53 protein-coding genes and 1 tRNA gene (2 of these 54 cut by a window edge) are annotated in these 51,746 nt (G+C 58.4%); 33 read left to right on the forward strand and 21 right to left on the reverse strand.

Features of this window, described 5'->3' with window-relative positions; translation table 11 throughout:
• From A6F69_RS05030 to A6F69_RS05045, 4 genes are all read right to left on the reverse strand, one after another.
• Positions 1-1,472: the 5' portion of an acyl-CoA dehydrogenase family protein gene (locus A6F69_RS05030; protein ID WP_245638294.1), read on the reverse strand. The gene continues 106 nt to the left of window position 1, outside the view; 1,472 of the gene's 1,578 nt are visible here — the first part of the coding sequence; it begins with the start codon at positions 1,470-1,472; the stop codon falls past the left edge of the window.
• A 119-nt stretch (positions 1,473-1,591) separates the two neighbouring features.
• Positions 1,592-2,311 carry a superoxide dismutase gene (locus A6F69_RS05035; RefSeq protein ID WP_067598186.1) on the reverse strand — a complete coding sequence of 240 codons (720 nt, stop codon included), beginning with the start codon at positions 2,309-2,311 and terminating at the stop codon, positions 1,592-1,594.
• Positions 2,312-2,423: 112 nt separating this feature from the next.
• Positions 2,424-3,035, reverse strand: coding sequence for a carbonic anhydrase (locus A6F69_RS05040; protein ID WP_067598189.1), 612 nt, complete (start codon positions 3,033-3,035; stop codon positions 2,424-2,426).
• 50 nt (positions 3,036-3,085) lie between these two features.
• Positions 3,086-3,556, reverse strand: a complete 471-nt coding sequence (locus A6F69_RS05045; RefSeq protein ID WP_067598191.1) for a hypothetical protein — start codon at positions 3,554-3,556, stop codon at positions 3,086-3,088.
• Between the two features lie 82 nt (positions 3,557-3,638).
• Here A6F69_RS05045 and A6F69_RS05050 point away from each other — a divergent pair, with 82 nt between their 5' ends.
• Positions 3,639-4,853 (forward strand): hypothetical protein, encoded by a 1,215-nt coding sequence (locus A6F69_RS05050; RefSeq protein ID WP_067602518.1) that lies wholly within the window; start codon positions 3,639-3,641, stop codon positions 4,851-4,853.
• On the opposite strand, the gene A6F69_RS05055 is transcribed toward A6F69_RS05050, so the two are convergent.
• Positions 4,850-5,545 (reverse strand): helix-turn-helix domain-containing protein, encoded by a 696-nt coding sequence (locus A6F69_RS05055; RefSeq protein ID WP_067598194.1) that lies wholly within the window; start codon positions 5,543-5,545, stop codon positions 4,850-4,852. The genes A6F69_RS05050 and A6F69_RS05055 overlap by 4 nt on opposite strands.
• A gap of 178 nt (positions 5,546-5,723) precedes the next feature.
• Between A6F69_RS05055 and A6F69_RS05060 the strand changes: the two genes are divergently transcribed.
• From A6F69_RS05060 to A6F69_RS05115, 12 genes are read left to right on the forward strand one after another with little or no spacing between them, the layout of a single operon-like run.
• Positions 5,724-8,510, forward strand: a complete 2,787-nt coding sequence (locus A6F69_RS05060; protein ID WP_211352821.1) for a nitrate/nitrite transporter — start codon at positions 5,724-5,726, stop codon at positions 8,508-8,510.
• Positions 8,507-12,244 carry a nitrate reductase subunit alpha gene (locus tag A6F69_RS05065; protein ID WP_067598200.1) on the forward strand — a complete coding sequence of 1,246 codons (3,738 nt, stop codon included), beginning with the start codon at positions 8,507-8,509 and terminating at the stop codon, positions 12,242-12,244. Before A6F69_RS05060 ends, A6F69_RS05065 begins: the two co-directional genes overlap by 4 nt.
• Positions 12,241-13,770: a nitrate reductase subunit beta gene (gene narH, locus A6F69_RS05070; RefSeq protein ID WP_067598203.1), complete on the forward strand. Its 1,530-nt coding sequence runs from the start codon at positions 12,241-12,243 to the stop codon at positions 13,768-13,770. Before A6F69_RS05065 ends, narH begins: the two co-directional genes overlap by 4 nt.
• Positions 13,770-14,474, forward strand: a complete 705-nt coding sequence (narJ, locus tag A6F69_RS05075) for a nitrate reductase molybdenum cofactor assembly chaperone (protein WP_144573743.1) — start codon at positions 13,770-13,772, stop codon at positions 14,472-14,474. Before narH ends, narJ begins: the two co-directional genes overlap by 1 nt.
• A gap of 3 nt (positions 14,475-14,477) precedes the next feature.
• Entirely contained in the window at positions 14,478-15,179 is a 702-nt protein-coding gene (gene narI / locus A6F69_RS05080) for a respiratory nitrate reductase subunit gamma (protein WP_067598206.1), read from the forward strand.
• Positions 15,172-15,984, forward strand: a complete 813-nt coding sequence (locus A6F69_RS05085) for a peptidylprolyl isomerase (protein ID WP_067598208.1) — start codon at positions 15,172-15,174, stop codon at positions 15,982-15,984. The genes narI and A6F69_RS05085 overlap by 8 nt, the downstream gene beginning before the upstream one ends.
• Positions 15,981-17,009, forward strand: coding sequence for a GTP 3',8-cyclase MoaA (gene moaA, locus A6F69_RS05090; protein ID WP_245638295.1), 1,029 nt, complete (start codon positions 15,981-15,983; stop codon positions 17,007-17,009). The genes A6F69_RS05085 and moaA overlap by 4 nt, the downstream gene beginning before the upstream one ends.
• Positions 17,010-17,012: 3 nt before the next feature.
• Positions 17,013-17,273, forward strand: coding sequence for a MoaD/ThiS family protein (locus A6F69_RS05095; RefSeq protein ID WP_067598211.1), 261 nt, complete (start codon positions 17,013-17,015; stop codon positions 17,271-17,273).
• Complete coding sequence (locus A6F69_RS05100) at positions 17,270-17,770, forward strand: molybdenum cofactor biosynthesis protein MoaE (RefSeq protein WP_144573745.1); 501 nt, start codon at positions 17,270-17,272, stop codon at positions 17,768-17,770. Before A6F69_RS05095 ends, A6F69_RS05100 begins: the two co-directional genes overlap by 4 nt.
• Positions 17,746-18,282, forward strand: a complete 537-nt coding sequence (locus tag A6F69_RS05105) for a molybdenum cofactor synthesis domain-containing protein (RefSeq protein WP_067602527.1) — start codon at positions 17,746-17,748, stop codon at positions 18,280-18,282. The genes A6F69_RS05100 and A6F69_RS05105 overlap by 25 nt, the downstream gene beginning before the upstream one ends.
• A complete protein-coding gene (locus A6F69_RS05110) occupies positions 18,234-19,463 on the forward strand; it encodes a molybdopterin molybdotransferase MoeA (protein WP_067598216.1) in 1,230 nt (409 codons plus the stop codon). The genes A6F69_RS05105 and A6F69_RS05110 overlap by 49 nt, the downstream gene beginning before the upstream one ends.
• A gap of 30 nt (positions 19,464-19,493) precedes the next feature.
• The gene (locus tag A6F69_RS05115) at positions 19,494-20,699 is read left to right on the forward strand and encodes an NnrS family protein (protein WP_067602530.1); all 1,206 of its coding nucleotides are present in this window, start codon (positions 19,494-19,496) and stop codon (positions 20,697-20,699) included.
• A 43-nt stretch (positions 20,700-20,742) separates the two neighbouring features.
• Here A6F69_RS05115 and mobA read toward each other — a convergent pair whose 3' ends face one another.
• The 3 genes from mobA to A6F69_RS05130 are packed head-to-tail and all read right to left on the reverse strand — an operon-like array spanning position 20,743 to position 23,185.
• A complete protein-coding gene (gene mobA, locus A6F69_RS05120) occupies positions 20,743-21,336 on the reverse strand; it encodes a molybdenum cofactor guanylyltransferase (RefSeq protein ID WP_169816554.1) in 594 nt (197 codons plus the stop codon).
• Positions 21,333-21,926 (reverse strand): pyridoxamine 5'-phosphate oxidase, encoded by a 594-nt coding sequence (gene pdxH / locus A6F69_RS05125; RefSeq protein ID WP_067598222.1) that lies wholly within the window; start codon positions 21,924-21,926, stop codon positions 21,333-21,335. Before pdxH ends, mobA begins: the two co-directional genes overlap by 4 nt.
• Positions 21,923-23,185, reverse strand: a complete 1,263-nt coding sequence (locus tag A6F69_RS05130; protein WP_067598225.1) for an acyl-CoA dehydrogenase family protein — start codon at positions 23,183-23,185, stop codon at positions 21,923-21,925. The genes pdxH and A6F69_RS05130 overlap by 4 nt, the downstream gene beginning before the upstream one ends.
• Positions 23,186-23,299: 114 nt before the next feature.
• Between A6F69_RS05130 and A6F69_RS05135 the strand changes: the two genes are divergently transcribed.
• The 9 genes from A6F69_RS05135 to A6F69_RS05180 all read left to right on the forward strand — a co-directional run bounded on the left by A6F69_RS05135 (position 23,300) and on the right by A6F69_RS05180 (position 30,424).
• Positions 23,300-24,148, forward strand: a complete 849-nt coding sequence (locus tag A6F69_RS05135; protein WP_067598228.1) for a cupin domain-containing protein — start codon at positions 23,300-23,302, stop codon at positions 24,146-24,148.
• A 249-nt stretch (positions 24,149-24,397) separates the two neighbouring features.
• A complete protein-coding gene (locus A6F69_RS05140) occupies positions 24,398-25,096 on the forward strand; it encodes a Crp/Fnr family transcriptional regulator (RefSeq protein WP_067602533.1) in 699 nt (232 codons plus the stop codon).
• A gap of 114 nt (positions 25,097-25,210) precedes the next feature.
• Positions 25,211-25,984 carry a Crp/Fnr family transcriptional regulator gene (locus A6F69_RS05145; protein ID WP_067598231.1) on the forward strand — a complete coding sequence of 258 codons (774 nt, stop codon included), beginning with the start codon at positions 25,211-25,213 and terminating at the stop codon, positions 25,982-25,984.
• A gap of 136 nt (positions 25,985-26,120) precedes the next feature.
• The gene (hemN, locus tag A6F69_RS05150; protein ID WP_067602537.1) at positions 26,121-27,434 is read left to right on the forward strand and encodes an oxygen-independent coproporphyrinogen III oxidase; all 1,314 of its coding nucleotides are present in this window, start codon (positions 26,121-26,123) and stop codon (positions 27,432-27,434) included.
• A 331-nt stretch (positions 27,435-27,765) separates the two neighbouring features.
• Positions 27,766-28,164 carry a single-stranded DNA-binding protein gene (locus A6F69_RS05155; protein ID WP_067598235.1) on the forward strand — a complete coding sequence of 133 codons (399 nt, stop codon included), beginning with the start codon at positions 27,766-27,768 and terminating at the stop codon, positions 28,162-28,164.
• Positions 28,165-28,288: 124 nt separating this feature from the next.
• Positions 28,289-28,726, forward strand: a complete 438-nt coding sequence (locus A6F69_RS05160) for a hypothetical protein (protein ID WP_067598238.1) — start codon at positions 28,289-28,291, stop codon at positions 28,724-28,726.
• Positions 28,727-28,965: 239 nt separating this feature from the next.
• The gene (locus A6F69_RS05170; RefSeq protein WP_067598244.1) at positions 28,966-29,187 is read left to right on the forward strand and encodes a hypothetical protein; all 222 of its coding nucleotides are present in this window, start codon (positions 28,966-28,968) and stop codon (positions 29,185-29,187) included.
• Between the two features lie 669 nt (positions 29,188-29,856).
• On the forward strand, positions 29,857-30,186 hold the full coding sequence (locus A6F69_RS12935) for a hypothetical protein (RefSeq protein WP_083984701.1): 330 nt from the start codon (positions 29,857-29,859) through the stop codon (positions 30,184-30,186).
• Positions 30,187-30,202: 16 nt separating this feature from the next.
• On the forward strand, positions 30,203-30,424 hold the full coding sequence (locus A6F69_RS05180) for an AlpA family transcriptional regulator (RefSeq protein WP_067602541.1): 222 nt from the start codon (positions 30,203-30,205) through the stop codon (positions 30,422-30,424).
• Between the two features lie 28 nt (positions 30,425-30,452).
• Here the strand turns inward: A6F69_RS05180 and A6F69_RS05185 are convergent, their stop codons facing one another.
• The gene (locus tag A6F69_RS05185) at positions 30,453-31,613 is read right to left on the reverse strand and encodes a tyrosine-type recombinase/integrase (RefSeq protein ID WP_067602544.1); all 1,161 of its coding nucleotides are present in this window, start codon (positions 31,611-31,613) and stop codon (positions 30,453-30,455) included.
• A 165-nt stretch (positions 31,614-31,778) separates the two neighbouring features.
• Positions 31,779-31,869: transfer RNA gene (locus A6F69_RS05190), tRNA-Ser, on the reverse strand.
• Between the two features lie 235 nt (positions 31,870-32,104).
• On the opposite strand from A6F69_RS05190, the gene A6F69_RS05195 reads away from it, so the two are divergent.
• The 3 genes from A6F69_RS05195 to A6F69_RS05205 all read left to right on the forward strand — a co-directional run bounded on the left by A6F69_RS05195 (position 32,105) and on the right by A6F69_RS05205 (position 34,800).
• Positions 32,105-32,929, forward strand: coding sequence for a DUF1134 domain-containing protein (locus A6F69_RS05195; RefSeq protein WP_067598252.1), 825 nt, complete (start codon positions 32,105-32,107; stop codon positions 32,927-32,929).
• A 100-nt stretch (positions 32,930-33,029) separates the two neighbouring features.
• The gene (locus A6F69_RS05200; RefSeq protein WP_067602548.1) at positions 33,030-34,205 is read left to right on the forward strand and encodes an amino acid aminotransferase; all 1,176 of its coding nucleotides are present in this window, start codon (positions 33,030-33,032) and stop codon (positions 34,203-34,205) included.
• 121 nt (positions 34,206-34,326) lie between these two features.
• Entirely contained in the window at positions 34,327-34,800 is a 474-nt protein-coding gene (locus A6F69_RS05205; RefSeq protein WP_067598256.1) for a hypothetical protein, read from the forward strand.
• Between the two features lie 76 nt (positions 34,801-34,876).
• Here A6F69_RS05205 and A6F69_RS05210 read toward each other — a convergent pair whose 3' ends face one another.
• Genes A6F69_RS05210 through A6F69_RS05235 form a run of 6 tightly spaced genes read right to left on the reverse strand, consistent with a single transcriptional unit; the run spans position 34,877 to position 38,770 of the window.
• Positions 34,877-35,497 carry a riboflavin synthase gene (locus tag A6F69_RS05210; RefSeq protein WP_067598259.1) on the reverse strand — a complete coding sequence of 207 codons (621 nt, stop codon included), beginning with the start codon at positions 35,495-35,497 and terminating at the stop codon, positions 34,877-34,879.
• Between the two features lie 16 nt (positions 35,498-35,513).
• On the reverse strand, positions 35,514-36,476 hold the full coding sequence (ribD, locus tag A6F69_RS05215; RefSeq protein WP_067598262.1) for a bifunctional diaminohydroxyphosphoribosylaminopyrimidine deaminase/5-amino-6-(5-phosphoribosylamino)uracil reductase RibD: 963 nt from the start codon (positions 36,474-36,476) through the stop codon (positions 35,514-35,516).
• Between the two features lie 3 nt (positions 36,477-36,479).
• Positions 36,480-36,956: a hypothetical protein gene (locus A6F69_RS05220; protein WP_067598265.1), complete on the reverse strand. Its 477-nt coding sequence runs from the start codon at positions 36,954-36,956 to the stop codon at positions 36,480-36,482.
• Positions 36,957-37,002: 46 nt separating this feature from the next.
• Positions 37,003-37,725 carry a M48 family metallopeptidase gene (locus A6F69_RS05225; protein ID WP_067598268.1) on the reverse strand — a complete coding sequence of 241 codons (723 nt, stop codon included), beginning with the start codon at positions 37,723-37,725 and terminating at the stop codon, positions 37,003-37,005.
• Entirely contained in the window at positions 37,722-38,165 is a 444-nt protein-coding gene (locus tag A6F69_RS05230; RefSeq protein WP_067598271.1) for a YcgN family cysteine cluster protein, read from the reverse strand. The genes A6F69_RS05225 and A6F69_RS05230 overlap by 4 nt, the downstream gene beginning before the upstream one ends.
• Positions 38,153-38,770: an SCO family protein gene (locus A6F69_RS05235; RefSeq protein WP_144573749.1), complete on the reverse strand. Its 618-nt coding sequence runs from the start codon at positions 38,768-38,770 to the stop codon at positions 38,153-38,155. Before A6F69_RS05235 ends, A6F69_RS05230 begins: the two co-directional genes overlap by 13 nt.
• An 85-nt stretch (positions 38,771-38,855) precedes the next feature.
• Here A6F69_RS05235 and A6F69_RS05240 point away from each other — a divergent pair, with 85 nt between their 5' ends.
• The 3 genes from A6F69_RS05240 to A6F69_RS05250 all read left to right on the forward strand — a co-directional run bounded on the left by A6F69_RS05240 (position 38,856) and on the right by A6F69_RS05250 (position 40,736).
• A complete protein-coding gene (locus A6F69_RS05240; protein ID WP_245638296.1) occupies positions 38,856-39,476 on the forward strand; it encodes an ankyrin repeat domain-containing protein in 621 nt (206 codons plus the stop codon).
• A 19-nt stretch (positions 39,477-39,495) separates the two neighbouring features.
• On the forward strand, positions 39,496-40,137 hold the full coding sequence (locus A6F69_RS05245) for a COQ9 family protein (protein ID WP_245638297.1): 642 nt from the start codon (positions 39,496-39,498) through the stop codon (positions 40,135-40,137).
• Between the two features lie 104 nt (positions 40,138-40,241).
• Positions 40,242-40,736, forward strand: a complete 495-nt coding sequence (locus A6F69_RS05250; RefSeq protein WP_067598283.1) for a single-stranded DNA-binding protein — start codon at positions 40,242-40,244, stop codon at positions 40,734-40,736.
• A gap of 20 nt (positions 40,737-40,756) precedes the next feature.
• On the opposite strand, the gene A6F69_RS05255 is transcribed toward A6F69_RS05250, so the two are convergent.
• The 3 genes from A6F69_RS05255 to A6F69_RS05265 form a co-directional block, all read right to left on the reverse strand.
• Complete coding sequence (locus tag A6F69_RS05255; protein ID WP_067598286.1) at positions 40,757-41,464, reverse strand: hypothetical protein; 708 nt, start codon at positions 41,462-41,464, stop codon at positions 40,757-40,759.
• 74 nt (positions 41,465-41,538) lie between these two features.
• On the reverse strand, positions 41,539-42,066 hold the full coding sequence (locus A6F69_RS05260; RefSeq protein WP_067598289.1) for a YceD family protein: 528 nt from the start codon (positions 42,064-42,066) through the stop codon (positions 41,539-41,541).
• The gene (locus A6F69_RS05265) at positions 42,063-42,590 is read right to left on the reverse strand and encodes a ubiquinol-cytochrome C chaperone family protein (protein ID WP_067598292.1); all 528 of its coding nucleotides are present in this window, start codon (positions 42,588-42,590) and stop codon (positions 42,063-42,065) included. Before A6F69_RS05265 ends, A6F69_RS05260 begins: the two co-directional genes overlap by 4 nt.
• Before the next feature lie 247 nt (positions 42,591-42,837).
• Between A6F69_RS05265 and A6F69_RS05270 the strand changes: the two genes are divergently transcribed.
• From A6F69_RS05270 to A6F69_RS05285, 4 genes are read left to right on the forward strand one after another with little or no spacing between them, the layout of a single operon-like run.
• Positions 42,838-43,242: an outer membrane protein assembly factor BamE gene (locus A6F69_RS05270; protein ID WP_425388078.1), complete on the forward strand. Its 405-nt coding sequence runs from the start codon at positions 42,838-42,840 to the stop codon at positions 43,240-43,242.
• Positions 43,243-43,298: 56 nt separating this feature from the next.
• Complete coding sequence (hslV, locus tag A6F69_RS05275; RefSeq protein ID WP_067598298.1) at positions 43,299-43,859, forward strand: ATP-dependent protease subunit HslV; 561 nt, start codon at positions 43,299-43,301, stop codon at positions 43,857-43,859.
• 5 nt (positions 43,860-43,864) lie between these two features.
• Positions 43,865-45,166, forward strand: a complete 1,302-nt coding sequence (hslU, locus tag A6F69_RS05280; protein WP_067598301.1) for an ATP-dependent protease ATPase subunit HslU — start codon at positions 43,865-43,867, stop codon at positions 45,164-45,166.
• A 41-nt stretch (positions 45,167-45,207) separates the two neighbouring features.
• Positions 45,208-45,576, forward strand: a complete 369-nt coding sequence (locus A6F69_RS05285) for an ACT domain-containing protein (protein ID WP_067602551.1) — start codon at positions 45,208-45,210, stop codon at positions 45,574-45,576.
• Here the strand turns inward: A6F69_RS05285 and A6F69_RS05290 are convergent.
• Positions 45,567-47,060 carry a SulP family inorganic anion transporter gene (locus A6F69_RS05290; RefSeq protein WP_067598304.1) on the reverse strand — a complete coding sequence of 498 codons (1,494 nt, stop codon included), beginning with the start codon at positions 47,058-47,060 and terminating at the stop codon, positions 45,567-45,569. The two genes, A6F69_RS05285 and A6F69_RS05290, sit on opposite strands and share 10 nt — an antisense overlap.
• Before the next feature lie 254 nt (positions 47,061-47,314).
• Between A6F69_RS05290 and A6F69_RS05295 the strand changes: the two genes are divergently transcribed.
• Entirely contained in the window at positions 47,315-50,182 is a 2,868-nt protein-coding gene (locus A6F69_RS05295; protein ID WP_067598307.1) for a M16 family metallopeptidase, read from the forward strand.
• A gap of 3 nt (positions 50,183-50,185) precedes the next feature.
• On the opposite strand, the gene A6F69_RS05300 is transcribed toward A6F69_RS05295, so the two are convergent.
• Positions 50,186-51,746: the 3' portion of an ABCB family ABC transporter ATP-binding protein/permease gene (locus tag A6F69_RS05300; RefSeq protein ID WP_067598310.1), read on the reverse strand. It continues 257 nt past the right edge of the window; 1,561 of the gene's 1,818 nt are visible here — the last part of the coding sequence; its start codon lies beyond the right edge, outside the window; the stop codon is at positions 50,186-50,188.

Below are 51,746 nucleotides of genomic sequence, written 5' to 3' on the forward strand. Positions count from 1 at the left end.
GCCTCGGCAACCGGGCTTTGCGCACTAATCAGCGCCGCTGCCTGTGCCCCCAGCGCCAACCTCTCGACCATATTGCGTGCACGGTGCTCACCGCTGTCGCTGAATTCGAGCGACTCGATCCAGTGGTCGTATGACGGGTGTTTGCCGCGTGCCTCTTCGAGAAACTCCCGTAAGGAGTCGAGCGCATCGGGTTCGCGTGCTATCGCTCGCAAGACATCAAGCGCGATGACGTTGCCCGACCCTTCCCAGATTGCATTCAGAGGTGATTGCCGGAAGAAGCGCGGCATCGGTCCGTCCTCGACATAGCCGCCGCCACCAAGGCATTCCATCGCTTCATACACCATGCCCGGCGCGCGCTTGCAGACCCAGTACTTGGAGATCGGTGTCAGCAGACGGGCCAGCGGTTCCTGGCGGTCGAATGCGGCTGCGACACGGAACGCTAGTGCGGTTGCTGCTTCGCTCTCCACGGCAAGGTCCGCCAGAACAGCGGCCATCGCGGGCTGGTCCGCCAGGATGCGTTGGAACGCCGTGCGATGGCTGGTGTGCCATATGGCCTCGGCCAACGCGGCGCGCATCGTCGCAGCGGAGCCGACAATGCAATCCAGTCGGGTATGCTGAACCATCTGGATGATCGTTGCCACCCCGCGCCCCTCCTCTCCAACCCGCTCCGCATAGGCATCGTGATATTCGATCTCCGATGAGGCATTCGAGCGATCGCCCAATTTGTTCTTGAGGCGCATGATGCGAAAACCGGCATTGCGTTCGCCATCCGGCGTCCACCTGGGGACAAGGAAACAGGTTAACCCCGCTTCGGTGTAGGCCAAGGTAAGAAAGGCGTCGCACATCGGTGCTGAACAGAACCATTTATGCCCGGTGAGCCGGTATGCTTCGTCTCCCGCCCGAGCTTTGGTGGTGTTCGCGCGGACGTCCGAGCCGCCTTGCTTTTCGGTCATGGCCATCCCGATTGTGACGCCCGCCTTCTCCGATGCAGGCCGGACTGCCGGATCGTAGCGCGAGGCAGTAATCCTGGGGATCCAGACATTTTCCATGTCAGGATCGAGGCCGAGCGCTGCCACGGCTGCGTAAGTCATTGTCATCGGGCAACCGGTTCCGGCATCGGCCTGACCAACCAGAAAGCTCAACGCGGCGTGAAGCGTATGCCCTGCCTCTGTTCCATCCCAGGCGACCGCCGCCACTCCCTCGTCGAGTCCCAACGACATCAATTGATGATAGGAAGGATGGAACCGGATTTCGTCGATCCGGTGACCGAAGCGGTCATGAGTCTCGAGCCTAGGGGGATTCTGATTCGCGTCCTCGCCCCAGCCGATGACCTCGTCCGAGCCCGTCTTCTCGCCAAAACCATCGAGCCGTTCGGCGTGGCTGCCCGCTCCGGACCGGATCACGGCGTCTTGCAGCGCCCGATCCGAGCGGAACCGATTGAAGCCTATGAGAGGTGGAGGCTGATTGGTCACCTCGTGGGTCTCGGACCCCTTAGCGGGGTAGCGCAACTCCATAAGTTCGGTGCCTCCTTTTGGGCTCATTGTTTGCACACGCCTCTTGAATGGACGGCGACCGGCGTGAGGAACTCTGGTCAGGCCGTGGCGGCCTGGAACCGCGCATCGATCACTTCCCAATCGAGATTGGCCATGAAGGCGTCGAAATAACGCGCGGCAGCGGTGCCGTAGTCCATGTGATAGGAATGCTCATACATATCGAGCGCGATTAGCGGTACGCCCGCTACCGCGCCGTGCATGTGATCCCACGCCCAGTAGTTGTGTAATGAGCGTGTGTGCGCGTTCCACGTGAGGACGCACCATCCTGATCCGCCCGCCAGCGACATGGCGGTGCGGCGGAACTCGGCCTCCCAAGCTTCATAGTTGTCAAACCAACTGTCCAGCGCCTCGTAGATCGAGCCACCCGGATTGCCGTTCCCACCAAGCCCGGCGAAGTAGAGCTCATGCAGCACCAAAGAACCCGAGCGGTGCAGTTCCTCGCGCTTCAATCCGGAATAAGCGACGGTTGGATGGTCCGGGTCGGCCGTCGCGGCGGCGAGGCGCTTTTCGATGGTGTTCAGACCTCGGACCGAGCCCTGGTAATTGTTTTCCCAATGCGATGTAATGAGTCGTTCGGAAAGTCCGGTCAGATTAGCTGGATCGAAACGCAACGGCTTGGGCGTGTGATTGCCCGCAAAGGAAGCTGCAAGAACCTGGTCCTGCGCAACCGCCTCACTTGCAACCGCACCAGCCAGCGCCGCTCCCGCGACACCAACCGCCGCCGTTCCCATAGCTTCGCGTCTGGTTAGATTGCTCATCGAGGCAGACTCCCAACTTCACTCAATCAACAATAGAATGGGCCCATTGAGCGATTCTAAGAATATCTCGTCTCGTGTCATTGTCTCAGATCAAAGCGATTTCGACCCCGTCTCAATCCTCGAGGAAATCGACCGTCCCGCTATCGAGATGATAGAAGGCACCAACCACTTTGAGCGTGCCCTGGCGTTGCGGCGCGAGCAATGCGGGTGAAGCTTCCTCTCGCAGCTCTCTGACCACGCGCCGGACATTGCTGATCGCGGCGGCGTCGACGATGTGATCCGCCCAAGGATCTGTCTCAAGCACGGCTGGGAGCAGCGATTGCAAAACCTTGGAGATGTTTCCGGAGAAACTCGCCTTGCCCCTTGCAAGCGACACCGCGGCGTTGAGCGCGCCACAGGCTTCGTGCCCCATCACCACGATGAGCGGCACGTTGAGGTTCGTGACCGCGAATTCGAGGCTACCGAGTGCCGTCGTGCACAGCGTGTTGCCTGCGTTGCGGATAATGAAAAGCTCGCCCAGCCCGCGTTCAAAAAGCAGCTCTGGCGGGACGCGCGAATCCGAACAGCTCAGATAGGCCGCAAAGGGGCGCTGCGCCGCCGCAAGCTCGAGCCTCCGCATGCGGTCCATGGTCGGCTCATAGGTCGTATCATCGAGAAAGCGCCGGTTGCCTTCCTTCAAGAGTTCCAGAGCTTCATCGGGCGTAAGTTGCGGTAGCTCTTCCATTTGGTCTGATCATCCTTCGGTTTTCGCTGACAGCTCTTGAGCCATCCCATTCAGAGTATTCCATGAGCGCCGGCCATTGCACCAAGTGTCGTCAGGAGGGCGGCAATCGAAAGAACCTGATGCACCCGAACCATCAGGCGAAAATCACGTTCGGGTGTTTGTGAGTGCGCCATCCGTCGGTGCAAAAAAAGCGGTTCGGCAATGAACAGCATCACAAAGAACGCCATCCACAAGGCAAGCATCGCATGCATCCACCAGTAACCCGGCTCGGCAAAGCGCGACCACATTTCACCACGCCATGCCATCCAGAACCCGGAGGCGCCAGCCAGCAGGACCCATGCCTTGGCTTGAGCGGAAAAGCCCTGCTCGATGTGATGAAAGGAACTAAGCCTTTCTTCGGGTGGTTCAGATTTCGCGATGGCTGGCATCACTACGAATGTGACGAACCAGACTCCGCCGATCCAGCCGGCAATGGAGACGACATGCAGCGCGCGAGCAATAGTGAAGTCGTCGAAGATCATGGTCTTGCCTTCTAGCTCTTATCGTCTGCACAACTTTGATCAGCATCAAATACATCTCGGCTTGCGAGTCTATTCGGGCGATATGAAAACACACCTTCTCAGCCTTACGGCTGCTTCGCTGGCGACACTTTCGCCGACCGCCGCCTTCGCAGATGACGGCAATGGTCTGCCGATCGACCCCTACCTCGATTTGAGGTACCGACTCGAAGTGGTTGACCAGGAAAACCTGCCCGAAGATGCCACCGCGTCGACACTCAGGATCAGGGGCGGGGTCGAGACCGACGAGTGGAACGGTCTGAGCGCGCTGGTCGAAGGCGAGGCCGTGGTCCGGATAGGGCCAGAGGATTTTAACGACACCACCAACGGGTTGGTCCAGTTCCCGGTTGTCGCCGATCCTTCCGACGCTTTGCTCAACCGCGCTTTCGTGCGGTGGCGCCCTGATCCGGCGATCGAAGCGGTCGCCGGGCGGCAAAAGGTCAACCTCGACAATCAGCGCTGGATCGGTTCGGTCGACTGGCGCCAGAACGACCAGACATTCGACCTCGCACAGCTATCGGTGAAGCCCGTCGAAGGGGCATCGATTCAGTACTTCCATGCATGGCGGGTCAACCGGATCTTTGGGCCGGATTCCCCCAACGGAATCTGGCGGGATAACGATATCCACGCCGTCAATGCCAGCTACGCCATTCCGTCAGTCGGTGCGGTTTCTGCCTATGGCTACTTCCTCGATATCCCCGATGCGCCCGCCGCCAGCTCGCAAACACTGGGTTTGCGCCTTGCGGGCTCGCAGCCGGTAAGCGGCAGTACGAAAATCCTGTATGCCGCCGAATACGCCAACCAACGCGATCTGGGGCCGAATCCGGGCAATTTTTCGCTCGACTACCTGTTGCTCGAGCCAGGGGTTTCGACCGGTGGTTTCACCGCCAAGGTCGGCCTGGAGCGACTGGAAGGCAACGGATCGACCGGGCTGCAGACACCGTTGGCGACCCTGCACGCATTTAACGGCTGGGCCGACAAGTTCCTCGCCACGCCGCCAAACGGGCTGCGCGATTTCTATGGCGATGTGAGCTATCGTTTCGGCGACGGATCGCCTCTCAAGGGGTTGTTGTTGCGCGGTATCGTGCACGATTTCGACGCTACAGAGATCGAGCTGTCCTACGGACGCGAAGTGAACCTACTTGTAGTGTATCCGATAAAGAAGAACCTGACCGTTCTGGCGAAGTTCGCGCAATACGAAGCGGAAGGGTTCAGTGTCGATACCACAAAAGGATGGCTGCAAGTCCAGGTCAGTTTCTAACGCAGGTCCGGCGGCACCGGATCGGGCCGGGAATAGCGCTCAAGGCTTTCGCGGTCCTCGATCCTCACCCTTGAGCCATCGAGCGAGACGCCGTGTTTCCTGAGCGTACCGAAAGCGCGCGAGAGGTTTTCGGGCGTCATGCCAAGCAGCGAGGCGAGCAAGCGCTTTTCACCCTTGAGTTCGAACTCCCACTGCCCGCCTTGCCGGGCGGATTTCTCGAGCAAGTGATTGCCCAGCCGCTCGGCCGACTGCCGCACCTTCATGTCCGTTAGCGCGCGGACGAGATCGCGATAGCCATGTGCGAGCTCGTGCATGGTCGCCTGCATCAGGGCAGCATCATGTTGAATGGCTTCGCGCAGTCCTGATGCAGGAACGAGCAGGATGCGCGAGGATGCGAGCGTGCGTGCCGACATCAAATAGGGGGTGTCGGTTACGACGGCAGCGAGGATATAGCTTTCGACGGGTTCTACGATCCGCATTGTCGTATCTCGTCCGGCGCCTTCCACGAATAGTTCCACCAGCCCATCGACCAGGACATGCAGGAAGTCCGCATCCTGCCCCCTCTCGAACAGCGTAAGCTGGGGAGGGAATACCTGGAGATAGGCCCCAGCAAGGATCGTATCGCGCTGCGCTTCGCCCATGTCCCGAAACAGCGGAAGCCGAGCGATTTCAGGCTTCTCGCCGATTCTCATGACTGTCGAGACTCCAACTCGTTGAAGTGGACGCGTTAGCCCTTCACTTGATCATTATCAAGTGAATGCATGATCTATTTCGGCGACACCATTGCGCCTCGTCATGCTGAGAAGAGATTTTCCAGCCCGCTCCTGCCAATTTGATCTTGGTCAAAGAGCCTCGACCAACCTCGAGCAATTGCAGTTCCGTCCGAAATGCCAAAACAGGGATCGAATCATGCAAGGTCAGGAAATCGCGACGAGCGGTGAGCAAAACAGGGCACTGGGCTTAAGCACGTTTGCCTTCACGATCTGCTTCGCTGTCTGGACGATCTTCGCGATCGTAGGGATCGAAATCAAGGCGGAACTGGGCCTGAGCGATACGCAGTTCGGACTGCTGGTCGGAACGCCGATCCTTACCGGTTCGCTCAGCCGTTTGTTGCTCGGGGTGTGGACCGATCAGCATGGTGGCCGGATCGTTTTCCCGATCACCATGCTCGCCTCCGCGGCATCGACCTTCCTGCTGTCCTACACGGACAGCTATCTCATGATGTTGCTGGCGGCGCTGGGTCTGGGCTTGGCGGGCGGCGGCTTCGCAGTTGGCGTCGCCTATGTTTCCAAGTTCTACCCGCTTGAAAAGCAGGGCTCGGCGCTCGGATTCTTCGGAATGGGCAATGTCGGTGCGGCAGTGACCAAGTTTCTTGCGCCGTGGGTTATGGTGGCGATCGGCTGGCAGGGCGTGGCCCAGGTCTGGGCGGGAGCCTTGGCGATCGTAGCCGTCCTGTTCTACCTTTTTGCCAAGGATGATCCCGAGTTCGCGGCCCGCAAGACTAGCGGGGTGAAGGCAAAAAGCCTGCTCGAACAGCTCGAACCGCTGCGCAATGAGCAGGTGTGGCGCTTCTCGCTCTACTATTTCTTCGTTTTCGGTGCCTTCGTGGCGCTCGCGCTCTGGCTGCCCAATTACATGGTGGGCCTCTACGGTATCGACGTGAAGCTGGCGGGCATGCTCGCTGCGACCTTCTCGCTCTCGGCCAGCGTATTCCGCGCCTATGGAGGCGTGCTCTCGGACAAATATGGCGCGCGCAAGATCATGTACGCCACCTTCGGCGTCTCGCTGATCTGCCTCTTCATGCTGTCCTATCCGGCGACCGATTACGTCATCCACGGGATCGAAGGCGACATCACGTTCTCGACCTCGATGAACCTGGTGCCTTTTGTCATCACTGTATTCGTGCTGGGCTTCTTCATGTCGCTCGGCAAGGCGGCGGTCTACAAGCACATTCCGGTCTACTATCCCGGCCACGTTGGATCGGTGGGCGGTCTCGTGGGCCTCGTCGGTGGGCTCGGCGGCTTTATTCTGCCGATCGTGTTCGGTGCGGTCAGTGACCTGACGGGCATCTGGACCAGCTGTTTCATGGTCTTGTTTGCCCTGGTGGGCGTTGCGCTCGCATGGATGCATATCGCCATCCGGCAGATGGAGCAGAAGGCCAGCGGGATCGATACGCGCTCGCTACCCGAATTCCCGGAAATGGCAGAGCTGCACGATGAGGAGAAGCAAGCTGTCGCTACTCCCAGCAAGGTGCTGACCGAGTGGAAACCTGAGGATCCCGGTTTCTGGGAGCAATCGGGCGAGAGGATTGCGCGGCGCAATCTCTACATCTCGATTCCCGCCCTGCTGCTAGCCTTCTCGGTCTGGATGGTGTGGTCGATGGTGGTCGCGAAGCTGCCCTCGATAGGTTTCGACTACACCACCGATCAGCTGTTCTGGCTAGCGGCATTGCCGGGACTTTCGGGCGCGACCTTGCGAATCTTCTACAGCTTCGTCGTACCGATCTTTGGCGGTCGTCTGTGGACCACCATGTCGACCGCGTCGCTGCTGATCCCGGCTTTCGGGATAGGCTATGCGGTTCAGAACCCGGACACGCCCTATATCATCTTCCTCGTTCTCGCCCTGCTGTGCGGCTTTGGTGGCGGCAACTTCGCCTCCTCCATGTCGAATATAAGCTTCTTCTTCCCGAAGGCACAGAAGGGCAATGCGCTAGCGCTCAACGCCGGACTCGGAAACCTGGGGGTTTCGGTGATGCAGTTCCTGGTACCGTTGGTGATTGTCGCCAGCGTTTTCGGGGCCTTGGGCGGTGAACCCCAGCGGACTGCGGAAGGCGGCGAACTCTGGCTGCAGAATGCCGGCTTCATCTGGGTGCCGTTCATCATGGTCTCCACGCTGCTGGCATGGTTCGGGATGAATGACATCGCCGACGCGAAAGCCAGCTTCTCCGAACAGTCGGTGATCTTCCAGCGCAAGCACAATTGGCTGATGTGCTGGCTCTACACCGGCACATTCGGGAGCTTCATAGGTTTCTCCGCTGGCCTGCCGCTCCTCGCCAAGCATCAATTCCCGGACGTGGATGTGCTCCAGTTCGTCTTCCTCGGGCCGCTTGTGGGCGCGCTTAGCCGTGCTGCGACCGGTTGGGTATCGGACAAGTGGGGCGGTGCGCGAGTAACCTTCTGGGTCTTTGTCCTCATGATGCTGGGCGTGCTCGGGGTGGTGTACTTCCTCGAGGCGGCCAACTGGTGGGGCTTCCTGGGCGCTTTCATCTTCATGTTCTTCATGACCGGTGTCGGCAATGCCTCGACCTTCCAGATGATCCCAAACATCATGCGCCAGGAAGTCCCGCGCCTGATGCCGGAACTCGATGCAACGGCCCGGGTTCGCCAGGCAGAGAAGGAATCCGCTGCGATCGTTGGCTTCACTTCGGCCATCGCCGCCTACGGGGCCTTCTTCATCCCCAAGAGCTTCGGCAGTGCGATTGCCTCCACCGGTTCGCCGATGGCCGCACTGTGGGGCTTTTTCATCTTCTACGCCAGCTGTGCGGCATTGACCTGGTGGGCCTACACCCGCCGCGGCGGTTTGCTGCACGATATCGAACGCGGCCGGGCGCCAGCCCCGGTTGGAACACCAGCTCAGCTCAAGGGAGCAACCGCATGAGCCATCTTCTCGACCGCCTCACCTTTTTCAAACAGGCCAAGCAACCGTTTTCGAAAGGCCACGGGATCACAACCAACCAGAACCGTGACTGGGAGGACAGCTATCGCAAGCGTTGGCAGCACGACAAGATTGTGAGGTCGACCCACGGGGTGAACTGTACCGGTTCGTGCAGCTGGAAGATCTACGTCAAGGGCGGGATCATTACTTGGGAAACGCAGCAGACGGACTACCCGCGCACGCGGCCCGATCTGCCGAACCACGAGCCTCGTGGGTGCCCTCGTGGGGCAAGTTACAGCTGGTATATCTATTCGGCCCAGCGGCTGAAATATCCGATGATCCGCTCGCGGCTCGTCAAGCTGTGGCGCGAAGCGCGTGCTGTGCGGACTCCCGTCGCGGCATGGGCATCGATCGTCGAGGATCCGGCCAAGCGCAAGAGCTACACTGCCATCAGGGGCCATGGCGGTTTCGTGCGTTCGACCTGGGATGAGGTGAACGAGATCATCGCCGCAGCCAACGCCTACACCGCCAAGACTTATGGCCCGGACCGGGTGATTGGGTTCTCGCCCATCCCCGCGATGTCGATGGTGAGCTATGCGGCCGGTTCGCGCTATCTCTCGCTGCTCGGCGGCACCTGCATGAGTTTCTACGATTGGTACTGCGATCTGCCACCCGCCAGCCCTCAGACCTGGGGTGAGCAGACCGACGTTCCGGAAAGCGCCGATTGGTACAATGCCGGCTTCCTGATGATGTGGGGCTCAAACGTGCCGCAAACGCGCACGCCCGACGCGCACTTCATGACCGAGGCACGCTACCGCGGAACCAAGGTTGCCGTGGTCAGCCCTGACTATGCCGAGGCGACCAAGTTCGCCGACCTGTGGCTCAATCCCAAGCAGGGCACCGACGCGGCGCTCGCCATGGCGATGGGGCATGTCATCCTGCGCGAGTATCACCTCGACCGTCAGGCAGAATATTTCGAGGAATATTGCCGCAAATACTCCGACATGCCGATGCTGGTGCGCCTCGTCGAAAAGGACGGAGCTTATGTGCCTGAGAGGTTGCTGCGCGCGTCCGACTTCCTCGAGGATCTTGAGGAAGATAACAACCCCGATTGGAAGACCGTCGCGATCGACGACAACACCGAAGAGGTCGTTGTGCCCAACGGCTCCGCAGGCTTCCGCTGGGGCGAACAGGGCAAATGGAACCTGGAGGAGAAAGACGGGCGGGGCAACGACACCGCGCTCAGGATGACCAACATCCTCGAAGGCAATCACGACGAGGTGGTCGAGGTCTCCTTCCCCTATTTCGGCAATCGCGAACACGATCATTTTGAAGGGACCGATCATCCCAGCGTGCTCAATCGCCGGGTGCCGGCGCGCCAGCTCCAGCTCAAGGAGGGCAAGGCTTTCGTTGCGACCGTCTTCGACCTGTTCTGCGCAAACTATGGTCTCGATCGGGGTCTTGGCGGAGACCATGTCGCGCGGGATTACGCCGAAATGGTCCCCTACACCCCGGCCTGGGCCGAAAAGATCACCGGCGTGCCGGCAGATCAGATCATCACCACTGCGCGAGAATTTGCCGGCAATGCCGAGACAACCAAAGGCAAGTCGATGGTCATCCTCGGAGCCGGTCTCAACCACTGGTACCACATGGACATGAACTATCGCGGCATCATCAACCTGCTGGTGATGTGTGGTTGTGTGGGTCAGTCGGGCGGTGGCTGGTCGCACTATGTCGGGCAGGAAAAGCTTCGGCCGCAGACCGGGTGGCTCCCGCTTGCCTTTGCGCTCGACTGGAACCGACCGCCACGGCAGATGAATTCGACGAGCTTTTTCTACGCGCATACCGACCAATGGCGCTATGAAACGCTCGACGTGGACGAAATCCTCTCGCCGACCGCGCCGGAGGGCGAATGGGACGCGAGCCTGATCGATTACAACGCCCGCGCTGAGCGCATGGGGTGGCTGCCAAGCGCGCCGCAGCTCAAGACCAATCCGCTCGAAGTGGGCAAAGCCGCAAAGGTATCGGGCAAGGACGCCAAGGACTATGTGGCGGAGCAGCTCAAGTCGGGTGAGCTGGAAATGTCCTGTTTCGATCCGGACGATCCGGCAAACTGGCCGCGCAACATGTTCGTGTGGCGCTCCAACTTGCTCGGTTCTTCGGGCAAGGGCCACGAATATTTCCTCAAGCACCTGCTCGGCACCGCGCATGGCGTGCAAGGCAAGGACTTGGGAGAGATCGGTGGCCAGAAGCCGAAGGAAGTAAAGTGGCACGATGATGCGCCGCAAGGAAAGCTCGACCTGTTGGTCACGCTCGATTTCCGCATGTCGACTACCTGTGTCTATTCCGACATCGTCCTGCCGACCGCGAGTTGGTATGAGAAGGACGATCTCAACACGTCAGACATGCACCCCTTCATCCACCCGCTGTCGGCGGCGGTAGACCCCGTCTGGGAATCGCGCAGCGACTGGGACATTTACAAGGGGATCGCAAAGAAGTTCTCCGAAGTTGCCCCCGAGGTTCTCGGCGTCGAACAGGATGTGGTCCTGAGCCCGATCCAGCACGACAGTCCTAACGAGATCGCCCAGCCCTTCGAGGTCGAAGACTGGGGCCAGGGACAGGCCGAACCTGTCCCTGGCAAGACGATGGCAACCGTTGCTCTCGTCGAGCGCGATTACCCAGCGCTTTATGAGCGGTTCTCCTCGCTTGGTCCCTTGATGGACAAGCTCGGCAATGGCGGAAAAGGCATTGCCTGGAACACCGAGAGGGAGGTGGAAAATCTGCGGAACCTCAATGGTGCCACCAAGCCCAACGGCTCGGATAAGGGCGCGCCGAGGATCGAGAGCGCGATCGATGCCGCCGAGGTCATCCTGATGCTTGCACCGGAAACCAACGGCGAAGTCGCGGTCAAGGCGTGGGAGGCGCTGTCGAAGAATACCGGCCGCGATCACTCCCATCTCGCGGTGCCCAAGGAAGAAGAGAAGATCCGCTTTCGCGACATTCAGGCGCAACCGCGGAAGATCATTTCTTCTCCCACCTGGTCGGGGCTGGAAAGCGAGCACGTGTGCTACAATGCCGGTTACACCAACGTGCACGAATTGATCCCCTGGCGGACGTTAACCGGGAGGCAGCAACTCTATCAGGATCACAAATGGATGCGCGCCTTCGGTGAAGGGTTCTGCGTCTATCGCCCGCCGATCGATACCAAGGCCGTGCAGCCGATGCTCGATGAAGCGAAGAACGCACCGCACGTGGTGCTCAACTTCATCACGCCGCACCAGAAATGGGGCATCCACTCGACCTATACCGACAACCTCTTGATGCTGACGCTGTCGCGCGGCGGGCCGATCGTCTGGATGAGCGAGGTTGATGCGGCGAAGGCGGGCCTCGTCGACAATGACTGGGTTGAAACCTTCAACGCCAACGGAGCGCTCGTCGCCCGCGTGGTGGTGTCCCAGCGCATGAAGGAAGGCACGCTCTTCATGTACCATGCGCAAGAGAAGATTACGAATGTCCCCGGATCGCCTCTGACAGGCCAGCGCGGCGGCATTCACAATTCGGTGACCCGTGCAGTGCTGAAGCCAACCCACATGATCGGTGGCTACGTTCAGCAGAGTTATGGCTTCAACTATTACGGCACGGTCGGGTCGAACCGCGACGAATACGTGATCGTCCGCAAGCTTCAGAAAGTCGACTGGCTCGAAGAAGCGCTTCCTGAAGGGGAGAATGCAGCATGAAGATCCGCGCACAAATCGGCAAGGTGCTGAACCTCGACAAATGCATCGGCTGTCACACCTGCTCGGTCACTTGCAAGAACGTGTGGACCAGCCGCGAAGGCATGGAATATGCCTGGTTCAACAATGTCGAGACCAAGCCGGGCATCGGCTATCCCAAGGACTGGGAAAACCAGAAGCGCTGGAATGGTGGCTGGGTCCGCACGCCCGGCGGTTCGATCCGGCCCAAGATGGGCGGCAAGTGGCGGGTTCTGGCGAAGATCTTCGCCAACCCCGATCTGCCCGAAATCGACGACTACTACGAACCTTTCACCTTCGATTACGCGCATCTGCAGAAGGCGGGCGAGAGCAAAGCGTTTCCGACGGCGCGTCCGCGCAGCCTGATTTCGGGCCAGCGGATGGAGAAGATCGAGTGGGGTCCCAACTGGGAGGAAATCCTCGGGGGTGAGTTCTCCAAGCGTTCCGAAGATTACAACTTCGAAGGCGTCCAGAAAGAGATCTACGGCCAGTTCGAAAACACCTTCATGATGTATCTGCCGAGGCTGTGCGAACACTGCCTCAACCCCACCTGTGTGGCGGCCTGCCCATCGGGCGCGATCTACAAGCGCGAGGAAGACGGCATCGTCCTGATCGACCAGGAAGCCTGCCGCGGCTGGCGCATGTGCGTGTCGGGCTGCCCGTACAAGAAGATCTACTACAACTGGAAAACCGGCAAGAGTGAGAAGTGCATCTTCTGCTATCCGCGCATCGAAGCGGGTCAACCGACGGTTTGCAGTGAAACCTGCGTCGGCCGCATCCGCTATCTCGGCGTGATGCTGTATGATGCGGATCGGATCGAAGAGGCCGCCTCGGCGGAAAATGTCGAGGATCTGTATCAAGCACAGCTCGATATTTTCCTCGATCCCAACGATCCCGAGGTGATCGAGCAGGCGCGCAAGGATGGCGTGCCTGAAGCCTGGCTGGAAGCGGCGCGCAATTCGCCCGTCTACAAGATGGCGATGGAATGGAAGGTCGCCTTCCCGCTCCACCCGGAATACCGCACGCTGCCGATGGTCTGGTATGTTCCGCCACTGTCGCCGATCAGTTCGGCTGCCAATGCCGGGAATATCGCGATCAACAATGGCATGCCCGATATCCGGTCCTTGCGCATCCCGCTCAAATATCTCGCCAACCTGCTGACCGCAGGAGACGAGGAACCGATTGCGGTGTGCCTCGAACGCATGCTTGCGATGCGGGGATATATGCGGGCGAAGACGGTCGAGGGTGTCCACAATGAGACCATCGCAAGCGATGTCGGCCTCACCGGCGAGCAAATCGAGGAAATGTACAAGATCATGGCGCTGGCCGATTACGAAGATCGTTTCGTGATCCCGACCGGCCACCGCGAGGATGCCGAAGACATGTTCGACGAGCGCGGCTCGTGCGGCTTTTCCTTTGGTAACGGTTGCTCCGGTGGCAGCGGCGAAACGAACCTGTTTGGCGCTCCTCCCGCCCGCAAGAAACTCCAGACTCCGACGGAGGTATTCTGATGAAGTCGCTCCATTTGCTTTCTCTACTGCTGCAATATCCGAGCAAGGACTTGCAGTCAGTGTCAGGCGAAATCCGTCAGCGGCTCAATGATGACCGCTCACTTCAGGCCAAATCCGTCGAGGCTCTGAATCCGCTCCTGACTCGGCTTGCCACGAGTGACATTTATGATGCGCAAGAAGCCTATGTCGAACTGTTCGATCGGGGGCGGGCGCACAGCCTGCATCTGTTCGAGCATGTTCACGGCGAAAGTCGCGATCGCGGCCAGGCTATGGTGGACTTGCGTGAGCGGTATCTCGCCGCAGGGCTGGAGCCGACCGGCAATGAACTGCCCGATTATTTGCCTCTATTCCTCGACTATTGTTCGACCCTTCCAGATGAGGCCGCGCGTGACATGCTGGCCGAACCGGGGGTGGTGCTGGTCGCCCTGGCCGCGCGGCTGGCCGAGAAGGGGTCCGACTATGCTCCGCTGTTCGCCCTGCTGTGCGACATAGCCGGGGTCGAGATGGACGAAGAGGCGAAGAACGCGCTTCCTCCGGCGGAAGATCCGGAAAGCCTCGAAGAACTGGATGCGCAGTGGGAAGAAGAGGAAATCCGTTTCGGCGCCGAAGCGGTCCCCGATCCAAATGCAGCCTGTCCGAAGGTCGGCGAGATGCTCGATCGGATGCGCGAAACCCCAGCTACTCAATCCTCGGCAAGGAGCTGAGCCATGGAAGACTTCATCCACCATCTGCTTTATGGGATTTATCCCTATATCGCGCTCGCCATTCTCGCGATCGGCTCAATCATACGCTTCGACCGGGAGCCCTATACATGGCGTTCGGGCTCCAGCCAGCTACTGCGCCGAAAGCAGCTGATGGTTGGATCGGTCCTGTTCCATGTCGGGGTGCTGTTCATCTTTGTTGGCCATCTGGTTGGTCTGCTGACTCCGATCGCGCTGTTCGATGCATTGGGTATCAGCCACGGAGCCAAGCAGTTGCTGGCGATCGTCGCTGGCGGAATTGCCGGCGTTGCGGCGATCATTGGCGCTACATTGCTGATCCATCGCCGCTTCTTCGACCCCCGCGTCCGTGCAGCCTCGAATTTCAGCGATAACATGATCATCCTGATCCTGTGGGTGCAGCTGGCGCTGGGTCTCGCGACCATCCCGCTGTCGGCTGGTCATCTGGACGGCCACGAAATGGTCAAGTTCATGAACTGGGCGCAGGGCATCTTCACCTTCCAGGGCGATGCGGCGAGCTACATTGCGGATGTCCATATTATCTTCAAATTGCACCTGTTTCTGGGGCTCACTATCTTCGTCTTGTTCCCGTTCACCCGGCTGGTGCACATGCTATCGGCTCCGGTGCGCTATTTGTGGCGTGGTGGTTATCAAGTCGTGCGTTCGCGCAAGAGCCTGAGCCATGGCTGACCTCATGGAGCATCCCAAAGTGGTTATCGGCGGGGTCGAAATCTCCGCCGCCGCCATCGCCGCCGAGGTACAGAACCATCCGGCCCCCGACGCAGAGGAAGCCTGGCAGGAAGCGGCGCGGGCGCTCGCTGTCCGCCAGCTCCTGCTGGCCGAAGCAGACCGGCAAGATATCGTCGCGGGTGAGTGTACCGATGTCGAAGGCCGCAAACTGGTCGAGGACGATGCCCGGATCGACGCTCTCCTGGTCGAGAATGTCATGGTGCCGAGCGCAACCACAGAGGAGGCAAGGCGCTTCTATGACAACCACACCGACCGCTTCTGCAGCGAGACCTTGATCGAAGCGGAGCATATCCTCTTCTCCGCCAGCCCGGAGGATGAGTTCAACTACAGCCTGGCAGTAGGCGATGCGCGTATGGCCATTCGCGAGCTCGAGAAAGACCCTGCCTGTTTCGCTGAGCTGGCCAAGGCCAAATCTGCCTGTCCGTCGAAAGAGCAGGGCGGCAATCTCGGCCAAGTCGGGAAGGGTCAGACGGTCGCGGAGTTCGAGCAGGCGCTGTTCGGGTTGGCGGAAGGCGAGTTGTGCCGCGATCCGGTGAAGTCACCCTATGGTGTGCACGTGATCCGTGCCGGGCGACGGGCCGAGGGCAGGCAATTGCCGTTCGAGTTGGTCGAGCAATCGATCCGCAACTACCTGGAGGAGGCAAGCTACCGGAAGGCTATGTCCCAGTATCTGTCGATCCTTGCCAGTGAAACCGAGATCGAAGGCGTCGATCTCGCTGCGGCTGAAGGTCCGCTGGTTCAGTGAACGATCATCGCATCCGAGATGTTCTGCCGATGGCAACTGGCGGCTCGAGGCGGCTGAGCGATAGTATCGGGCGCCGCTTCGAATACCTGCGCCTTTCGCTGACCGACGTCTGCAACTTTCGCTGCACCTATTGCCTCCCGGAGGGATACAAGAAGCCATGCAATAAGCCGAGCGAGTTGTCTGTTGAGGAAATCCGCAGAGCTGTCACGGCCTTTGCACAGCTCGGCCTCTGGAAAGTCCGGTTGACGGGCGGGGAGCCGACCTTGCGGAGCGATTTCGAAGACGTCGTCCGTACGGTTTCGCAAGTGCCGGGGATCCGCAAAGTAGCAATGACCACAAACGGTTACCGTCTCGCCCAGCGTGCGCAAGCATGGCGCGATTGCGGTGTGAGCGCGATCAATATCAGCGTGGATTCGCTCGATCCCGCCCGCTTCTCGGCCATCACCGGTCATGACCGGCTTGCCGAGGTGATGCGCGGTATCGATGCAGCCGAAGCTGCAGGGTTTGAGAGCATCAAGCTCAATGCGGTGCTTATGCGCGGAGTGAATGACGATGAGCTGGAAACTATGGTCGATTTCGTGGCCAGCCGAGATCTGTCGCTCCGTTTCATCGAAGTGATGCGAACGAACGACAACGCTTCCTTCTTTGATGAGCGCCATGTCGCGGGGCAGAGCGTAATCGATCGGCTGGAAGATTTCGGATGGCAGCGGCTGCCTCGCGAGGTCGGTGCAGGCCCGGCCGTAGAGTTCGGCCATCCAGACGCCAAGGGCCGCATCGGTATCATAGCCCCCTATTCGAAGGACTTCTGCGCAAGCTGCAATCGCCTGCGATTGTCATCCGACGGTAGATTGCATCTCTGCCTGTTCGGGGATGGCGGTTTCGATCTGCGACCGCTGCTGGCAAAGAATTCTGAAACGGAGTTGACCGAGCGCATTCGGGCGCTGGTTGGAGCCAAGGCACCCGCGCATCGCCTGCACGAGGGGAATAGCGGCGCGACACCGCACCTGGCATCGATTGGAGGATAAGGCATGGCCGATCTGACAATCAGCGTCGAACTCTGCGGCCGACTGGCCGATCCATGCGGTCCGACTGTCGACATCCCGCTACCAGCTACGGGGCTTCACGTGCCTGATCTCCTGGCGAGTCTGGGCAGCCACTTTCCGCTCCTTCAGGATAGTCTGGCCAAAGGACGGATCCGGGCATGCATCAACGAAACCATCGTCCCCGACGATACGGTCGTGAGGCCCGGCGATGTCGTGGCGATCTTTCCTCCGGTGTCTGGTGGATGAGTATGGCGGTCGAATTGCATGAGCGGGAGTTCGATCCTGCCGCGCTGCTCGCTCAGTTTTCAAGCGAACTCGACGACGAAGGCGCAGTGGTGAGTTTCACTGGTCGTGCGCGTTCGCGGGCAAAGGATGGCGGCGACGTTGAAGCTCTCATTCTGGAGAAGTATCGCGGTGTGACTTTGGCTTCGATGCGGGCCATTGCCGAAGATGCCCATACGTATTTTCCAATTTCAAGAAGCCATGTTGTTCATCGAGCAGGGAGGATACTACCCGGCGAGCCGATCGTCTTTGTCGCCACGGCCTCTGCGCATCGGCGCGCCGCCTTCGAAGCTGCCGATTACATGATGGACCGGCTGAAGACCGAGGCCGTGTTCTGGAAACGTGAAGAGCGAGAGGTTGGATCAAGTTGGATCGAACCGACCGATCAGGACCATTTGGACAATGCACGCTGGGATAGGCGCGCAGGTGAGGAATTATGCCGGGAATCGATGAAAGTCTGACCTTCTATCCATTGGGTGTCGCCGTTCTCACGATCTCCGACACTCGCACACTTGAGACCGACACGTCAGGTGGCTTGCTTGCCGAGCGCCTGCAATCGGCTGGGCACAAGCTCATTGCGCGCGATATCGTGAAGGACGAGATCGAGGATATTCGCGCTTGCCTGCGCGAGTGGCTCGCCAATCCCGAAATCGAGATCATCCTGACCACCGGCGGGACTGGGTTTTCGCCGCGCGATCATACGCCGGAAGCTGTCAAGCCACTCCTCAAACGCGAAATGGATGGCTTCTCGGTGTCCTTTCACCAGAAGAGCATGCAAAGCGTTGGCGTCGCTACCATGCAGTCGCGCGCATTTGCAGGACAGGCGGGAGATGCTTTCATCTTTTGCGTGCCCGGTTCAACCGGAGCCTGCCGGGATGCCTGGGATGGCTTATTGGAACTGGAATTCGACAGCCGTCACAAGCCATGCTCAATCGCGGGCGCGTTGCCGCGATTGCGGGATGTCTGCGCTTGATTACGGTTGATGAGGCGCTTGCTCGGCTTGAAGCTGAAGTCAGACCTCTGGCGATAGAGGAGGTCGCGCTTGCCTGTGCAACCGGGCGCGTGCTTGCGGAGCCGGTAACAGCTCGCAGTGCCGCGCCGCGCATGGCAGTTGCGGCAATGGATGGATATGCGGTTCTGGACGCCTCCACATCCCCAGACGAGCCGATCAGGGTGGTGGGCGAAAGCCGCGCGGGATTGAGCTTCTCAGAGGAGGTTGGGCCGGGTGAGGCCGCGCGCATCTTCACTGGCGCTCCGATGCCAAAGGGCACTGATCGCTGCATAATGCAGGAATATGCTGAGCGCGAGGGTGGAATGGTGCGCTTTACCAAGGGCTATGGCCCCGGTTGGCACGTTCGCAAGGCTGGCAGCGACTTTGCGGCGGGTGACATCCTGCTGCAAGCAGGGACACGGTTGTCTTACCGTGCAATGATCGCAGCGGCCGCTGCAGACCAAGCGTCGGTGCAGGTTCATGCACAGCCGAGGGTCGCTATCATAGGCACCGGAGACGAGTTGGCGCCACCCGGTGAGGCCCATCATCGTGCCGACGCCATTCCCGAAAGCGTGACGCTTGGCATTGCGGCCATGGCTGAGCAGGCTGGGGCAAGGATTGTCGATCGGGTGATCGGTGAGGACGCCTTGCCCGCGCTTGAGCGACTTGCCGGTAAGGTGCTGGACCTAGCCGATGTCGTGATCGTGACCGGCGGCGCTTCGGTGGGTGAGCGCGATCTTGCCAAGCCTATGTTTGCGCCGCACGGCCTCGAATTGCTGTTCGCCAAAGTCGCGATGAAACCGGGAAAGCCTGTTTGGCTGGGAAGGGCAAAGGGCAAGTGGGTGCTCGGGCTTCCCGGTAATCCGACATCCGCAATGGTCACTGCGCGGTTGTTCCTGGTGCCACTGCTTGCGATGCTGCAGGGCCAGGCAATCGGCCAGGTCTTACGCTGGCGGGAGTTGCCGCTTGATGGGACGATACCCGAAACGGGCAGCCGTGAAACCTTCGTTCGCGCCTTTTGGGGTAAGCGCGGATTACGCCCTCTCGGCAATCAGGAAAGCGGCGCGCAGGCCACGCTCGTTCGAGCGGATTGGCTGATACGCTGCACGCCCGAAGGTTCAGCCCGCGCATCGGGCGATATCGTAGTGGCGACCGAATTCTAGCCTTGGTTTGATGGCACTGGGAGCATGGCAATGGTGACAGCAAGGACTATGGAGCGGCATCGCGCATGGCAGGGTCCAGCTGTGCTGAGCTTTGGCTTCCGTCCATTCTTTCTTCTGGGAGCGATATGGGCCGCGGCGGCGATGGTCCTCTGGATTGCTATGCTCTCCGGGCGACTTGCGCTGCCCACGGCGTTCGATCCGGTGAGCTGGCACGCGCATGAATTCCTGTTCGGCTATTTGGGAGCGATCATTGCCGGGTTTCTGTTGACGGCGGTCCCGAATTGGACCGGGCGATTGCCGGTCACCGGATGGGCTCTGGGCGGACTTGTGGTGTTGTGGATTGCGGGCCGCTTGACGGTTTCCGTTTCGCAATTTCTCGATCCAATCGCGGTCGCCGCAGCCGACCTTGCAATGCTCCTCGTTCTGGCCGTGCTGCTCGGCCGGGAGATTGTCGTCGGAAAGAACTGGCGCAACCTGCCGGTGGTGGGTTTGCTCGTTGTATTCTGCCTCGCCAACGGACTGTTCCACTGGGAAGCTGCGACAGGCACCTTTGCTGCGCAGGGTTATGGGCTGCGTCTTGGATTAGGCGCTGCGGTGTTGATGATCGCTCTTATCGGAGGCCGCATCGTGCCTTCTTTCACGCGCAACTGGCTGGCGAAACGCGGGGAGGGACGACTGCCGGTCCCGCCGATGCAGGTCTTCGACAAGATCGCACTGGCTGGATTGTTGGCTGCCGTTTTGTGTTGGCTGGTAAAACCGGACGCACTGGTCACAGCCGTACTCCTCGCGATTGCCGGTGTGCTCCACCTTGTTAGGCTTATGCGCTGGGCTGGGGACCGGACAGGAGCGGAGCCGCTCGTCTTTGTCTTACACGCCGGCTATATCTTCATACCGCTCGGCGCCTTGGCTGGCGCAGCCGAAACGCTTGGCTATGGTTTCGTAGGAGCGGGGACGGCGCAACACCTCTGGATGGCAGGCGGGATCGGCCTCATGACCCTAGCCGTCATGACCCGCGCAACGCTTGGTCATACCGGGCGGGAGCTGACTGCAGGGGGAGGAACCGTCGCGCTGTATCTGGCGGTTGGCATAGCGGTCGCTGCACGGCTCATGGCGGGGATCTGGCCCGGTCACGCGCTGCTGCTTCATGGCGTTTCGGGGGCGGCATGGATCGCGGCCTTTGGCGGATTCGCGGGGCTTTACGGTCCTCTGCTCTTGCGGCCGCGCAAAACGGGTTGAGCGATCGCAGGGCCGACAGGAAGCACGCGCTTCTTCCCGGACATTATGACTGCCGGAGCCTGCTCTCAGCTCGTGCGAGCATTTCAAGGTCGTTGATATTGGTGAAGGGATCGATGCCTTGGTCCGGTGGCCAATCGATGCGTTTGACTCCGACGCTTTCCGCGAAACGCCAGATCGAACGCCCTCCCGCCGCAACGAAGGCATCCAATGCGGCGTGCTCGATCCTCCACAAAGCAGCCATTGGATGATCGCGCCCTTTACTCACTGGCATGCCGCAGGATTCCGAGCCAATTCCCCGCGCAAGTCGTTCCGCGAGATCGGATGGCAGGAACGGCAAATCGCATCCGATCAGCAGGACTTGGTCACGATTATGCACTTCAGCGAAACCGAAGGCACTCTTCAAGGCGCTGATCGGGCCAAGGCCTACCGCTGCATCTACCAGTATCGGAATTGAGGTGAGATCAAGCTGATCGGAATCGCGAACAGCAACAGCGATCAGATCAGAATGTTTGCTTGCCCAATGCAAGGCATGTTCAAGAAGAGATTTCCCGGCGAGCTTTTGAGCCGGTTTGCTGCCGCCCATGCGGCGACCTTCGCCACCGGCGGCGATCACTATCGTGGGCATTGTGTCAGTCACGGGTAAAGCAGGTAGCGCTCCCATCGATCATTGTCTTGTTTTTCGAATAACACGCGGTCGTGCACCCGGTATTCCCCTTGGGTCCAGAATTCAAAGCGACGCGGCAGTATTCGGAATCCTGACCAGAACGGCGGGCGGCCCGGATCCTTCAGGGCGAAGGAAGATGTGAATCGAGCGATACGAGCCAGAAGTTTTCCGCGGCTCTCAAGAGGAGCTGATTGCTTCGATGCCCATGCGCCGATCCTGCTGGCGAGCGGTCTTGAGGCGAAGTAGATGTCTGCTTCCTCATCGCTAACTGGCTGGACCGATCCCTCGATCCGGACCTGAAGGCCCAGTGGAGCCCAATAGAAACACAAGGCGGCATGGGGATTGGCTGTCAGTTCACTCGCCTTGCGACTGCCGAGATTGGTGTAAATCACGAAGCCCGACGCGTCGTGCCCTTTGAGCAGGACCATGCGGTTCGATGGCATGCCATCCTTGCTTGTCGTTGCGAGATTGACCGCACTCGCATCTGCAATGTCGGGGTGCCGGGACGCTTCTGCATACCACGATCCGAAGAGTGCATGCGGATCGTCGGATAGTCCGTTCATGAGCCTCTGCGATCTCGCCAGTCGGCCATGCGGTCCCTGAATTTCCCGAATTCCATTCGAGCAATCGATCGCAAGTGGACTTCATCGGGTCCATCGGCAATTCGCAGGGCTCGCATCCCGGCATAGACTTCGGCCAGACCAAAATCGTCCGAAAGACCGCCCGCTCCATGAGCCTGCATGGCATGATCTAGAACGCGCAATGCCGTTCTTGGTGCAGCAACCTTGATCAGCGCGATCTCGAGCTTTGCGGCTTTGTTACCAGCCTTGTCCATCATGTCCGCGGCCTTGAGGCAGAGAAGTCGGGTCATCTCGATATCGAGCCGCGCTTCACCCAGGCGTTGTTCCCACACCGACTGCTCGGACAGGCGCTTGCCGAATGCGACCCGCGATTGAAGCCTCTCGGCCATCTTCTCGATAGCGCGTTCGGCGGCACCGATTGCGCGCATGCAATGATGAATTCGGCCAGGACCGAGCCTGCCTTGCGCGATTTCAAACCCGCGACCCTCTCCGAGTATGATATTGCTGGCAGGAACCCGGACATCGCGCAGCACCACTTCGCCATGGCCGTGTGGAGCTCCGTCATAACCGAACACTGGCAGCATGCGTACGATCTCGACGCCGGGAGTGTCGAGCGGCACGAGGATCTGCGATTGTTGCTGGTGCGCATTCGCGTCCGGGTCGGTTTTGCCCATGACGATCGCCACCTTGCAGCGCGGATCGCCAACGCCGGAAGACCACCATTTGCGCCCGTTGATAACGTATTCGTCTCCCTCACGGCGGATCGAGGTCTGGATGTTGGTCGCATCGGAAGAGGCAACATCGGGTTCTGTCATCAGGAACGCCGAACGGATTTCTCCATCAAGAAGCGGCCTCAGCCATTGCGCCTTCTGCTCCGGCGATCCGTAGCGGTGCAGAACCTCCATATTCCCGGTATCGGGTGCCGAGCAGTTGAACGCTTCTGATGCGAAGCCCACACGCCCCATTTCTTCTGCACACAACGCGTAGTCCAGATTGGAGAGTCCGGCTCCGCGATACGCCTCCTCATCGTGCTCGGAAGGCGGCAGGAAGAGGTTCCATAGCCCCTCGGAATAGGCGCGCGCTTTCAGTTCTTCGATGATTGGCGGAACCTGCCAGCGCTCGTCTCCACATTCGCCCAGCTGGGATCGGTATACCTCTTCTGCTCGATAGACATGCGCGTCCATGAAACTTCGCACGCGATCTCGCCAAAGGGACTGATTCTCGGAAAGGCTGAAATCCATGGTTCGGGTGCTCTGCGGAAGTGATTTTCTTAAGCACAGCGATACACTCAGATGGCCGATTTGAATTGATCTTGGTCAAGGATCGATGGTCGAGTTTGTTTTCTAGTGATCGCTATGGATCGTCGTGAGCATATCGAGTTTGTGCAGTCGCAATTGCTACCCTGGCAACGCATCGGTGCGGGGCTTGCGCGGCCGGATGCCGAATACAAGATGCTCAGCCGTGACCCTGAGAGTGGGGCTTGCAGTGCTTTGATGCGCTATCCTCCCGGCTGGTCGCGCATGGGGCCGGAGCATATTCTGGCAGACGAGGAATTCTTCGTTCTCGACGGATCACTGGAAATGGACGGAGAGCTGCATGAAGCGGACAGCTATGCCTTCCTGCCTGCCGGGTGGACCCGCAACAGCATGGCCAGCAAGAACGGCTGCGTCTTGATTGCATTCTACAATTGCGAGCCCGTTCTCGTCGGAGATATGGGTGACTGCGACACGGCGCGTGCGATCCTGCATCTCAAGACGCGGCAGATGGCTTGGGACATGACGCTCAATGACCCCAATCTGCGCCATCTGGGAATTTCGCGAAAGGATCTGCGGACCGACCTGGAGACCGGCGAACGTACGTTCCTTTCATTGATTCTCCCGCAGTCCGAACCGCCCGCTGGCAAGGGGCCGCAGGAAAGCCACCCGGTTGTCGAGGAATGTTACATGATTGCTGGCTCGCTAACAGGGCCGCCCGGCACGATGCATCCAGGCGCCTATTTCTGGAGACCGCCAACTATTCCCCACGGCCCGTACGGTTCGCGCTGGGGTGCGGTATCGCTGATCCGTTTTGTCGGTGGTCGGCATGAAAATATCTGGAGTGACGACCAAGCCGATTTCTCGTTCGATCAGGCCTACGATCCGATCCTTCCTGAGCGGTTGGAGTACCTGCGCAATTCCTCGTGGCAAGGCCCGCTTCCCTTCTAGTAGTGCCCAAGTCTCCAGGCCCGCCTATGAACGCCAAGATCAGCAAGAAGCGATTGGTGAATAACGATGAGCGCCTTGCACTACTCTGGCGTCGCGTTGAACAGGGACCAGTAATCCTTCGTGGAGCTCTTCGTTAACCTTTTGTGAAGTCTGGTGTTACGGTCAATGGATGGGCGCGAGCCGAGGATTGGCAGCCTGTATTGCTGGCGCTATCCTGATGACATGGAATCACTCGAAATCGACACATCAATGAATTCTTGCCAAGCTTGCGCTGTTCGCAATCGAGCGATCTGTGCTGACCTCGACGACGAGGAAATTGGATTGCTCAACGCAATCGGGCGGAGAAAGCATCTGCGCGCAGGCGAACAGCTGCTGTGGGAAGGCGACGAGGCGATTATTGTTGCCAATGTGGTGGAAGGCGTCCTCAAGCTTTCGACACAAACAGCAGACGGCAAAGAGCAGATTCTTGGGATGGTCTATCCATCGGACTTTCTTGGTCGTCCGTTTGGTGAGACCACGCCCTACGGTGTCGAGGCGCTGAGCGACGCCCAGGTCTGTGTATTCAGGCGCACCGATTTCGACAGATTTGCCCGCGAGCATCCCCGTCTTGAGCACAAGTTGCTTGAGCGCACGCTCGCGGAGCTGGATCGAACGCGGCGATGGATGGTCCTGCTGGGAAGGATGAATGCCGAACAGAAACTGGCTACGTACCTCGTTGAGACGGCCGAGCGCCTCCTCCCGGCGACTTGCGAAGAAGCGGAGCCTGGTGACAAGCGAACAATCACCCTGCCTCTCTCTCGCCAGCAAATGGCAGACGTTCTCGGTCTCACCATTGAAACGGTTAGTCGTCATATCAGCAAGCTGAAGAACGAAGGACTGATCGATCTTCCAGGCCGCCGAGAACTAACAATCAACTCGCTCAAGGCACTTGCAGAGCGAGGTGGCTAGCCGATTATGCTGCAGATGCTTTGAGCCTGATTGTCTCGAAGCGGTAGGGCTCGCCGGACACTTTGGTCCTTCCGGGACACCGTCTGAATCGCCTCCAGAAGCAAATTGGTTGGTTTGACCAAAATCAAGGACGACGCTCATTTCATCGTGCATTTTTCGGTGATGCACTCGAAGCAATCAGCTGAAGCTTTGCCGACTTCCATCATTTTTGGGGGAACAGGAGCACCCGTGGCCTCGCTTGGCGCTGCTGAAGCGACGCATCTTCGTCTGCAGGCGCTCGCCAGATATGCTGGTGCCCGCTCGGGGGATTCTCGCGTTGTCGACAACAGGGTCAACCAGGTGGTGCTTGTCGTCGAGGGGGCGGTTAAGCTGATTGCCAGCGTTTCGGGTGGACGTACCCATGTCATGGGTTTCTACTTCAAAGACGACTTCATCTATCTTCCAGCACGAGAAACGCACGCCTACAACCTCTGCGCCTTGAAAGACTGCGAACTCATCGCCTTTCCGGCGACGGAGTTTATTCGTTTGGCTCAGAACGACAGGGCGCTGAACAATAACTTCATTAGCCATCTGCTACGTACCCTCGGTCGAAGTCGCGAAAAGACCATTGCTCTAGGGCAGAAGACAGCGCGGGAACGGGTCGCGACTTTCCTGGTCAGCATGGCTGAACGGATCGGTTCTCCATTCTCCAATGGAGCTCTCCTCGATCTCCCGATGTCTCGCCGTGATATTGGCGAGAACATTGGGCTTACGATCGAAACTGTGAGCCGACAGATGACGGAGCTTCGAAATGCGGGCCTCGTGTCCACTTCGGGCAGGTCGCAAGTCAAGATCCTCGATCTGGCCGCACTGAAGCAAGAAGCCGGCCACTTCCCCGTCCTAACCTGAGGCCGCTTCCGATGTTATGTTCGAATGGCGTCGCACAAAAGGGGTGTCGTAATCTTGATGATTCAAGGTCGATCCAGCGGCGCTAGAATTGATGCGGGTCAAAGACGCCTTCGCAAAGTGCGAGCATCCCGAAACAATGTGGCCTTACTATCCAGAGCTGCTTGAGCAGTCTGTTCCGCGATATACTAGCTTCCCGAATGCGGCGGAGTTCAAGGCGATCGACGAAGGCGACTATCGCACCGCTGTCGAGTACGCAGAGGGCGACGTCTCCCTCTATGTCCATATCCCGTTTTGTGAGAAGATCTGCCATTACTGTGGTTGCAATACCGGTGCCGCCGGACGCCGACACCGATTGGAATCCTATCTCGACGCTTTGCATCGCGAGATCGAAACGGTTTCGCGTCTGCTCCCCTCAAAATCACAGGTTCGCCGAATTGCGTTTGGCGGCGGGAGCCCCAATGCGCTGGCACCAACGGATTTCGTTCGGCTCGTCGATGATTTGATCATCCGCTTTGGGATATCCGATCCGGCATTCTCTATCGAACTTGACCCACGCACGATCTCTCGCGAATGGGCCCAGGTCATAAGGGCGCTCGGGATTGATCGTGCCAGCCTCGGCGTCCAGACTTTCGCGCCGCACTGTCAGGAAGCGATAGGGCGCATTCAATCCGATGCCCTGATTGCAGAAGCTACCGAGCTGTTACGCAATGCCGGTGTGAAGTCGCTCAACTTCGACCTGATGTACGGCTTGCCCCAGCAATCCAGTGATGATCTGTTCGCTACTCTGCAGCGCACTGTTGCGCTCGGAGCTGACCGGATTGCACTGTTTGGCTATGCGCATATGCCGCACGTGGTACCGCGGCAACGCGCAGTGGATTGTCGCTCGATGCCGGACAAGGCCGCCAGGTTTGCTATGGCGGAGCTTGGCTTCACTTATCTTCGCTCTCACGGGTACTGCGCAATTGGTTTCGACCATTTCGCGCGCTCCGCGACCGATCCGCTGGCGATCGCCGCGCAAGCAGGGGCTCTGCGCCGTAATTTCCAAGGGTTCACCGATGACGATGCGTCGAGCTTGATAGGCCTCGGCGCATCGGCGATCAGTTCATTCGAGACGCTGCTCGCCCAAAATGAAAAGAATAGCGGTCGATACTGCATGCTGGCATCGGACGGTCGGATTGCCACTGTTCGGGGCGTGTCGCGATCGCCGGACGACCGAATTCGAGGTCGAGTGATCGAGCAGCTCCTGTGTTCGGGGAAAGCACAAGTGCCTCCTGAGCTTGAAGCCGAAACAAGCCCGTTACTCCGTCCGTTTCTGGATCGCGGCCTGGCATCCTGCGAAAAGGGCACCATCTCGATAACTCCGGATGGACTGCCATACTCGCGAGCAATTGCCGCTCGGTTCGACCCCTATCGCGACCACCTGCCTGGTCGCTTCAGTTCGGCGGTTTAGCTAAAGGTGAAGGAAAAACAGAGCCACGACTGCTTTCGGACGCAATGCCTAGGAACGATCGCTGAGCGCCAGAATAATTGCACCTTCAGACCCACACCCGATACCCATCCGGCTTTCTTCGCGAACAGTCCTGAACCAGGTCAGCTGAGGAGCCGCAACCCGTTCCTTTCCGGCCGTGTTGGCAGCTGCGCTGCCTGCCCGCACCACCCGTCATGAACAGGTTTCCCTTGGAGCTTCGCTCCTGCGGTGCAGTCCTCCCATGCCCTGCTTCTTTCAGATGTTCGCAAGCCGGAGATGGTCTCCGGTTTGAGGAACTGAAGGAACTTACATCATGACCAATATCGCAATCCTCACCGGCCGCATCGCCCGCGATCCGGAATCCCGCGAGACCAAGGGCGGCACCAATGTCACCGGGATCACCGTCGTCACCGATCGCCCCGCACGCGACAAGGATGGCAAGACCTACAAAGACGAGAACGGCTACACTGCCAAGGAAAGCGAGTTCCACCGGGTGACCTGCTTCAACGGCCTCGCCAAGACCGTCGGGCAGTACTGCACCAAGGGCCAGCTGGTCAGCGTCCAGGGCCGCATCCACTACACCCAGTGGGAAGACAAGGACGGGGTCACCCGCTACGGCACCGAGATCCTCGCCGACAAGGTCGACTTCCTCTCCCGCGGCAACGGTTCGAGCGAGAACGACGACAACAAGGATGCCCCCGAGATCGACTGAACTCTCCCGTCGATCTCCCTCCCGAAGGGGTCCTATCCTAGCCGGACAGGGCCCCCTTTTATGCGATCTGATTGCCTGCAAGTCTTCAGCATTGGTTTGCAAGATTGCTGCTACCAAGATCAATATGAACGATCAGTCCAGCGTCAGTTATCCAGGTGAATCAGCAACTCCAGCTGAGGTGAGTTCTCTCGCCGATGAATATCGGTTGGCGGCACTGCTACTGTTGGAAAATGGGCGGCCCAAGGAGCCGAAATCGCGGGCACCGTTTCGCATGGTCGCAATCCATGCGGTGGAACTTTATCTGAACGCGTTTCTTCTCCACTCCGGCCACGATGCGGCACAGATACGAGGGTTTCAGCATAACCTCGCCGCACGCGCCGACCTCGCGGTAGAACTCGGACTTGCACTCAGGAAACGTACCCATGAACACCTGCATACAATGTCGCAATCGCGCGAGTTCCTGATTACCCGGTACGCGCCAAGCGTTACGTCCTTATCCGAAATAAACCGGCTCCAAGCTACGCTCGCAGAGGTCGCGCAGAAGGTTTCAGCGATCATTTAAAACGGACCGTGGGGGAAGGGGGCCTGGCTCACAGTTGTCCCATTCTGATGGTCGCGCAACCGGCGCGTCAAGGACGGCAGGGTCCCACCATTTTGCCTCCCCTTCGCTGCGCTACGGTCCGACAAAATCGTTACCCCTACCGCCGCTGCGCGGTCGCCCTTCGGGGCGACCCCTGACCCGCCGGCCGCACGCCCATCCGTCCTGCTCCTGCCGTCAACGGCAGACATCAGGAGGATATTATGGCTTCAATTGCTCAAGAAAATTCGAACTCGGAATGCTACTTTGACGCGCTGGCTGTCGCAGAGCGTCGGGCGCTGCACAGCTTCTTCGATCAGCACATCGTCGAGGACCGCGAACTGGGATATTTTGCCGTGGACGAGGGTGATTACAATGCTCTTCCGGCGCACTTGGCAGCGCGCGTCGTGCACACCGTGCATGGAACGATGTCAGACGAATTCTGACCGTAGGATCAGGACAGGGGCCGGGAACGGCTCCTGTCCTTTTTCATGCGCTCGGAGGGGCGAGGATTGAGGATCGCGCAGTGCGACAGTTGGACGCGCAATCGGTCGCCACTGGATCCGATCAAGACCCGACCAACTGACATGACGGATCTTTGTGCCGGGCAGTACATTTTGCTCGTCTGCCTTCATATCAGAGTGGACCAGAACATTGGCCGCTTATGTTGGCTATTTGGTCCCCATTCCGGAACATTTGAGCAAATTTCCAGGCCGGATATCTCGGTTCTGAGCAAAAATTCCGCAGCTAGCCTCGACGCTGCGCTATGCTTCCGCTTTGAAACGAAAGCATTTTCTTCGATAGTTTGCCCGTGGAAGCAACTGGTCACTGACGCGCACTTGAGAATGGGCTTGACCCAGCACACCGTACGCAGCGGTGCCGCCGAGAGTTTTTGTTAGATATCATGATGTTGGACGTCATTTTCGGGGTGTGCATCTTCTAACTTGAACGTGATTTGCGATTTGGATTCGCAAATTAGTCGTAAGTCAGAAACATCCAGGCTGTTGAAATTGCTGCCGAACTTTTCATTTTCCTACAGGCAGGCGGTGACTTAGATTGGTCGTTGCCTTTCGCAAGGGTGAGCCAGGTTCTTTGAACACAAGGAATTTGGACAAATGAAAAGGAATCATTGTTTACAGACTTACGTTACCGCTCAAGTTGACGACTGGATAAAGGCCCAAGCGTGCGAGCGCGGGGTCAGCTCCAGCATCGTGGTTGGAGATTGCATTCACGATGCATGGCTGCGCGATATGGAGGCAGACTTCCGAACGCCTGCCACCGATCCGGTGTGTCAGAATATCTTCATTACGGTCGCGCTGGATGCGTTGCTCACGTACCATCCCGAAACCGATCTGCGCGAGCGAGTGGTCGATGCATATCACCGCAGGCTCGTCCGCCTCGGCCTTGTCGCATCTCGTCCGATGGGAGGCGACCATGGAGAATGAGATCGAGCAACTGTCGATGCCGTTTCTTGCGGACTCAGATAATGGGTGCTCCCAGAGGCCAAAGATCAAACGGTTCCTCAGACTGCGAGAGGTCCTTCATCGGACCGGCTTGGGCAGGTCTACGGTCTATCGCTGGATGGACGAAGGCAGGTTCCCGAAGTCGGTTCGCCTAGGTGGTCGTTCGGTCGCCTGGATCGAGCACGAGATCGACGAATGGTTGATGAGCCGGAGCAAGTGATGGGGCTCTGGCTCAGCCGCAAGGCGGCTCAGTGGAGCCTGCCATTGCCGGTACAGAAGGCGGCCCATTCGCGCATCAGGTCGCGCCGCTTATCGAGATAATTTGTGCGTCGATAAGCGGCTTCGACCTTGTTCGCGACTGAGTGAGCGAGAGCTGCCTCTGCGACCTCGCCCGGGTAGCTCGTTTGTTCTGCTGCCCAGTCGCGAAACGAAGACCGGAAGCCGTGCACGGTGAAGGGCAGCTTGGCGTAGCGAAGGATCTTCAAGAGCGTCATATCTGACATTGGGCGCAGAACATTGCGGCCAGGAAAGATCAAGTCGCTGCACTCGGCATAGAACGGGCGTGCCCGTTGCAAGACACTGATCGCGGCGTCGGTCAGCGGAACAACATGTTCCCTACCAACTTTCATGCGTTCGGCGGGAATGGTCCAAAGCCTGTTCTTGAGATCAATCTCGGCCCACTTGGCACCACGCACTTCGCCTGAGCGTGAAGCGCAGAGTATCAGGAATTCGAGAGCGATACGGGCGACGCTGGTCCGCTTGTGAAGGTGCGCGAAGAACGTTGGAATGTCCTCGTATGCCATTGCAGCGAAGTGGCTGTCCTGTTTCGGTTGGCGCGGAAGCGCGCGACCGAGCGACCGCATAGGCGCCTCGGTTTCGCGCATTCCGTTTGCATAAGCCCAGTCGAGAATGACCCCGATGCGTTGCTTTACGCGGCGAGCTGTCTCCGGCTTTTCCACCCAGATGGAAAGTAGGCAATCACGGATCAACGGGCCTTCGATATCATTAACCAGGCGATCTCCGAGCGTTGGGAAGGCATACTTTTCCAGCGTCGTGATCCATTGATCGCGATGCTTGCCGTTCTTCCAGCTCGCCTTCTGTTCACGGTGTACGGCACGCGCAGCATCGGCGAATTTCGGCACCACAACCTCTTGCTTCTTGCGCTCAGCTATCGGATCGATGCCGCGTTGGATGTCGCGGCGCATTTCGAAGGCGTTCTCTCGCGCTTCCTTCAGAGACACGAGCGAAAGTGACCCAAGTCCGATATCGCGACGCTTGCCTTTGATCGTGCTGCGGAGCACCCAGTAACCCTTGTTTGGACCTGTTACGACAAGCGCCAAGCCGTCGCCGTCTCCGTAACGTCCTGGTTCTTTGAGGTTTCGAATCTGCAGTGCGGTGAGCTTTCCCATATCCATCCTTTCCATTCCGCTCCCACATCTGCTCCCACAATTCTTCGTAGAAATAGCGGGACGATGCAGAACATAATAAGAACATGAGATTCCAAGGCAAGGCCGAAAAACCGCAGAATTCTGCGGCTTTCAGGGACTTATTGGGATCTCAAGGGATGGTATAGGTGGCGGAGACGGAGGGATTCGAACCCTCGATACCCGTAGTAGGTATGGTTCCTTAGCAGGGAACTGGTTTCAGCCACTCACCCACGTCTCCGCAGTCTCATGCCAGGCTGTCTAACGGCATGCGAAGGGCGCGCTATAAAGGTGCAATTTGGCTGCTTCAACCCACTGCGTGAAAAAAGCGCAATATCGCGGCGTGTCCCTGCAAAGACTCGTTTCGCCGCATTTTCGATTCGGTTCACCGCCGCGCAATTGTGATGTCGCCAACATGGGATTCTGATGAAATCGCAAGGGGCCGTGTTTGAAGACTGTGCGGCTGGAGAAGGACTATGAGACCGACATTGTTTCAACATTGCAAATTGGCTGGCGCGGCACTGTTTGCTGGCTTCGTCGTGGTCGGGAGCCCGATCGCAGCCCAAGAGCTTGAAGCGATCGATCCGGACGCTGTCTACGAAGAGAGCACAGACATCGGTGCAATCGACGGCGATCTTGAGGCTAGCGGCGCCCAGCAAGTCGCAACCGAACCAGTCTCCAATGAAACCGGGAATGATCTGGTCGCCTTTGGATCAGCCCAGGATGCCAAAGAGGAAGCCGAAACCGAGCTCCCTCAATCAGCAAACGATGCCACGGCAGCGGCCGAAGAAGCAGAACCCACCTTTGCAGGCAGCGAAACGACGTATGGTGAAGACGATCTGATCGGCGCGGCTGAAGGCGTCTTCGGCAAAGGCGCGGAAGGACTTGCCGGCATGATCGAGGATCTGTTGCGCAAACAGGGCGAGCCCAATGGCTACATCGTGGGCCGTGAAGGCGGCGGTGCGCTTGTGGTGGGAGTCCGCTATGGATCAGGCACGCTGCATCATAAGGTTGAAGGTAACAGGCCAGTTTATTGGACCGGCCCGTCGATTGGATTCGATGCCGGTGCGAACGCAGGCAATACTTTCGTACTGGTCTATAATCTCTACGATACTGAAGACCTGTATGAACGCTTCCCCGCGGGCGAGGGGCAGGCATATTTCGTAGGCGGATTGCATGCGAGCTATATGCGCAAAGATGACATTGTGCTGATACCGATCCGCGTAGGAGCGGGCCTGCGTCTTGGCGTGAACGCAGGTTATATGAAGTTTTCTAAGAAGCAGCGCTGGCTGCCATTCTAGATCTCAGCTCAAAAGAGCGGGTCGCAAATATGTATGCGTGAGGGTCGCAATTGGGATTTCCCTGTTGCGGCCTTTCGCGTCTCGTTGCATGGGGCTTTTCATGCTTGAGAACCTTTCCCCGCAAGCGCCTGATGCGCTGCTAGCCCTGATCAAAATGCACGCTGCCGATGAGCGGCCTGACAAGATTGACCTGGGTGTGGGCGTTTATCGCACGGGACAAGGCGACACGCCGGTCTTCGCAGCGATCAAGCAGGCTGAGCGCAAACTGGTCGAAACGCAAGACAGCAAGTCTTACCTTGGCCCTGAGGGCGACATGGGCTTCGTGAATGGCCTGATGCCTTACATTTTCGGCGGCGACGCAACCATGGGTGGGCGTATCACAGGGATGCAAACGCCCGGCGGCACCGGCGCAGTCCGTCTGGCTGCGGCACTGGCGCAAAAGGCGGGTGTTGAGACACTGCATATCGGTAAGCCGAGCTGGCCCAACCACGCGCAGATTTTCAACGATATCGCGCTGGATGCAGAGTGGTTCGATCATGCCCGAGATGACGGTTCCGCGAATCTTGAATCGGTTCTTGAAACCATTCGCAATGCGGGCCCCACAGGCGCGGTGCTTTTGCATGGCTCATGCCACAACCCGACCGGGATCGATTATTCCAATGAGGAATGGGACGCGATTGCTGAGGCATTCGCAGAAAGCGGCACCTTCCCGATTATCGACCTGGCCTATCAGGGCCTGGGGCACGGGATGGAAGAAGATGCCTATGGATTGCGACAGGTGCTCGCTGCAGTGCCCGAAGCCTTCATCGCATATAGCTGTGACAAGAATTTTGGCGTCTATCGGGACCGCGTGGGGGCATTCTACGCGATGACCAGAGATGCGGATTCGCTGGATACAGTGTTCTCGAATGCCAATGCCTTGGCGCGCGCAGCATGGTCCATGCCGCCTGACCATGGCGGAGCGACAATCCGTCTGATCCTGCGCGATCCCGATATGACCGCGCTATGGCTGGATGAGTTGACGCAGATGAGGGAGCGTATGCGTCAGGTGCGCGCGACCCTTGGCGATGCAGGCATGGCGGGGGGCGTTGATCTGTCACCGTTGGCCAATCAGAACGGTTTGTTCTCAATGTTGCCGGTAACGCCCGAGCAGGTGAAGCAGCTACGCGAAGAACATGCCATCTACATGGCAGGTTCTGGCCGTGTGAATATCGCCGGTCTACACATGGGCAATATTGAGAAGTTTGTGAGCGCTGTTGCTGCGGTGACGGGCTGATTAGCCGATCTCTTTGCGATTCAGCCCCTAAGCTGGTATTACTCTTCGCAGGGCCGCTGTCATGACTGACAGGCCACGAATCTCATCTTGGCCTTTGGTCAATTGATGGGAGAGTAAATTCATGAAGAAGTTAGCTTTTGCAGCGCTTGGCGCTGCATCAATGGTGGTTGCAACTCCGGCAATCTCTCAAAGTTTCACTTATGATGTGACTTGGGAGCCGGTTGTGCCCTACGGCGGGCTGAGCAGCCCAGACGGACCGCAATACAGAGGCGGGTCTGTAAACGGGACTTACGAGACAACTTTTGATGACGGCTCGATGGTCAACGGCACTGTCCGATGTGTTGGTACACGTCAGCCGCATGGTGGGATCTTTGCCATTCATCTCGCTTGTACTGCAGAGGATGAGCAAGGGACCTATTCGTTGGCTTATGGCTGCAACTGGTTAGGTGAACCGGGACCTGACACCGCACTTGGCTGTGTAGGAGCGATGGAGGCCAAGGATGGCGAAGCTGCAGGCACGCGCGGTGGTCTGACTATGCATTGGTATAGTGACGACAAGTCAGAGGGTACTGGTCAATGGTACACCGCTGAGTAGCGAAAAATAGCAGGCTGAAATGGTAAATTTTGGTCGGCCGCGGGATGCAGATCTCGCGGCCGGTTCTAATATGGGCTCAAGAGCTTGCCAGCGCCTGCATCCGCTTCAGGTACCGTGCAAGGACGTCGATCTCGAGATTGACCTGATCGCCGGCGCGCAACGCACCAAGCGTTGTCACTTCGCCAGTATGCGGAATGATGTTTAGCATGAACGTACAGCTACCATCGTCTTCGTCGCGCACATCGTTGACTGTAAGCGACACGCCTTGAACAGTGATCGATCCCTTCGGCGCGATGAAGGGCGCAAGGCTCGCCGGTGCGCGGACATCGACGCGCCAGCTGTCCCCCTCTTCTTCTGCGTGGACGATCTCGCCCACTGCATCGACATGCCCGGTAACGATATGTCCGCCCAGTTCGTCTCCCATTCGCAACGAAGGCTCGATATTGAGCTTGGCGCCTTGGGCCCACATGGCCGGGACCGTCCGGCTGGTGGTTTCGCCAGAGACATCGACATCGAACCACGCCTCGCCCTTAGCTCCTCCGCGATCGATGACTGTCAAGCACACCCCTGAACAGGCGATCGACGCACCGATATCGATCCGGGCGGGATCGAGAGGGGCGGCGATGCGCAGCCGCAGGTCGCCGCGCTGTTCTGCCATTTCGATGGTGCCGATGGCCGTGACGATGCCAGTGAACATGGTGTGATTTATCTCCTTACGCGCGGCTGTAAGCAGTGAATGTGTCGCTGCCAAGCTGGCGTTTCTCGGTAACCCGCCATTCGGATGCTTCGGCGAGGGGGATGGTCTGGAGCGCCGCTGGCGCTTTCAGGCCCGCACCAATCGTGATCGGCGCAGTGTAGATATGCAGCGCGTCAACAAGTCCGGCGTCCAGAAACGCTTGTGCTGTGCCGGCTCCGCCCTCGACATAGAGATACTGGACATCAGCCAATTCATGGATCGCTTGCGGAGAGGTGAGGGCGGCTACTTCGATCGGCGCGGTGTTGTTTGTGAGTACATATCGCTGCGGGCTGCGGGTCTCGATTCCGGGCAGGCGGACATCGAGGCTCGGCCTGTCAGCATCCCAAGTGCCTCGGCCCACCAGAATTGCATCCTGCCGGGCACGTTGAGCATGTACGTGAGCGCGGGCATGCTCCCCAGTGATCCATTGGTCTCGCCCGGGTTCGCGCGCAATAAAGCCATCTTCGGACATGGCCAGCTTCAGTGTAACGAATGGCCGCGCATGGGATTCGCGTGTAAGAAATCCGGCGAGACTTTGCTTGGCGTCCGTGTGGTCGAGTACTTCAACATCGATTCCCGCCTTACGAAGTCTGGCGATGCCCTTGCCCGATGTGCGCGGATCGGGGTCACCGACGCCGATGACAACGCGCGCGGGTTTGGCATCTGTCAGCAAGTCAGAGCAGGAAGGTCCACGCGCGGACTCATGCGCACACGGCTCAAGTGTTACATATATGGTTGTGCCTGTTGCACCGCCTACGGGCAATCGCGCCAGAGCCACTGCCTCTGCATGTGGGCGTCCGCCTGCTTGTGTCCAGCCGCGCGCCTGCACAATCTGATCTTTCACAACGATACATGCGACGGCGGGGTTGGGGCGACTTAAAGGGCGCGCACGCGCGGCCAAACGTGCGCAAGCGGCTATCCATTCGCTATCTGAGCGCAATTGCTACTGATCTCCGCCGCGAACGGCAGCGTCAGCTGCGCCTGGTACAACGCGGGTTTCAAGTACTTCGCGGCGCAAGGCTTCGCGTGCCGCTTCCTCGCGCGCCCGGTCAATTGCTGCCCGCTCCTCCATTGCTTCAACATCCATACCGCTGGCTGCACCCAACGCGCGATACATCTCACGCTTTCGCTCTTCGAGTTCTTCGATTTGCGCCCGCCGCTCGTCCTGAATGCGCTGATTCTCTATATTCGAGGCCAGGATTTCCTCATCAGTGCGATCTTCGTCGAGTGTGGTTATGTAAGTGACCGAAGGTCGCTCCAAAGGCTTGATCATACTCTCGCTGCCCGCCCAAAGCAGGATCAGTGCCACCGGGATGCACGAGGCGGCCACAATAAGCCCGCGATACTCCTGAGGTTGTTTGATATACTCCCAAAGGTCAGCTGCGCCGGGGCCAGGATTAAAGCGTCTGAGGATGCTCATAAACGATTACATAGGGTGTTCGGCGGAACGATACCAGTGGCCGCTTTCAGCCAAAGCTTGCATAGAGCTTGCGCCCGTGCGCTTTGAGCCAGGCATCCGCCTTCGCAATATCGCCTTCATATATGTCATTAAGCAGCGCATGAAAGGCGGGGCTATGGTCGAAATGGACTAGATGCGCCACTTCGTGTGCGACCACCGACCGGCGCACAAAGTCAGGTGCTTGTACCAGCCGCCAGTTCAACCGGATTCGTTTCTTGTCCGAACAGCTGCCCCATCGTCGCTGCGCCCGTGAAAGCGCGACTGGCACCGGGTCTAGCGATGCAGCCGCACAATATTCATGCGTGTCCAATTCGAAGAGTGAAAGCGCCTCGCGCTCCATCCACCGCGCAAGCCTGCGCTCCAATGCGTCCAGAGGGCCACCAAGCACTACTTGGTCTTGTTCACGACGAGGCCGGCGAGAGGCACCTTCGCTCCATGCAATGCGAAGTTCTCTGCCACGATAGCGGATCGTGCTGCCCGGTTCGGGCGTTCTGCGTTCGGGGATCTTTGCCGATTGCGCCGCGAGCCAATCGCGCCGAGCGTGAGCGAATGCAATCGCGTCGCGGCTGCGCGCCCAGTGCGGGAGCGTGATATTCACTGATTTGCCGTCAGCCGCGAGCCGAAGGGTCAGACGCCTTGCGCGATTATGGCGTTTCAAAACTATCGGGACGGTCCGACCGTTTAACTCGATCTCGGGTTCGATCATCTCATTTCGCAGCCAGTCGATCATGGGGCATCCCATTCGACAATATGATGTTCAAGCGGCCCCGCGTCATATTCGCTCACCACGCGGCCGGCGACTGATACTCCTGCGTGTTTTACAGCTTCGCGGTCGCCCGATATCAGATAGTGCCACTCAGGCAGCGGATTGTTGTCGGCGCGCAGGCGATAGGCGCAGGTGTTTGGCAGCCAGGCAACGTCATTCACGATCTTGAGTGTCAGACGCAGGCAATCAGGCACGAAGGCTTTGCGATTGCGATAATCGGTGCACTGCGCGGTTCTTGTGTCGAGCAATTTGCACGCGACATTGGTGTCTGTGATCTCGCCCGTATCCGCATCTTCTATCTTATGCAGACAGCAGCGACCGCAACCATCGCAAAGCGCTTCCCATTCGGCGCGCGAAAGGTCGCTCAGCGGCAATTCCCAGAAGCGGTCCCTCAATTCACCCATTTCGCGAGTTCCGCTGCTACGGCATCGGCACCCTGATCGGTAGGCAATATGGCAATTGGTTCCCCATCAGGCCCGAAAAGATAGACCACGGCGGAATGGTCAACCAGATAGCCGCCGCCCGGCGTATCTTCGCCGCGTGAATAGAAAACCGCGAAAGTCTTCGCCGCAGCTTTGATCTGGTCGGATGAGCCGGTCAGACCCACCAGACGCGGGTGAAAGTTAGCGATGAACTCTCCGACAATTTCGGGGGTATCGCGCTCAGGATCAACCGAGATGAAAATCGGCGTGATCTTTGCTCCCAGCTCCGGAGCGACCTGTTCAAACTGAGCCAGCCCTTGGGAGAATCGCTGGACGTCGGTGGGGCAAATGTCAGGGCAATAGGTAAAGCCGAAATAGACGATGCGGTATTGTCCGGCAAAATCAGTCCATGTGACTGTTTCTCCGGTTGAGCTTGTCAGTTCGAAATCGCCGCCAATTGTCGCTCCAGCAAGTGGCCAGTCGGGCACACCCTGGCCACCGCTGCCCGGCGCAACATCGCAGGCGCTCAGCGTCAACGCTGCTGCTGCCAATGGAACCCAATTGAGATGTAACTTGTTGTGTTGCATGGTGTGTCGGTTCATCGTCTGCTAACCGGCTTTGGTGAATAGCCGCTGAAGTAGGTTGTGACAGGAAAATTGAAAGGATGACAGCGTGACGCGTGCCGTTATGCGCAAGATTGCATTACTGGGAGCCTTTCTTGGCGTGTTCGCCTCTGCTCCGGTTGCAGCGCAAATGTTTTCAGAAGGTTATGAATTCTTGAAAGCGGTCGAAGATCGTGATGGCGACGCTGTTACCGCTGCGCTTGACGAGCCTGGCACCACGATCATCAATTCGCGTGACCTTACCAGCGGAGAGACTGCGCTGCACATCGTAACGAAGCGGCGCGACGACTTGTGGATCCGGTTCCTGACTCAACGCGGAGCCAATCCTGACGTGCGTGACAAGAGGGGTGTTACGCCTATTCAGATCGCCACGACCATGGGTTTTGTTGAAGGGGTAGAAACTCTGATCAAAGCTGGCGCCAATGTTGAAGTGGCAGACAGCGCAGGTGAAACCCCCCTTATTGTCGCGGTCCATCGCCGCGATATACCAATGATCCGTTTGCTGCTGGCGAATAAAGCCAATCCGGACCGTGCCGACAACTCTGGCCGGACGGCACGCGACTATGCAGAGTTGATGAATGCAAACACAGCGGTGTTGACCGAATTTGAACGCGCAGATGAAGAACGCGAGGAAAACGGAGCAAAGCAGGACTACGGTCCAAGTTTTTGATATGGCGAACTATTCGGACATGACCCTAGACGAGCTGCGACTGGCGCTTGCGCCCGAAGTGGCGGCATCTGCCATTTTCGACGGCTGGACGCAGGCTGCGCTTGAAAATGCAGCTGGTATGGCCGGGGCAGACATTGATGTCGTGCGGCTCGCCTATCCGGGTGGGTCAATGGACATGATCGAAGCATGGATCGATATGATCGACGCCAAGATGGTGGAGGATATACCTCTCGAGAAGCTCAGCTCCATGCCAATTCGCGAACGCATTCGTTCTTTGGTGCAGTATCGGCTGGATGCGGTCGAGGGACTTGAGGAGGCGGTCCGCCGCGCGATGGCTGTGATGGCACAGCCGCAGAATGCCCCTCGTGCGCTCAAGTTGGGCTGGCGTAGTGCGGATGTCATGTGGCGTCTCGCTGGCGATACGGCAACCGACTACAATCACTATACCAAGCGTGCGATCTTGGCAGGAATTTATAGTGCGACGCTGGCTGTATTCATAGATGATGACAGCGAAGACAAGCGCGCCACCCGCGAGTTTCTTGAGCGACGAATTGAAGGCGTGATGAAGTTCGAGAAGGTGAAAGCCAAGTTCCTTAATTCGGATCGAGAGTCCTTCAGCGTTACCCGTTTTCTGGGGCGTCTGCGCTATCCCTCGCGCTAGAAGATTAGTTCCACAATCAACGCAAAATTGGCGTCTGGTGCTGGCCTCTAGGCGATGCATATCCTACCGGTAGATCGAATCGAATCTGACGAAGGAAATGCACAATGGCGGGCTCGCTTAACAAGGTAATGCTGATCGGAAATCTCGGGGCTGATCCGGAAATTCGCAGCTTCCAGAATGGTGGGCGCGTTGCGAATCTGCGCATTGCGACCAGCGAGACGTGGAAAGACCGCAACACCGGCGAACGCCAGGAACGGACAGAGTGGCACACGGTTGCGATTTTCTCTGAAGGTCTGGTCAATGTTTGCGAGAACTATCTGCGCAAGGGCAGCAAGGTCTACGTCGAGGGCCAGCTGCAAACCCGTAAATGGCAGGATCAGTCGGGTCAGGATCGTTACAGCACCGAAGTGGTTCTGCGCGGCTATAATGGCACACTGACAATGCTAGACGGTCGTGGCGAAGGCGGCGGTGGCCGCTCGGGCGGTGGCTATGGCGGCGGTGGCGGCCAAGGCGGCGGCTTCGGGGGGGGTAGCCAGGGCGGCAGTAGCCAAGGCGGCGGCTCCAACTATGACGATCTGGACGACGATATTCCGTTTTGATTTAGGGTTGATTTGGCCAATCAGATTGGCGGGGGGCTTCCCAGCACGGCTGTAAACAAATCGGTCCATGCAGTTGTCTGGGAAACGCCGAATGCGAGTGGGTAGACAGCTGCTAACAATGCCAGCCCGAGCCAGGTCGCCCAATGAATTCGCCCCAATGAGTTACGATCATGGATCATCACTGCGATCACGAGCCCAAGTTCAACTGCGGTGATAAAGGGCGGCGGCAAGCCAAGGGCGGTGAATAGCCGCGCCAGCGCCGGATCCAGCATCACTATCCCTGCAAACAGCATCAGGCGCTTGTGAGCCTGCGCCTCTGTGCGCTTCGCGTAGGCCAGCCAATAGAGCAGTGAAAAGAATATAAGGTCTGTGAACGGGAACATGATCGAGCTTTCCGGGCCCATGCCAGCAATTGACCAGCCGGGCCGCAGATAGGCCTCGCGCGTAATGAATACGCCCATGATAACCAATGCAATGGCGAGCCCCATGCTGAGCTGGCCGATCTGTTTGTGACGAGCATAGTTGCCCTGAGCGATCAGTCGCGGCTGTACGATCAGCAACGCAAACCAGCCGAAGAATATCAGTCCGTGAAGTGCAACCGTGGGCCGCATCGGGCTAGCCATCTCAGGCGCGAGGAACTGCAGCGCACCGAAGCCGGCCACAACCAATAGCGCGAGTATCCAAGCCATAAGCTGGAAGAAGCCGTCTGCGCGCGGATTTGCCGTCATTGATACCCCCTGACAATGTCGACCCAAAGCGGGTGGAGTGGGGAGCACCCTCAGATGCAAATGAGGTAGCGGACTCAGTCCTTTTTCAGCGCCTTTAGCGCCTCAGCCAGCTGGCCGGAAGGTTCGTCATCGCTACTGATCCCGGCGGCTTTGCGGGCGGCATCGGCATTCGGACCCTCGGCATAGGGATCGATCGCAAGGCCCAATGACTGCGCGACCGCTTCGCCCAGATCGAATGTGTCGCCCGAATATTCGATCTCATCAAGCTCCTCGGCATCCAACTCGATCTCGATCTCGTCGCCTTGGCCAGGTTCGACCGCGGATGCTTCGACGAAACGGAACGCCAGCTGCTCTTCGATTTTGGTCGAAAAGTCTTCATGTGAAATCGCGCAAGCCTGCGTGATGCTCGCCTTGAGTGTGCCATTGGCGTGGATCGCCTTGGCCCGCTGTTCCAGCTCAACTGTGGCATACAGATCATCTACGCTGGTCAGGCCAAATCGCTTGGCCAGCGCCACGCGCTCGTCCGCGCTCGCTTCGATAACCACCGGTTCAGCGGGAAGCGCGCGGCTCTTGATCGGGCGGGCAAGCTCGCTTTCGATCATGCGGCTGGCTCCAGGCCGAATTGCGCAGCGATAAGCGCTTCGTCGCCCACACCGGCAAGATGATTGTGTAAAGTTTGCAGCTTGCCCGCGACGGACAATGGCGAGCCATCCTCGGTGAATGTCACGTTGCGCTCAACGGCGGCTTTAAGTTTTTCAGTTTCAATGTCCGCGAGGGCAGGGCGGTATGCCCCCAGTCGTCCGCCAAGCGAACTCATCAATCGTCCCACATGCTTGCCCACCACGACATCGTTGATGCCAAACTCTCGCAGTTGTCCGTCCATGTCCTCGACAAAAAGCTCACACAGCAGCGCGCTTTGATTGTGATGCGCGGAAGCTTCCAGGCGGACTACTACTACGCTCAATACGGCGGTGATCATGTCAAACCGGCCTGCCACAGTGTCTGCGACCCCGCAATTCGAATACCATGACGGATCACGGGCCAATTCGACCACTTTGTGCCACAGCGGGCGAACTTCATCGCGTGGGTCCTTTTGCGTGCCGAGAAGTTTGGATAGGAACGACATTCGAGGAAAAGCTCCTTTGTTTTGGCAGGCGGTGGCCGCGTTCAGCCGCAATTCAATTCGCTATGCCCAGTGGCATTGAAACGCAGCGTTGCAAGCTGCGTTCCATCGCCGTAAGGCTCTTGGCCGAAATATAGGGATGCTCGTTATGCGCACAATGCGCGACGAGCAAATACAGATAAGGTTAGCGGTTCGAATGATCCACGCGAAGGCATTCAAGATTGGTCTGATTGCAACATTGGCGATTGCGATGGCGGGATGCACATCGATCCGTCAATCACGCGGTTATGTGGTTGATGCGTTGCTTGTGGATGCGATCCAGCCGGGTATCGACAACCAACGTTCAGTTGAAATGACGCTTGGCCGCCCAAGCTTTACCAGCCAGTATGGAACGCCGACGTGGTACTATGTGTCAAGCGTGACGGGCCAGCGGGCAATGAGCAGTCCGAAGATCCGCTCTCACAGTGTGCTTGCCGTTCAATTTGACGCCTCAGGAAATGTCACCAGCACAGATCGCACTGGCATTGATCGCGTCGCTTTCTTGTCTCCGGACGGTGACGAAACGCCAACGCTGGGCCGTGAGCGGGGCTTCCTGGAAGATCTGTTCGGTAATATCGGTACAGTTGGCGCACCCGGAGCTGGCGCGCCGCAATAGCGCGGAGCTGGTCCAGGCCGCTTGACCGGCAGAACTTCACCCCCATATTCGCCTTCATGGACGATAAAGCGGCGAGCCACGGCCTGATCCAGTGGCATGGAACCACCATTGTTGGGGTTAAGCGTGGCGATCAGACCGTGATCGCTGGCGATGGCCAGGTATCCATGGGCAACACAGTCATGAAGCCCAACGCCCGCAAGGTCAGGCGCATTGGTGAAGGTGGCAAGGTCATCGCCGGGTTTGCTGGTGCGACCGCTGATGCATTCACTCTGTTCGAGCGTCTAGAAAAGAAGCTCGAGGCGCATTCGGGACAATTGCTGCGCGCCGCGGTTGAGCTTGCAAAGGATTGGCGCACTGACAAATATCTGCGCAATCTTGAAGCGCTCATGATCGTGGCAGACAGGGATAGTCTGCTGGTATTGACCGGTAATGGCGATGTTCTGGAGCCCGAAGGCGGCATCACCGCGATTGGCTCAGGTGGAAATTACGCACTGGCCGCGGCCCGCGCTTTGGCTGACTACGAACAGGATGCGGAAGTCATCGCGACCAAAGCGATGCAGGTTGCCGCAGATATCTGTGTCTTCACCAATGGCAATGTGACCGTCGAAAAGATCTAACCGAAATGACTGAAGCACTCACTCCCAAGGCAATTGTCGCCGCGCTTGATGAACATATTATCGGGCAAAAGGATGCTAAACGCGCAGTCGCCGTAGCACTACGCAATCGCTGGCGCCGTCAGCGGCTCAACCGCGAGCTGCGCGACGAAGTTACGCCGAAGAACATTCTGATGATCGGACCAACTGGCTGCGGCAAGACAGAGATCAGTCGCCGGCTGGCAAAGCTTGCGCAAGCGCCGTTCATCAAGATCGAAGCGACCAAGTTCACTGAGGTTGGCTATGTTGGTCGTGACGTAGAGCAAATCGCGCGCGACCTGGCTGAAGAAGCAATCCGGCTGGAGAAGGAGAAGCGCCGCGAGGCGGTGCGCGAAGCTGCCAGTGAAGCCGCAATGGAACGCCTGCTCAACGCGTTATGTGGCGAGAATGCGTCTGAAGCGACCCGCGAAGCATTCCGCGAACGGGTGGTACAGGACGCGATGAATGACGTCGAAGTCGAAATCGATGTTGAGGAAGCTCCAAATATGCCTTTCGACATGGGCAATATGGGTGGCAACGTAGGTATGATCGATTTGTCCGACATGTTCGGCAAGGCAATGGGCAAGAAGCCGACCAAGCGGCGCAAGCTGAAGGTTCCTGATGCATGGGACCGGCTGGTCGATGAAGAAGCGGACAAACGTCTCGATCAGGATGACGTTAATCAGGCCGCACTGCGCAACGCTGAGACCAACGGCATTGTTTTTCTCGACGAGATAGACAAGATCGCGGTCAGCGATGTGCGCGGCGGTTCCGTTAGCCGCGAGGGTGTTCAGCGCGATTTGCTGCCACTGATCGAAGGCACAACCGTGAGCACCAAGTACGGCCCGATGAAAACCGACCACGTGCTGTTTATCGCTTCGGGCGCATTCCACGTAGCCAAACCTTCAGACATGTTGCCCGAATTGCAGGGTCGACTCCCGATCAGGGTCGAATTGCGCGCATTGACCGAGGAAGATTTCGTCCGAATTCTATCGGAGACGCGTGCAAATCTGGTCGAGCAATATCGCGCCCTACTGGGCACTGAGAAGGTTACGTTGGATTTCACCGAAGATGCCATCGGCGAAGTCGCCAAGATTGCGGCTCAGGTGAACGAGAGCGTCGAAAATATCGGCGCGCGGCGACTACAAACGGTGATGGAGCGTCTGCTAGAGGAAATTAGCTTCGAAGCAGAAGAGCACACCGATGAGACGATTACAATCGATGCCACATATGTGCGTGATCGGTTGGCTGATCTCGCGGGTGATAGCGATCTGTCCAAGTATATCCTGTGACAACAGGTCCAATCTCTGATCGCGATGCTATGGTGGCGCACATGGCGCCGATCCTGGATGATCAGAGCTACTGCTTTCTCCTTATCACACCTGACATTGCACCCACGGCAATAGGTGCAGCGATTGGCACCTTCCGCGAGGATGAAGGCGTCACTGCCATTGTGCCCGAAGCGGTCGCTCGTGAGCTAGGCGATGAAAGCGCGGCCTTCGCTCGCATCACGCTGACAGTGCACTCTTCACTGACGGGGTTTGGTCTAACAGCGGCTGTCGCGAGCGCGTTGGCAGAGCATGGGATCGCGTGCAATGTCGTTGCCGCGTATCATCATGATCATGTGTTTGTTCCGACCGAGCGAGGCGATCAGGCGCTCGCTATTTTAAAGGACCTCCAACGTTCAACCGCTCAGGGATGAGGCGCAAGCCCAATCTCAACGCCGGTCTTATCCGTTAGTGCAAACTTGTCGACCAGATCAGAGCTGGCGGTATTGAGGCCCGTCACCTCCACGCTACGACCGTTCCGGCGCATACGTTCGACCACATTGTCCAGCGCATCAATCGCGGAAATGTCCCAGAAATGTGCTGATGATACGTCGATGACTACATGCGGCGCTGGGTTCGGTTGAATGCTTTCCGGACCAAGCGCAGCAGTAAACCTATCAACACTGGCGAAGAATATCTGACCTGTTGCGGTGTAGATTGCGGTGTCGCCTTCAACATGGCGAGACACGGTGAACATGCCCATGACTTTCTGAGTGAAGAAGATTCCTGAAAGGAGAACGCCCACCAATACGCCCAGAGCCAAATTGTGCGTCGCGACCACTGTTACAACAGTGCTTAGCATTACGACAGAAGACTGCCATGGATGCTTGCCAAGGTTGGGTATCGAGTTCCAGGAGAACGTGCCGATTGAAACCATGATCATGATGGCGACTAATGCCGGCATCGGCACTTGGCCGACAAAGGGACCGAGCGCGGCCAACAGAATTAGAAGAGTCACACCTGCGGCAAGAGCGGACAAACGACCACGGCCGCCACTGGAGACATTGATCACTGACTGGCCGATCATGGCGCAGCCCCCCATGCCACCGAAGAACCCCGTGACGATATTCGCAATGCCTTGTCCGGCGCTCTCGCGGCGTTTGTCACTGCCGGTGTGGGTCATGTCGTCCACAATCTGCGCTGTCAGCAGGCTCTCAAGTAATCCAACTGCCGCCATCGTCGCAGAATACGGTGCGATGATGCGCAGTGTTTCCCACGTCAACGGTATGTCGGGCAAAGCGAAGAAAGGCAGTCCTTCGGGCAATTCGCCCATATCGCTGACCGTGTTGACAGGCGCATCAAGCCAGATCGACAGCGCGCTCAGGACTATAATTGCGATCAGCGGGCTTGGGATGGCAGTGGTGAGTTTCGGTATGAGATAGATCATCGCCAAACCGGCAATGACCATCGCATAAGTTTCCCAGGTTACGTCGATCAGCTGCGGAAGCTGAGCCATGAAGATGAGTATCGCGAGCGCGTTAACAAAACCGGTGATCACGGAGCGACTGACGAATTGCATCAGCAAATTGAGACGAAGCAGCGCTGCGATGCCTTGAAAAATACCCATCAGAATGGTCGCTGCGAAAAGATACTCTACCCCGTGATCGCGGACGAGCGGGACAACAACAACGGCAACTGCGGCTGTAGCGGCTGATATCATACCCGGACGCCCGCCGGTGAATGCAATCACGATTGCAATCGTGACAGAAGCGTAGAGGCCTACACGCGGGTCAACACCGGCGATAATCGAAAAGCCGATCGCCTCCGGGATAAGGGCCAGAGCGACAACGATCCCGGCGAGGATGTCCGCACGCACATTTGAAAACCAGTCGCGGCGGATCGCAGCGGCATCGAACATTGAGAATTCCCGAATTTGGATTGGCTTTGCGGCGGTTTGTGGAGCGCCGGATTTAGTGAACGTGCGCCTTTGGCCTATTGTGCAGTGCAGCACAACCCCAAGTATGGTGAAACCGTTGTGCGCTGATCGATGCGGGAGAAGCCGCACATCGATATTCGTGAGCCGTTCGCAGGACAATCAATGGCGAGCGGTTGATCTGGAACCAGCCCTATGTCCAAGGCATTATTTGATGAACGAGACAAGCGGGGACCAAGATGATCGGTAAGTTTTTGTTTTCAGGCGTAGCGGCGGTGGCGATGATGGCAGGAACGCCTGCCTTCGCAGATGATCACGCTTCAACCAGCGAAGTCAGCCTGTCTGCGCCCAAAATCGACTACACCATGTGGACGCTCGACAATGGTTTGCGGGTGATCGCGATCCCCGATGCCGGCACCAGCACTGTTACCACTTCCCTATGGTACGATATCGGGTCCAAGCTTGATCCGGAGGGACGCAGCGGATTTGCTCATCTGTTCGAGCATATCCTGAGCCGAAAAACTGAGAACATGCCTTATAACATGATCTACGGACTGACGGCGGATATCGGTGGCACACGCAACGCATCGAACTGGATCGACCGCACCAATTACTACGAGATTGTGCCTGCCCAGTATCTGGAAACCATGCTGTGGACCCACCGCGAACGCATGGCCAAAGTTGTGGTAGATGACGAAGTGTTCGAAACCGAACGCGGGGTGGTGAAAGAAGAGCTGCGTCAGCGCGTACTCGCACCTCCTTATGGCCGCTTGCAGCGCTATGTCCTGACTGAAAACGCGTTCGATATCATGCCACATCGCCGGCCAGGCATCGGCAGTATCGAAGATCTGGACAGTGCCACGCTGGACGACGCACGCGCATTCTACGAAGCCTATTATGGGCCTGACACGGCGACCTTGATTGTTGCGGGCAATTTCGAAGTCGCTCAACTAAAGGCGTTAGTAGATGAATATTTCGCGGATATTCCTCAGCGCGCGAATCCGGTTGATTTGGCGATCACAGAGCGTGAGCCTGAACGCACAGAGCCGCGCGTAGTCAACGCAACTGCACCCAATGTGCCATTGCCCGTAGTGGGGGCTGTCTGGAAGGGGCCGCCAACAACTGATCCTGACGCTGCAGCGCTGGAAATGCTGGAGGCAATCTTGGTTCGCGGCGACAATAACCGTCTGGACAGCGCTCTCGTGCGCAGTGGTCAGGCGGTTCAGGCCGCAGCCAATGTGCAATTGTTTCGCGAAGCAGGCCAGATCGCAGCCTATGCCGTTGTGTCCGATCCGATGGCAATGGATCAAGCGAGATCCACGCTTGAAGCGGAACTGGAACGCCTCCGCACTGAGCCTGTCAGCGAAGCCGAGCTGGCCGAAGCGCGTAACGAGATTGTCGCTAGCACGCTGCGCCGGCGGGAAACGGCACGCGGACGGGCGTTTGAACTGGGCGAAGCGCTGGTTTCAAGCGGGGATCCCGACTTTGCCGACACACGCCTTAATCAGCTGCTCGAGGTAACTCCTCAAGATGTGATGCGCGTCGCAGTGCACTATCTCGATCCGCAGAAACGCGTGGCATTTACCTATACTTCAGGCGAGGATGATCCCTCGACATACGCAAACCCCGTCCGAATGCCCGAGTTCCGGACTCTCCCACCAGCAGTGGGTGAAATCCGCAAGGTCTTGCCGGAGGATCAGCGCATGGCGCCTCCCGCGCCCGGCGAAGTACCCAATGTCGCCGCGCCTGAAATCGTCGAGCGCACACTTTCGAACGGTATCAAGGTAGTCGCTGTGCAAACCGGCGATGTCCCTATCGCAACCGTTACCATGCTTGTCCCCGGCGGCAGCAAGACGGATCCACGCGCCAAAGCTGGGATCGCGCAAATGGCCGCCGGGTTGGCGGATAAAGGTGTCGAAGGGATGGATGAAGTCGCCATCGCTGCGCGGTTTGAAAGCCTGGGTGCGAGTTTCGGTGGCGGAGCGGGCAGTGATGGCACAAGCTTCAGCCTGACAGCGCCGGTGGCAACGCTTGCCGACGCGGGCGAGCTAGCTGCGCGCATCGTTCGAGGGGCGATCTATCCCGAAGATGCCTTCCAGCGCGAACGCAAACGTGCGGCGGATGGCTTGCAGGTTTCGCTGAAGGATCCAGGCAGCCTGGCTCGGTTTGCTGTCCGCGTCGCGATGTATGGCGATGCGCCCTACGGCTCACAGCCGGGCGGTACTACTGAGAGTCTGGCGGCAATTACTCGCGATGATCTGATCGCACACCGCGCCGCTTATTTCCATCCCGATGCCATGCAGATTGTGATCAGTGGCGGGATCAATCCAGAGCAGGCAATTTCTGTGGCTGAACAAATGTTCGGCGACTGGACCGTCGCAACCCCGTCGGGACCAGTTCCGCAACAGGCAGCGGGAGAAAAGCAACCTATCCGTACGATCGTGATCGATATGCCGGAGGCGGGCCAGGCAGCCGTGGTTGCAGCGGTACGGGCGCCGGCGCGCAAGAGCGAGGATTTCTTCCCGCTTGAGCTTGCCAACAGCGTATTGGGTGGCGGATCGAGCGCGCGCCTGTTTGAAGAGATTCGCACCAAGCGTTCGCTTAGCTATGGCGCTTATTCGGGGTTCGCGGACAGGGCGGATGATTCAATCCTAACTGCTAGCGCGCAGACCAAGAATGATACCGCCGATGAGGTCGCAAAGATCTTCTTCGATGAGTTCGCACGGTTGGGCAGTGAACCATTGAGCGATGACTTGCTTGCCAAGCGTCGGCTTTACATGTCGGGCAACTTTGCCCGGTCGCTCGAATCAAGTGGCGGTTTCAACTCAATCGTTTCCACGCTGTTGCAGCAGGGGCTTGAGCCTGCAGAAGCTCTCAAGTTTGCAGAGCGCCTGAATGCCGTTGGCGGCGAAGCTGCCAGCGCAGTTGCGAGAACTTATGTTGACCCCGACAAAGCAACATTGGTGGTCGTTGGCGATGCCTCTCAGTTCCTGGACGATCTCAAGGCGATCCGCGGTGATGTGGAAGTGATTGCGGCCGACGACGTCAATTTGTCATCAGCAAGTTTGCGCAAGGTTGAGGAAGATGAAGCTGGCGAGGCGGAGTAAACCTTACTCCGCTACTTGGTTTTCTTCTTCACGTTCGGCTGCTTGGCGCGCCCACATTTCAGCGTAGAGACCGTCCGCCGCGAGCAGATCGCGGTGGCGGCCTGCTTCTGCGAGCTTGCCTTGATCGAGCACAAGGATCCGATCCGCATCAGCGATTGTCGATAGGCGGTGCGCGATAGCAATCGTTGTACGCCCCTTCGATACGCGCCGTAGCGTCGAGAGTATGTCCTGCTCGGTTCGCGTGTCCAGCGCGCTGGTCGCTTCATCGAGCAACAGGATCGGCGGGTTCTTGACCAACGTCCTTGCGATCGCGACCCGCTGTTTCTCGCCACCGGAAAGCTTGAGGCCGCGCTCCCCCACTTCAGTGCTAAAGCCGTCGGGCAACTGCTCAACAAACGGCAAGATCGCGGCATCGCGAGCCGCCGCAACCACATCTTCGTCACGCGCGCCGTCACTTCCATAGGCAATGTTGTAGCCAATCGTGTCGTTGAACAGCACACTGTCCTGAGGAACGATGCCTATGGCTGCACGCAAGCTTTCTTGAGTGACGCCCGCGATATCTTGACCGTCGATCAGGATACGCCCGCCCTGCGGGTCGTAAAAACGGAACAGCAATCGTGCGATAGTGCTCTTGCCCGCGCCAGAAGGTCCGACAATTGCAATGTTCGATCCGGCCGGCACTTCAAAGCTGAGATTGTTCAGTATCTGCCGTTCTGGCTCGTAGCCGAAGCTGACATGATCAAAGGTAATGTGGGGACGATTGATGAGGAGGGCAGGTGCCCCCGGTCTGTCCTCAACTTCAACAGATGCATCCATCAGCTTGAACATCTCGCCCATGTCGACGAGCCCCTGGCGGATTGTGCGGTAAACCCAACCGAGCAGATCCAGTGGTCGGAAAAGTTGAAGCAGATAGGTGTTCACGAACACCAGATCGCCGACGCTAAGCTCTCCCTTGCTCCAACCCCATACAGTATATGCCATCGCGCCAGCCATCAGCGCATTGGTGATCATGGCCTGCGTTATGTTGAGAATAGCGAGCGAGTTTTCGCTTTTGATCGCGGCTTCGGCATAGGCCTTGGCGGCCTTGCCGTAACGCGCTTCTTCGCGTTGTTCAGCGCCAAAGTATTTAACCGTCTCGTAATTGAGAAGCGAATCCACCGCGCGGTCGAGCGCCTTGCCGTCCAGGTCATTCATCTGGCGGCGCAGCTTGGTGCGCCATTCGGTGATCCAACGCGTCACTAATATATAGGTGACCACTGTGAAGCCCGTTGCGGCGACCAGCTCCCAACCGAAATTGATATAGAAGATAACGCCTACCGCGACCAGTTCGATGGCGGTGGGAGCAATATTGAACAGCAGGAAATAGAGCATCATGTCGATGCTCTTGGTGCCGCGTTCGATGGTTTTGGTTACTTCGCCTGTGCGCCGGCCGAGGTGAAAGCGCAGACTGAGCCGGTGCAGCCGATGGAAAACGTCTTGCGCCAAATTAAGCGTTGCGACCTGCCCGACCCTTTCGAACGCGATGTTGCGCAGGTTATCAAAAGCGACGCTGGTGAACCGGCCA

Source organism: Altererythrobacter ishigakiensis, assembly GCF_001663155.1.
Lineage (GTDB): Bacteria > Pseudomonadota > Alphaproteobacteria > Sphingomonadales > Sphingomonadaceae > Erythrobacter > Erythrobacter ishigakiensis.

Coding starts and splice junctions, on each gene's coding strand:
- A6F69_RS05035 (WP_067598186.1), bottom strand. CDS start 2,311: ATGAGCAATCTAACCAGACGCGAAGCTATGGGAACGGCGGCGGTTGGT.
- A6F69_RS05040 (WP_067598189.1), bottom strand. CDS start 3,035: ATGGAAGAGCTACCGCAACTTACGCCCGATGAAGCTCTGGAACTCTTG.
- A6F69_RS05045 (WP_067598191.1), bottom strand. CDS start 3,556: ATGATCTTCGACGACTTCACTATTGCTCGCGCGCTGCATGTCGTCTCC.
- A6F69_RS05050 (WP_067602518.1), top strand. CDS start 3,639: ATGAAAACACACCTTCTCAGCCTTACGGCTGCTTCGCTGGCGACACTT.
- A6F69_RS05055 (WP_067598194.1), bottom strand. CDS start 5,545: ATGAGAATCGGCGAGAAGCCTGAAATCGCTCGGCTTCCGCTGTTTCGG.
- A6F69_RS05065 (WP_067598200.1), top strand. CDS start 8,507: ATGAGCCATCTTCTCGACCGCCTCACCTTTTTCAAACAGGCCAAGCAA.
- narH (WP_067598203.1), top strand. CDS start 12,241: ATGAAGATCCGCGCACAAATCGGCAAGGTGCTGAACCTCGACAAATGC.
- narJ (WP_144573743.1), top strand. CDS start 13,770: ATGAAGTCGCTCCATTTGCTTTCTCTACTGCTGCAATATCCGAGCAAG.
- narI (WP_067598206.1), top strand. CDS start 14,478: ATGGAAGACTTCATCCACCATCTGCTTTATGGGATTTATCCCTATATC.
- A6F69_RS05085 (WP_067598208.1), top strand. CDS start 15,172: ATGGCTGACCTCATGGAGCATCCCAAAGTGGTTATCGGCGGGGTCGAA.
- A6F69_RS05095 (WP_067598211.1), top strand. CDS start 17,013: ATGGCCGATCTGACAATCAGCGTCGAACTCTGCGGCCGACTGGCCGAT.
- A6F69_RS05100 (WP_144573745.1), top strand. CDS start 17,270: ATGAGTATGGCGGTCGAATTGCATGAGCGGGAGTTCGATCCTGCCGCG.
- A6F69_RS05105 (WP_067602527.1), top strand. CDS start 17,746: ATGCCGGGAATCGATGAAAGTCTGACCTTCTATCCATTGGGTGTCGCC.
- A6F69_RS05110 (WP_067598216.1), top strand. CDS start 18,234: ATGCTCAATCGCGGGCGCGTTGCCGCGATTGCGGGATGTCTGCGCTTG.
- A6F69_RS05115 (WP_067602530.1), top strand. CDS start 19,494: ATGGTGACAGCAAGGACTATGGAGCGGCATCGCGCATGGCAGGGTCCA.
- pdxH (WP_067598222.1), bottom strand. CDS start 21,926: ATGAACGGACTATCCGACGATCCGCATGCACTCTTCGGATCGTGGTAT.
- A6F69_RS05130 (WP_067598225.1), bottom strand. CDS start 23,185: ATGGATTTCAGCCTTTCCGAGAATCAGTCCCTTTGGCGAGATCGCGTG.
- A6F69_RS05135 (WP_067598228.1), top strand. CDS start 23,300: ATGGATCGTCGTGAGCATATCGAGTTTGTGCAGTCGCAATTGCTACCC.
- A6F69_RS05140 (WP_067602533.1), top strand. CDS start 24,398: ATGAATTCTTGCCAAGCTTGCGCTGTTCGCAATCGAGCGATCTGTGCT.
- hemN (WP_067602537.1), top strand. CDS start 26,121: ATGTGGCCTTACTATCCAGAGCTGCTTGAGCAGTCTGTTCCGCGATAT.
- A6F69_RS05155 (WP_067598235.1), top strand. CDS start 27,766: ATGACCAATATCGCAATCCTCACCGGCCGCATCGCCCGCGATCCGGAA.
- A6F69_RS05160 (WP_067598238.1), top strand. CDS start 28,289: ATGAACGATCAGTCCAGCGTCAGTTATCCAGGTGAATCAGCAACTCCA.
- A6F69_RS05170 (WP_067598244.1), top strand. CDS start 28,966: ATGGCTTCAATTGCTCAAGAAAATTCGAACTCGGAATGCTACTTTGAC.
- A6F69_RS12935 (WP_083984701.1), top strand. CDS start 29,857: ATGAAAAGGAATCATTGTTTACAGACTTACGTTACCGCTCAAGTTGAC.
- A6F69_RS05180 (WP_067602541.1), top strand. CDS start 30,203: ATGCCGTTTCTTGCGGACTCAGATAATGGGTGCTCCCAGAGGCCAAAG.
- A6F69_RS05185 (WP_067602544.1), bottom strand. CDS start 31,613: ATGGGAAAGCTCACCGCACTGCAGATTCGAAACCTCAAAGAACCAGGA.
- A6F69_RS05195 (WP_067598252.1), top strand. CDS start 32,105: ATGAGACCGACATTGTTTCAACATTGCAAATTGGCTGGCGCGGCACTG.
- A6F69_RS05200 (WP_067602548.1), top strand. CDS start 33,030: ATGCTTGAGAACCTTTCCCCGCAAGCGCCTGATGCGCTGCTAGCCCTG.
- A6F69_RS05205 (WP_067598256.1), top strand. CDS start 34,327: ATGAAGAAGTTAGCTTTTGCAGCGCTTGGCGCTGCATCAATGGTGGTT.
- A6F69_RS05210 (WP_067598259.1), bottom strand. CDS start 35,497: ATGTTCACTGGCATCGTCACGGCCATCGGCACCATCGAAATGGCAGAA.
- A6F69_RS05220 (WP_067598265.1), bottom strand. CDS start 36,956: ATGAGCATCCTCAGACGCTTTAATCCTGGCCCCGGCGCAGCTGACCTT.
- A6F69_RS05225 (WP_067598268.1), bottom strand. CDS start 37,725: ATGATCGACTGGCTGCGAAATGAGATGATCGAACCCGAGATCGAGTTA.
- A6F69_RS05230 (WP_067598271.1), bottom strand. CDS start 38,165: ATGGGTGAATTGAGGGACCGCTTCTGGGAATTGCCGCTGAGCGACCTT.
- A6F69_RS05235 (WP_144573749.1), bottom strand. CDS start 38,770: ATGCAACACAACAAGTTACATCTCAATTGGGTTCCATTGGCAGCAGCA.
- A6F69_RS05245 (WP_245638297.1), top strand. CDS start 39,496: ATGACCCTAGACGAGCTGCGACTGGCGCTTGCGCCCGAAGTGGCGGCA.
- A6F69_RS05250 (WP_067598283.1), top strand. CDS start 40,242: ATGGCGGGCTCGCTTAACAAGGTAATGCTGATCGGAAATCTCGGGGCT.
- A6F69_RS05255 (WP_067598286.1), bottom strand. CDS start 41,464: ATGACGGCAAATCCGCGCGCAGACGGCTTCTTCCAGCTTATGGCTTGG.
- A6F69_RS05260 (WP_067598289.1), bottom strand. CDS start 42,066: ATGATCGAAAGCGAGCTTGCCCGCCCGATCAAGAGCCGCGCGCTTCCC.
- A6F69_RS05265 (WP_067598292.1), bottom strand. CDS start 42,590: ATGTCGTTCCTATCCAAACTTCTCGGCACGCAAAAGGACCCACGCGAT.
- A6F69_RS05270 (WP_425388078.1), top strand. CDS start 42,838: ATGGCGGGATGCACATCGATCCGTCAATCACGCGGTTATGTGGTTGAT.
- hslV (WP_067598298.1), top strand. CDS start 43,299: ATGGACGATAAAGCGGCGAGCCACGGCCTGATCCAGTGGCATGGAACC.
- hslU (WP_067598301.1), top strand. CDS start 43,865: ATGACTGAAGCACTCACTCCCAAGGCAATTGTCGCCGCGCTTGATGAA.
- A6F69_RS05285 (WP_067602551.1), top strand. CDS start 45,208: ATGGCGCCGATCCTGGATGATCAGAGCTACTGCTTTCTCCTTATCACA.
- A6F69_RS05290 (WP_067598304.1), bottom strand. CDS start 47,060: ATGTTCGATGCCGCTGCGATCCGCCGCGACTGGTTTTCAAATGTGCGT.
- A6F69_RS05295 (WP_067598307.1), top strand. CDS start 47,315: ATGATCGGTAAGTTTTTGTTTTCAGGCGTAGCGGCGGTGGCGATGATG.